Below are 55,784 nucleotides of genomic sequence, written 5' to 3'. Positions count from 1 at the left end.
AAATCCACGGTCGTGACCTTATGGTGACCTTACAGGAGCGTCAATACTTAATTTAAGGGTTGACAGCATCTTCGTACGACCCTTAAATCAGGGAGGAAAATAAGCCAGGACGTGGGTCCTCAGCCGCCCAGGAACTGATCCACCACCAGGATGGCGGCGCCGAGCTTGACGCCCTCAGACCCCAGGTGAGCGGCCTCGATCGCGACGCGGCCGTAGGAACAGCGCAGCGCGGAGCGCTCCGTGGCCGTCAAGATCGCGGGCAGGTGGTCGCGGGCGAGCAGCAGGCCCGCCCAGCCGCCCAGCACGATGCGCTCGGGATTGAGCAGGTTGATCAGGCTCGCCAGCCCCGCGCCCAGATGGCCGACGGCCTCGTCGAACAGGGGACGCGCGCCCGGGTCGGCCAGCAGCGCCGCGAAGGCGCTCTCCTCCTCGGTGCCCGCCAGGTCGATCCCCGCCCTGGCGAGGACCGACTCGGCGCCGACGTAGGCCTCCAGGCAACCGCGCGCACCGCAGCGGCAGGGGCGGCCGCCGGCGACCACCGTGGTATGGCCCCACTCCCCCGCCCCACCGGACACGCCGCGGACGGTGATGCCGTCGGTGATGATGCAGGCGCCGACCCCGCTGCCGATCAACACCATGATCATGTAGCCGCTGTCCCGTCCCGCGCCGAACCAGTGCTCGGCCAGGCCCAGCGTCATGGCGCCGTTGTCGACGAACACGGGCAGGCCGGGGAGCATGTCGGCCAGCCGTACCCCGCTCCAGCCGAACGTCGGCGAGTCGACGACCGTTCCCCGCACCATGCCGGGGACGCCGACGCCGACACCGAGGACGCGGTCGGGGTCCACCCCCGCCTGCGCGATCACCGCGGCGACGCCTTCGCGGATGTGGCCGGCCACCAGGTCGGGAGCGTGCTGTCCTGGGCGCAGCGGGGTCTCGGCCTTGGCCCGTGGCGTCATGGACAGGTCGAACAGCTCCACGCCGACGCGGGTCTCCCCCACCTCGACGCCGACCGCGTACGCGTGGTCGGCGTTGACGCGGAGCTGGACGCGTGGCCGGCCGCCGTCCGACTCGACCCTGCCCACCTCGACGGCGATCCCGTCGGACAGCAGGCCGGTGACGACGTTGCTCACCGTGGCGGGGCTCAGGCCGGTCGCCTGGGCGAGCTCGAACCTGCTGCGCTCGCCGTCGAAGAAGAGCGTGCGCAGCAGCACGGCCCTGTTGGTACGCCGCACGTCACGCGACGTCCCCCGCTGCGGCCGGATCATATGGTGCAGTCTAGGCCCCGCTCTTGGAGAGCTTGTTAACACCACCGAACGGGGGCTTGCCGGGGTTGTCCGGTTGTTCCGTGCCGCCGTACTCGGCCGCGGGCACCTCGGTGCAGTCGTTCTTGATCCAATCGGTGCGCTGGGACCGGCCCATCATGGGGCCACCCCCGAGGACGTACCTCAGTTCCACCGCCTTTGCGCCTGCCGAAAATCTCATCCATGCAGTTCAAGCGTCCCTATCCCTCATCGGCAACAACCGCAGCGCGGCAAAGGCATTCGTGACAGTCAGATAGGCACACAGGACATCTTCGTCTGGCTCGCAGCGTCACAGCACTGGCGAGACGTCGTCGTCGACTTCGGCGTGGGTGCGTACATGCAGGTGCCCGTCGAGCGGATACGTGGGCGGTGCCGCGGGCAGGACTACGTCGAGCTCGTAGCGGCTTTTCTGCGCCACGCGGCACGACGCCGGGTTGTCCACTTGGTGCAGTAGTTCAAGGCGTTCCAGCCCGTCAGCGCCGAAGGTGTCGAAGGCCCATCGGGTCACAACCTCCAATGCCCCGGCGGCGACACCCCGTCCTCGGGCGTGCGCCACCGTCCAGTAGCCGACCTCGGCGGACGGTTTCCCCGGTGCGACATCCCTGAGGACAATATTGCCCACCACCTGGCGGAAGGCCGGCCTGGGGTGCGCGTCAAGGATGGCGAAGCTGAACCGCTTCCCCGTCGCCCAGCCTCGCTGTTGGGCTCGTACCCACCGCAGCCCGTCGGCCTCGGTTTCCACCCGCGAACTCGTCCAGCGACGTAGAGCAGGATCTCGATACGCCGCAACGACCGCGGCCACGTCCTCCACGCCCCACGGGCGAAGCACAAGTGCGGGTCTGGCCGGCATCGCGGCGGCATTGAGCATCACGGAAGCTTTCACCGGCTGATGATATGCAGGATCACCGGGTGCTTTCCTCGTCGTCAACAGACACTGCCTGCCGGCGTGGCAGCGGCAGACAAGTCAAGGGAAGATCCAGATATCGGACCAACCGGGCCAACTGCTGCACCAGTATGGCCGTCTGCCGAGCTGTACGGCCAGCACACGCAGGCGGCCGGCCAGGAGTTCGCCAAGGACGCGGTGGACCGGGCCTTCGAGCTGACCCAGGGACAACCATGGCTGGTCAACGCCCTCGCCCACGTGATCATCGTCGAGCCCAGAAGGTCAGCTGCCCTGCACCAGTTCTGACACCGGACACGCTGTTATGAGCCGGGCAACGCATTCGCCTCACTGGCGAACATTCTACGTTCACTATCTGTTAAACATCCCACGTTGGACGTAGGATGTCCCGAAATCTTCTCCTGTCAGGAAGGGCGAGGACATGCGCGATGGTTATCCCCCGGAGGGCCGTACCGGGCGCCGCTCCCGGCGCCGCCGCCGGGCGGGCGCCGTGATGGTGCTCGCCGGCTTACTCGTCAGCGTGTTCGGCGCGCCGGCGACCGCGGCGCCGGTGGAGACCTTCGAGGCCGGAGTGACTGCTGACACCGCACCATTCGTGGACGAGCAGGTGCTCTACAAGCAGGGCGACTTCGGATACGGCTGCTTCCGGATCCCCGCCGTGGTGCGGGCCACGAACGGCATGCTCCTGGCCTTCGCCGAGGGGCGGGTGAAGGACTGCGGCGACGACGAGGACATCGACCTCGTGCTGCGCCGTTCCGCCGACGGCGGGCGGACCTGGGGACCACTGCAGGTGGTCTCGGAGGGCAACGGCACGACCCACGGCAACCCGGTGCCGATCGTTGACGAGCGTACCGGGCGGGTCGTGCTGGTGAGCACCCACAATGGTGCGGAGCCGTGCCCGAACGGCTGTGACCGCGACCCCTGGGTGCAGTTCAGTGACGACCATGGGGCGACCTGGTCGGCCGCCAGGGAGATGACCGAGGGCAAGCGTCCGGAGTGGAACTTCTGGTACGCCACCGGCCCGATGCACGGCATCCAGCTCAAGCGCGGCCCGCACGCCGGCCGGCTGGTCGTCGGGGCGAGTTTCGAAAGCTGGGACCGGGTCGGCAAGCACGTCTACGGCACGCACCTGCTCTACAGCGACGACAGCGGGGTGACCTGGAACATCGGCGCCGAGACGTTCCGCGACGACGGCACGGTCATCGCCCAGGAGGTCACCGTCGTCGAGCTCACCGACGGGCGGATCTACGCCTCGGCCCGCGAGCGCGGCACCGACGAGGGCAGCCGGGCGTACGCGACCAGCAGCGACAGCGGCGAGACGTGGGACGCGCCGTTCCGCACCATGCCGGCGCTGGCGACGACCGACGTCCAGGCGTCGCTGCTGCGGTTCAGCGAAGAGCGCATCCTCTTCTCCTCGCCGATGCACCCGGGCGCCCGGGAAGCGATGGGGATCCGGTCGTCCTACGACGAGGGGCGCAGCTTCGAGACCTGGGATGAGGGCAAGGTCTTCTACTGGGGGCCGTCGGCGTACTCGGACATGGTGCGTCTGGACGGCGACGAGGCGGCCCTGATGTACGAGGCCGGCAACATCACGCCGTACGAGCAGATCCGGTTCGCGCGGTTCAACGAGGCCTACCTGGAGACGCCGAACGGCACCCCGCCTGGCATCCCCGGTCCCCCGGCGCCCGGCCCGACGACGCCGGACGAGTCGCCGTACCGCAACGCGGCGTATGTCCGCGGTGGTGCGCAGGTCACCGACGGGCGGTTCGGCAACGGGCTGGCCCTGGACCGGGTGGACGACCGGGTGGAGGTGGCGTTCAACGACTCCATCGACCTCGGCGCGAAGGACTTCACGCTGACCTCCTGGATCCGGTACTCGGAGCAGACCGGCGCGCACACGATCCTCTGGTTCCACCGGGTGAACCGGGGCACCAACCCGCCGGCGCTGTGGCTGCGGGCCGAACCGGCCAGCAACCGCATCCGGGCGGTCCTCACCGTCGACCGGTTCAACGTGACCGTACAGTCGCCGAGCGCGTACAACGACGGGCAGTGGCACTTCGTGGCGCTCCAGCGGGTACGTGGCGAGCTCCGGCTCCTGGTGGACGGCGTGCAGGTCTCGTCGGCGGCGGCGCCGGCCGGTTCACTGACCCTCGGCAAGGAGTTCGGGCTCGAGGGCATCCACATCGGACAGCGGATTGACGGTGTGGACCGCTTCCGCGGGACGCTCGACGAGGTACGCGTCTACCGGCGCGCCCTCGCCGACGCCGAGCTGGACCTGATCCGAGAGAGGAACCTCCCGATCGGCGGTCGGCTTGGGCTGCGGCTGCCGTTCGATCACGTCGGCTAAGGGGACACCAATCGCTTGGCGATGGCGCTCGCGGGTCCCGGTGGGCGTCATCGTACGCGCTTTGACGGTATCTGAGATTACCGGGCAGCCGAAGGACGTCCTACGTCCTGTGGGTGCCCGCTACTCCCCTGGGAAGAGCTCGGGCAGTTGTGCCCGGGCCAGTGGCCTGAGCCGCACGGCGAGCGAGGCGTCGACCGAGTCGTACGGCCACCTGACCCGAGTGCCGATGTCGGCCCAATCGCCGAGGTGGGCCAGGAATTTGTCCAGCGCGGCGTTGGCGTACCCGCTGCGCTGCAGAGGCTGGACATGCGCGGCGAAGAACTCGCGGATCCGTTGCTCCACATCGAGCGCGGCATCGGGTTGAGCGACCATCATCCGCTGCCATGCCATGGCGCCGGCCGGGCTGAGGGCGGCGATGTTCGAGTAGGAGCCGGCGGCGCCGTGCCGCCGTCCGGTCGCCAGGTCGTGGCCGGCGACGAAGACGGCGAGGCCGGCCGCGTGGCGCTCCATCTCCGCGTACCACCGCGCGTCACCGCCGGCCACCTTGATCCCGATGACCCCGGGAACCTCGCGGCGGATCACCGGATACAGGTCGGCCGGCACCTGCGTCTTGGCGTGCGGCGGGTTGTACAGCACGAGCGGCACCGGGTCGGCGGCGGCCGCGACGCGGCCCAGGAAGCGAACCACCTCACGGCGCGACAGCGGCAGCCAGTCCGGCAGCGTCACCTGGATCGCACCGGGACGGAGCGCCCGCGCACGGACCACCCTGGCCAGGCAGGTCTGCGCGCTCATATGGCCGGCGCCGATCTGGAACGGCAGCCCGTGCCGTTCGCACTGCTCGGCCAGCAGAGCGTTGACGCGGTCGTACTCGTCCTCGCCGAGCGCGTGGAACTCGCCCGCGGTGCCGTGCGCGTACAGGCCGTCGAGCCCCACGGCGACGAGCACGTCCAACGCCGCCTCAAGGCGTGCCCAGTCGATCGACTCGTCGTCCCGGATGGGCAGCAGGACCGTACCCCAGGTGCCGCCAAGCGCCCCCGGCGTCAACGTCTCCACGGCACCCCGCTATCAGATCGGTAAAATATAGGACATCCTATGTCCGCAAACGAGCGTGCGAACAAGCCATGTCCGTCCGGCGGGCCATCTGTGTCGTCGACGTAAACTTTCCTGCCCCGGCTGGCCTTCCGGGACCGAGAGGTGGGATGTTTGACGCAAGGTCTTCGACGAGCCTGGAGGTGGCATGCCTACACGTGACGGCGCGTCGCTTCAGGAGCGCATCGTCGCCCTGATCCACGAGCGCGGACTGGCCCCCGGGGCACCGATGCCGACCGAAGTGCAATTGATGGAGCTGCTCGGGGCGAGCCGCAACAGCGTCCGCGAGGCCGTACGGGCCCTGCGGGCGTTGGGCATCGTCGAGATCCGGCACGGTCATGGGACGTTCGTCGGGCACGCGTCGCTCGACGTACTGACCCCGTCGTTTGCCTTCCGGGTGCGTTCGGGGCCGGGCGGGATCCGCGCGCTGAACGATCTGGTCGAGGTCCGCGAGCTGCTCGAGACCGGGCTGATCGGCCAGGTGGCCCAGAGCACCAGCGCCCCCCGGCTCGCCGCGTTGGACGCCCTGGCCAATGGCATGGATCGGGACCGGGAAGCCGATCGGGCGTTCCACGCGCTGCTGTACGAGTCGTGCGGCAACGAACTGGTGCTGCAGCTGATCGGCCTGTTCTGGGACGTCTACCACGAGGTCGAGCCGACGCTCGGCCCGCCGGAGGAGCGGACCGCGGAGATCGCCGTCAACCACCGCCGGATCGTGGCGGCGCTTCGCGCTCGGGACGCCGAGGCCGCCCGGGAGGCGATGCGGCTGCACTTCCGCGACGTCAAGGCGCGCATCGCGCGGGCGGAGGCCCAGCCGGCATCCGCGCCGACCTGACCCGGCCGTACCCGGCCGACGGCAGCGAGGTGCTCCTCCGGGGCGGACCCTGCTCGGGTCCGCGGTCCCGAAGGTTGGGGCAGGGCACGCGCGCCGCCGATGACCTGGTTACGGCGCTTGGCGCGGTACAGGGTCCCAGCCGATGCCCTTTCGCGATGATCGGAAAAAGGCACCGGCCGGGACCCGGCCGGGCAGGCCTCTCAGGCCGGCATGGCCGCCATGGCCTTGCACGCGTCGGCACAGGCCTTGCACTTCTCGGCACAGCGCTTCATCGTCGAGTCCTCGCTCATGGCCATGCACGCCTCGGCGCACTTGGTGGCCACCTGGGCACACATCCGGGCCATCTCCATCGCCATCGGGGACTGGCGCATCATCATGTCCGCGCACAGGCGGGTGATGTCGGAACAGTCCATGAGCGCGCCCATCATCGCCATGTCGACATGGCGGCCACCCTGCTTCAGGCAGTAGCTCATGGTCTGCTCGCAGGAGCTGTGACTCTCCATGCATGCGTCGATGCATCGCTGCATCTCAGGACTCAGCTGTCCCTCAGCTCGCATTGTTCCTCCCCTATCGACGACCGCTCCCATATCGGGCCGCGGTCTTAAGGTCGGATACCCCAATTCGGACAGAAAGGACGGAAAAGGTCGGAAGCTTTGGCGCACGATGACAGGTTCGTTGAGACCGGGGGCCTGGTACGCCACCCGTGCGTTACGGAACCCGAGCCGCTTCCACCAGTCGGGCGATCTCGGGGAGAACGGCCTCGGCTACGGTGATCTTCCGGTCGATCAGGCCGCTGGCGTGGAAGAGATCTGCGGCGCGCTGCTGCTCGGCGACGAAGTCCTCGCTGACGGGGTGCAGCCCGAACGGACGGTGGCGCAGGGCATGTTCCCAGGCGTCGACATCCCCGCCGTCGTCCGCGGCGAACAACTCCGCCGCGGCCCGGTAGTTCTGCTGGATCCAGGCGTCGGACTCCTGGAGGGCGGCGACGATGGCGGCGAGCTCTTCGGGGTGCCGCTCGGCGAAGTCACGGCGGGTGAACCAGAGCGAGCGGTGGCTGAACAGTCCGTCCGTGGCGACGAGGTCCCGGGTGGTGGCTACCTGCTCGACGCGGGTGAGGGCCGGGTACGAACCGACCCATGCGTCCACTGCGCGGTCCAGGAACAGCTGGGCGGCGTCCCCGTACGCGTCGACCGGCTCGATGTCCTTCCACGTCAGCCCTGCCCGGTCGAGGGCGAACAGCAGGAGCGTGGTCTGCCAGGAGCCATGCCCGAGCGCGACCCGCTTGCCCTTGAGATCCGCCGGCGAGTTGATCGGGGAGTCTTCGTGCACGACCAGCCGGCCGTTCTCATGACGCGAGCCGGAGACCGCGACGTACACGATGTCGTGCCCCTTGCCCTGCGCGGTGACCGGAGGCGTGGAGCCGGTGCCGATGAAGTCGTAGCCGCCGTCGAAAAGACGGTCGCCGTGCACGGAGGGCAGCCCCTCGGTCGGGGCGGGACGGTCACCCTGCGGGAGACTGCGCAGGTCCACCCACTCCACCTCGGGCAGGGAACGCTCCAGAATGCCCCGGTGCCGCAGCACCCAGAGCGAGTTGTTGTTGGGGAAGTAACCGACGCGAACGCTCATCAGATGGATCCTTTCGTTACCGTTACCGGGGACTGCGAGAAGTTCTGGCGGAGGTCGTGACCGCGGAGCAGCGGAAGCACCTCTTCGCCGACGCGGTACGCCTCTTCGAGGTGTGGCACCCCGGCGAGGATGAAGGCGTCGACGCCGATGCCGATCAGCTCGTCGAGCCGCTCGGCGACCTGCTGGTAACTGCCGACGAGTCCGAACGCGGGACCGCCGCGGAGCAGGTGGAAGCCGCCCCAGACGTTGGGCGACACCTCCAGTTCCCGGTAGTCGCGTACCGGCCAGGAGACGAACGACTGGCTGCGCAGCCACCCGACGGAGTCGCCGTCCGCGCTGCGCAGCGCCGCCGGGTCGACGTGTGCCCAGCCGCGCCGGATCTCCTCCCATGCCGCCTGCTCGGTCTCGCGGGCGAGCACGTCGATGCGTACGGCGAACTTCGGAGCCCGCCCGATCGCGGTGCTGTGCTCGCGAACCTGGGCGAACTTGGCCGCCAACGCGGGGAAGGGCTCGAGCCACGACAGGTAGTAGTCAGCGTGCCGGCCCGCCGCCTCGATCGCGGCCTTGGACGAGCCGGAGAAGTAGATCTCCGGGAAGGGCTGCCGCGCGAGCGGCTCGGGCAGCCCCGCCCCCTCGACCTGGTAGAAGCGGCCCTGGTAATCGAACGGGCCACCGCTCCATACGCCCTTGAGCACGTCGAGGAACTCCGAGGTACGGGCGTACCGGTCATCGTGGTCGACCCGATCGCCCCACCACAGCTGGGCGGGACCGCCGCCCCCCGAGATGATGTTGTAGACGACCCGCCCGCCGGTCGCCCGCTGCAGGCTCGCCGACATCCGAGCCGCCTGCACCGGATGGAGGAAGCCCGGCTGGTAGGCGATCATGAAACGGTAGGTGGTGGTCTCACGGGCCAGGGCCGCGGCCGCGGCCCACGGATCGTCGGTGAAGGGGAACGACGGCAGCAGGCCGCCGACGAACCCGGAGCTTTCCGAGGCCCTGGCAACATCGGCCATGTGCTCGACGTACGAGTACCCGTCGCGGCGGCCGTTTCGCACCCCGGGAGTGAGGCTGCCCGGCACTACCGGCGCCCACTCCCCTCGGCTGGACACCCGGCGCCGCAGCGACTGCTGGTCACCGTGGGTGCCGATCCGCCAGTAGATGTCAATGGGCATGCTCGATCTCCTTAGCGAACAGCGGCAGCAGCCGCTCGCCCAGCCGGTAGGTCTCCTCGATGTGCGGCCGCGATTCCAGGACGAAGGTGGTGACACCCTGGTCGAGGTAGCCGCGGAGTCCGGCTGCGACGGTTTCGTACGAGCCGACCAGGCCGAACGGGCCGGAATCGGCGATCCGGCCGAACCCTCCCCACAGGCGGGTACGCGGGTCCGGGTCAGGCAGGCCCTCCCCCACGCCGCCGGCGAGGTCCCACAACCGGCGGGCCTCCGCCCACGCCTCGTCGTCGTCATCCCGTGCCAGGACGGGAAGCCGCAGGCCGTACTCGACGGGACGCCCTTCCTGCGCCGACTGTGCGGCCAGTTCGCCGACGCCGGTCTCGACGTCCTGGTCCGCGGTGAACAGGTGCACGTCGGCGTGGCGTGCCGAAAGTGCCAGCGCCTCCGGCGAGGTGCCGGTCAGGTAGAGGCGAGGGAACGGCAGGCCCGAGTTCGGTGACTGGAAGCCACCCGCGAGCACCTGGTAGAAGCGACCCTCGTACGTGTAGCCCTCCTCGTGCCACACGCCCTTGGCCACGGTGAGGAACTCCTCGGCCCGCGCGTATCGGTCCGCGCCCCGGAGGAAGTCCCCCTGCGATCGTGCGACGGCCGGGTCGAGATCGACGTCGAGCTGCCAGCCGAGCCGGTTGTCGGTGAACCGCTGGAGGGAGGCGGAGAACTTGGCCGCGTAGACGGGTGTGGCGATCCCGGGGTGGAACCCGGCCACGACACGCAGGTGACGGCTCTGTCTGAGCAGGCCGGCGGCGACCACCAGGGACTCCTCACCGGCGGGATCGAACGGCACCAACGCTCCGCCGATCGCCGCTGTCTCCGCGGCCCGGCCGATCTGGGCGAGGTGGTCGAACGGGCCGAGGGCGCCGGGCCGCAGATCGGTGACGAACGGGGGCAGGGGGCGGCGGCGGGCACCGGGCTGCCACTCCCCTCGGTCCCGCCGCAGTGGGTCACGCCCGTCGCCCCGGGTCGGCACCGTGACCAGGAAGTCCGGGTACGCCGCCATCACGCCACCGCCCCGGCGGCCGCAGTTGAGGAGTCGCTCAGTGCTGGGCCCTGCTGACCGCTCTGCGCCGCCGAGGTGTCGAGACGCTCGCGGGCCAATGCGAGTGGTTCGCGGGCAACCCACGCGTCGAGGTCCACGTCAGCGTCGAGGAAGCCGTGTACCAGCAGGAAGTCTTTCTGGATGCGCAGCAGGTCAAGCCGCTCCCGCGACAGGTCAGGGTGGAGCGAGTGGTGGAAGTCGCCCCGGTAGGCGGTGGCCACGGCGTCCGCCCCGGACCGCGTCTCGCCGGCGAGGATCTCGCGTACCCGGTCGAGGTTGTCCCGCGCCCAGTCGGCCGCGCGCAGCGTCTGGGTCAGGAACCCGATGACCAGATCGGGGTACTCGTCCAGGAGCCGTTCGTGCACGGTGATCGGCCTGGGGGTGCCGTTGTTCACTCTGGTACGGCGGTCGGGGTGCGCGTCCAGGTCGACGGCGACGACGGCCCCGATCTCCTTGGCCTGCTCCGCGGCTCGGGCCCCCTTGGCGTACACGGCGTCCACCTCGCCGCGGGCCAACTCGGCGATGCCCGGCCAGGAGAACGCCCGGACGCCCGCGTCCCGGCCGACCGACGGGCTCAACTGCGCGGTCACCTCCACGAACGTGACGTCGTCGAGGGTCAGCCCGCCCTGCGACAGTGCGCCCTTGATCCCGTGCAGGGCCATCGCGCGGGGGAAACTCCTGGCCCGGGTCTCGGCCCACGCGGGTAGCGCGACCCGCGCACCGGCCAAGTCCGCGGCGCCGAGGATGCCGGAGCCGGCCCGGACCAGGATGGACTGCCACTCCTCGATCCAGGTCAGTCCGATCAGCCGAGTCGGGGCGCCCGCCGACCGGGCCGCCAGCGCGGGCACGTTGCCGCCCTCCCTGAACAGCCCCAGAAGCTGATGATCGAAATGGTGCTCGGCCAGCTCCGGTCCCGCGTCCTGAAGGATGCCGACGTCCAGTCCGGCCACCTGGAACTCCTCCGCCAGCCAGCCCTGGTTGTGTGCGAGGCCGCTGGCAGTGGGGACAGGGCAGCGGGTGTACCAGATCTTGTCTATGGATGACATGAGACTCCTACGTCTACGTCGAAGCGATGCGAGGTGAATCCGGGAACGACGTCCGGGGCTGGTGAGAGGCCGGGACGACGCCCAGGTGGCTCAGGAACAGCCGGCGGTAGTCGACGAAAGAAGGGCTGTCGCGGTCCCGGGGGTGGGGCAGGCCGATCGTCTGGTCGACGGCCAGCGTCCCGTCCCGCAACACTGCGACCCGGTCCGCCAGCCGTACGGCCTCATCCACGTCGTGCGTGACGAGGACGACCGCCGGACGGTGCCGCGCGCAGAGCTCCGCGACCAACTCCTGCATCTGGAGCCGGGTCAGCGCGTCCAACGCGGCGAACGGCTCGTCGAGCAGGAGCACCTCCGGATCGCGGACCAGGGCTCTGGCGAGGGCCACCCGCTGCGCCTCTCCGCCGGAGAGGGTCGCGGGCCAGGCCCCGCCGTACCCGTCCAGCCCGACCTCGGCCAGAGCCCGGCGCCCCGGGTCCCGGGCGGCGGCCGGGAGTCCGAGGGTGACGTTGGCGAGCACCTTTCTGGCCGGGATGAGCCGGGGTTCCTGGTAGACCGTCGTACGGCGGCGGGCCGCCAGCACGGTGCCGGCGTCCGGGACCTCCAGGCCCGCCAGGATGCGGAGGAGGGTGGTCTTCCCGGTGCCGCTCGGGCCGAGGAGGGCGAAGAACTCGCCCCTGCGGATCTCCAGGTCGACCCCGGACAGCACGCTCTTCGCGCCGAAGGCCTTGTGCAGCCCGCTGATCTGTACGGCCAGGTCGTCGTCGGCGTGCTGCTTGCCGAACGTCGGCTCAGTCATCGCGACCTCCTGCTCATCGGGCGACCACGTGCCGGCGCCAGGGCATGGCCAGACGCTCCGCCAGCCGGATCGCACCGTCGAAGATCAGTCCGAGGCCGGCGTAGATGAGGATGCAGAGCACCATGTAATCGGGCCTGAAGTACTGCTGGGCCAGCGTGACCAGGTAGCCGATGCCCTCGGTCGCTCCGATCTGCTCGGCCGCGATCAGTCCGGTGAGCGAGACCGACAGGCAGATGCGCAGCGCCATCAGGATGTTGGGCAGCGCGCTCGGAATGATGACACCGAGCGCCAGCCGATGACCGCGCAGGCCGAAGCCACGCGCCGCCTCGACGACCTTGCGATCTACGTTCCTGACACCGAGGTAGGTGTAGGTGTACATCGGGATGGCCGCCGACACCGCGATCAGGACGATCTTGAAAGTCTCGTTGACCCCGAACCAGGAGATGAACAGCGGGACGAGAGCGAGAAACGGAACAGCCCGCATCATCTGCATGGTCGGATCGACCAGTTCCTCGCCCAGTGCCGAGATTCCGGCGGCGGCACCGAGCAGCAGGCCGATCCCGCCGCCGACGAGCACGCCCAGCCCGGCCCGGTGCGCGGAGGCGAGCAGGTAGTCGGTGAGCTGGCCGGTCGCGATCAGCTCGCGCAAGGCGCCGACGACGGAGGACGGGGCGGCCAGCACGTCCGGTGGGATGCGTCCGCTGCTCGACCCGTACCACCAGGCGATGAGCAGCAGCAGCGGCACGCTGATACGCACGCCCGCCGACAGCACCGGAGCGCGACGCCTGCTACCGAGATACCTGGGGGTCTCCAGGTCGGGCGGAGTTCCGAGGCCCAGCCGTCCTTCTGTCTCAACTGACTTGTGCACCTTCTCCATGGTCATGGCCGTCACCCGGCCGAAGCCGGCGACGGTGATCCCGCTGCCGCCTTCAGGTCGAAGAGAACGTTCGCCGGGTCGACGGCCGCGGACACCACGCCGTACTTACGGAACAGGCCGGCCACCTGCTGGAGGTTGGCGCCGTCGTCCTTGGTGGCGTAGCGAGGGATGTTCGCGTACTTGGCCGTGGCGATGTTCTGCGCCAGTCGCGCGCCGCTCACAGCCGTCGGCCCCTGATCGAGGAACACGTTCTCGAACTTCTCCGGCGTCTTCTTGGCCTCCTCGGTCAACTCCTGCAGGACCTGGAGATAGACGCGGACCGCCTCGGGGTGCTGTTCGAGCAGTTCGCTGCGCGCGGCGAGAATGCTCAGGTCCTTGTCGTCCAGATCGCGGCCATGCACGATCACCCGGGCGCCCTTGGCCACTGCCTCGGGGTAGGCCTTGACGATCGCCCACCAGGCGTCCACCTTGCCCGTCGCGAAGGCCGCGGCCCCCTGGTCGGGGTTGAGGTAGACGCGCTTGACCTGGTCGACCGGAACCCCGGCCTTCTCCAGGGCGACCAGCAGCAGATACTCGCCCTTGCCGCCCTTGTTCACCGCGACCTGCTTGCCGGCCAGGTCCTTCACGGACTTGATCGGGCTGTCGGGCCGTACTACCAGGCCATCGGTCTGCGGCGCGGACGGATCGGTGATCGGGTCGGTGACCGAGAAGATCTTGATGTCCGGGCTGTTCGCCAGGTAGCCGACGGCCGGCGAGATGGCGCCCGCGAGGACGTTCACCGATCCCGAGCGCACCGCGTCGATGGTCGCGGTGAAGGAGGCGTAGGAGCCGCCCCACTCGACAGACGCGCCGACAGCCTCGAGCCGTTTCTCCAGGATGCCTTCACGTTTGGCGTAAGCGAGAGGCCCGGCGTTGCCCGGATCCTGCAACTTGAGCACCGCTCCCGCCCCGGCGGAGGACGAGGATCCGCCGTCGGCACCGATGTGCCGCAGGCGGCGGTCAGGCCGAAGAGCGAGACGGCCGAGGCCAGGACCGCGACATGCACGCGCCGACGAGATTTCCACATGACGATGACGAGCCCCTAACAGTGGGATGAAGCGACGAGCGAAACCGGCGGCGTGCGGCCACCGGACACGATGAGGTGCCCTTGATCTGGGGCGACCTGAGACATCTCCAGCACGGCGATGCGCGAGAGGGATCACCGCGCACTAACAGAGGCTGCTGTCCACGTACATGAAGTCGATCACGCGCCGGGCGGCCAGGATTACGTTTGGCACATTACCTATATTTCAAGTAGGTAATGTGGAAGTCAAGGAATGTCTCACGGTGTGAGATGTGGATGGCGCCTACCAGGAAGCACCCGGCCGTGTGAGCAGGTCCGCGACCGGCCTCGCTCCGTTCCAGGACGTGCGGATGCCGGTGGCGGCGCCGTGATCCGGCACGCGCGTGTTCTATCGTCTGTTGAGCGACTGCTGCCCGAAAGGACCCCCTTGCGCATGGAACACCGGTACGCCGTCGGCGACGGCCCGCGCTCGAACGCGGCGGGAGGCCCGCGGTGAGCGGCGGCGAGGAACTGGCCGAGCGGGTGCACACCCTGCTGGCGGCGCCCCGGCCCTGGTCCATCACCCAGGTCGGCGACCCCGTGCTGCGCCGCCCGGCCGAGCCGTACGACGGCCAGCTCCCCGACGGCCTGCTGCGCGAGCTGCTCGACGCGATGTTCCGGCACCTGCCGGGCGTCGGGGTGGGGCTGGCAGCGCCGCAGATCGGCATCCCGCTGGCGCTGGCCGTCATCGAGGACCCCGCCGACGTGCCGCCGGAGATCGCCGCGGAGCGGGAACGCGTGCCCCAGCCGCCGCTGGAACTCGTCAACCCCGTCGTCACTCCCCTGGGGTCCCGGTACCACGCGTTCTACGAGGGGTGCCTGAGCGTCGAGGGGCTGACCGCCGTCGTCCCGCGCCACGCCCGGGTCCGGCTGTCGGCCTCCGATGGGGGCGGGCGCGCGTACGACGTGGAGTTGTCCGGCTGGCCGGCGCGGATCGCCCAGCACGAGACCGACCATCTGAACGGCGTCCTGTACCTCGACCGCGCCGAGCCACGCTCGCTGTCGACCACCGGCAACTACGAGCGCTTCTGGGCTCCGGGCCAGCACGTTCGAGCTGACGGCGACATACCCCTGGACACGTGACCACGTCTTCACCGTGAGCTGGCGCTCGACCAGCACGACGCCGTGGTGCGGCGGGACCCGTGTCAGCCGGCGGCCGAGGGGCGCCCGGCGAACCGGCGCAGTGTGTCCAGCCCCGACAGACCGTAGACGTCCTCCACCGCGTCGGCCAGCAGGTGGCAGGTCCTGAACCGGTCGAGCGGGGTGAGCCCGAGCCGGGTCAGGTGCAGGTACGTGTAGTTGAGCAGCACCCGATAGCGCAGGAAGGCCGGGTCGGTGAAGATCGCCTCGTGGTAGGCGGGGTTCTCGAAGACCAGGCGTTGCAGCTCGTTCGGCTCGCGGTGCGGCGCGGGCGGGTCGCCGGGCCGCACCCGGAACGCCTCGCCCCGCTCGGTCATCGGCTGGACCAGCCGGCCGTCGTCCAACAGCGCTCCGGCCCGCCGCCGGTACTGCTCCAGCAGCGCCGCCCACTCCCGTACGAACGGTACGGGCGGGGCGGCGGGGTCGTCCAGGGCGGTGACGACGTCCCGCACGCGCTCCGTCAGCGCGGCGCGCCGTTCCCGGAAGCTCTGCTCGAAAGACGCGCGGACGCCCTCCGGGTCGGCCGCCCAGGTGATGAATCCCTCCGCGTGCATCCGGTACGAAAGGTAGCTGCGGTTGATGCGCTGCGAGGTGTGCGCGACGGTCAGCATGAGGCTCAGCGCCAGCCCGACCTTGCTGTCGCGGCCCGCGCGCACGTGCTCCAGCATGCCGAACAGCAGCGGGGTGGCATCGGCGTAGAACGCGGTGAGCAGGTCCACCGCCTCGTCGCTGCCGAGCACGTGCCGGCGCGAGTCGTACGGCGCGTCGCGGACGGAGTTGTCCGGCGGCCACGGCGTGAGCGGCCCGCGCTCCTGCTCCCGCACTGCGAGCAGGCGGTGCCTGACCATGCTCGCGGCCGGGTCGAGCGCGGCCGTCGAGGGGTGCTCGCGCAGGTAGGCGCCGACCACCTCGTCCACACGCGGGCGCACGACCTGCTCCCAGACAGCATGCGCCGCCTTGACGTTGATCCGCAGGTGCGGGCCCTGCCGCCAGTGGCGCAGTACGTACGCCGCCTCCACCTGGCCGCGCAGTCCGTCGAGCAGCGGCCGCACGGCGTCCAGCAGCAGGCCGTCCTTGTCCGGCGCGTGGTAGTAGACGTGCACGCAATGCCAGTCGGATACGGGCGAGCCGGTCAAGGGGACCACCTCCGGGAGTCGGCGAGGCCGGCGACGGCGCGGGCCGCAAGGAAGGACATGTGCTGCTCGATCCCGGCACGCAGACCCAGCCGGTTGTGGAACAGGTGGACGCAGCGCATCAGGATCAGGGCCACCGTGCGCCGCTCCGGCGGCGCGGCCAGGGCGAGGAACGCGTGCGGCGAGCCCGAGTCGAGCGGCGCGCACCGGCCGGCGGCGTGCAGGGTGTCGAGGTCGTCACGCAGCACGCGCAGCGACGACGCCCACGTGGCCAGCAGGCCGCCGCCGGACTCGGACGCGTCCCACAACTTGCGCGTCTGGGCGAGCAGGGCGTTCTTACGGCGCCGCCAATCCTCCTCACTCGCCGAACCGCTCCCGGCCCCCTGCGCCTCACGGGCGCCCGTGGCCAGGCGGTGGGCGGCGGAGGGCAGGTCCGGCTCGCACACGGCGGCCGCGACGGTCAGCGCGGCCAGCCCGATCGCCGCGCGCCGGCCCATCTCCGTCCCGGCGCCCAGCACGTCCAGCGCGAGCCGGCTCGACACCGCGAAGTGCCGTTCGGCGGCGGCCACGCAGGCGGCGTCGCCGTACGCCTCGTACTCGGGCCGGTAGCCGATGAACGCCACCGAGCCGGCGGGGTGCAGCCGCTCGTCGTAGCACGTACGCCGCTCGCCCTCGGCCATGGCGGCGGCGAAGGCGCGGTAGGCCGCCGCGTCGACCGAAGGAGACGGGTGCGCGGCGAAGTGGGCCGCCGCCCGCTCACGCACCAGGTCCCGGACGCGCGGCATCCGCGCCGGGTCCGGCACCTCCAGCCGCAGGCGTACGTGCTGGCCGCCCTCCCAGTAGCGCAGGAAGAAGGCGCGGCGCGCCGTGCCGTCCGCCGCCAGCTCCTCCGTCACCGGGCCCACCACGTCGGTGATCAGCGGGTCGAGGTCGCCGAAATGGAACAGGTGCGCGCCGACCCAGCGGCCCTCGTCCGTCCGCGCCGCCGTCATCGGTCCGGCCGCGCGGAGAGCTGCACGACGTACTCGGTGACCCGCCCGCCGGCGCCGTACCTGGGCGCTTGGGAGGGGTCGGGCAGGGCCTCCTCGAGCACCAGCAGCGCGCCGGGGTCGCGCAGTGTGCGCAAGAACCCGGTCAGCAGCAGCATGTCGGTTACGTCCACGTACATTGGCTTGCGGTCCTTGCTCAGCAGCCCCACCAGCAGGCCGTGCCGGAGGTCCACCACCCGCGCGAAGAACCGCCTAGGCACCCCGTGCAGCGCCAGCCACTCGGCCAGCCTGGGCAGGTAGGCGGCCTCGCCCTCGCCCTTGGCCGGTACCGGGAAGGCGCCGGCCCGTAGCCGCCAGGCCGCCCGGGCGAGCGTCACCCGCCCGACGTCCATCCGCGGCCAGCGCTCCACCACGCCCTCCGCCGGCGCCTCGCCCCGGGTACGGAACACCCAGCCGGGCACCATCGCCGTGGACGGCTCGCCGAACGTCCGCACCAGGAACTGCAGCCATGGAGGCAGCCAGTACTGGGCGGTCATACCGAGGTGGACGGGTCGGACCGGGCGGCCCGCACTGTCGAACAAGGTCAGCCGGTCACACCCGGGGTCGTAGCCGACCGTGAGTTCCGCCGGCGCGACGCGCGGAAGGTGCGCGTCGGGGGCGGTGAAGGGATGGTCGAGGGCGAGGTCGGCCGTGGCCGGGCGGACGTTGAGGCCGCCGCCTGCGAGCCCGCGGCACTCGGCCACCAGGACGTCGCCCTGCGCGGCCCGGAGTTCGGCGGCCGGCGGCGCCTCGCCACCTGCCAGGACGACCAGCCGGTGCAGCCGCGACAGGCCGCGCCCGTACCCGGCGGAGACCGAGTTGACGACCGCGCGCACACCGCCGGGTCCCGGCACGGCCTGCAGGTAACAGCAGATCGACCCCGGCGGCCGGACGAAGCTCGGCCAGTCCTCCGCCATGGCGGCCAGGCGGGCGGCTGTGAGGTCCACCACCGGCTCCCGGGCGCCGGGCCCCGCGCCGGCCCGCTCCCAGAAGCTCCGCCGCAGCTCGGTGAGCCGTACCAGACCGGGTGGGGGCTCGGCGTCCGGCACCGCCCGAGTGCCCGCGACCGGGTCGCGCAGCATGCCGCGCAGCAACGCCCCGCCCTCCCCCGGCTCCTCCTTGTGGATCTCGCGGTAGAGGTCCAGGGCGGGGATCCGGCCGCCGGGGCCGTGCCGGTCCAGGAAGTACGCGGTGGCAGCGATCTTGACGGGCAGGTCGGGGTCGAACAGGCCGAGCAGCCCGCGCACAGCGTCGAGGTCGTCGCACACTCCGCGCCAGGCCGCCGCGCTCAGCCGTCCCGCGACGCCGGGGATGACGGCACTGTGCCAGAGCAGGTTCTTGTCGGGCAGCGACGGCCCGGCCGGCAGCACCTCCCGCAGCGCCTCCCGCACGACCCCGGCCGCCTTCTCGCCACCATCAGGGTCGCGCAACACCTCGGCGACCCGGCCGACGGCCTGCGCGTACGGCGCGGGACCCTCCTCCGCCAGCCACGACGCCAGCCGGCCCACCGGGTCGGCGCCCTGCTCGTCGTACGGCGGGACGAGCTCCAGCAGTCCCGCGTCGACCAGCGGCTCGATCCCCGGGGCGTCGGCGAGGGTGGCGCAGGCATGCTCGCGCACCCAGTCGAGGGCCTGCCGCACCGCGGGGCTCGCGGACACCCCGGACAGTGGCTCGCCGTGACCGGCGCTGAGGAACCAGATCCGGTCGCCGTCGTCGGCGGCGGACGGGTTGATGCGCAGCCGGGCCCGCTCCCGTACGCGCCGATGCCGGGTGAGCACCGCCCACAGCGGGCGCAGGACCGCCCGGTCCAGCTCGACCACGACGCGCCAGGACGGTTCACCGCCGGTTCGCACCGCGGGACCGTCCGCCTCCCACCGGCCCAGGCCGCTGAGGGTGAACGTGGCGTACGGGCTGGTCTTGACGGTCGCCCGGGCGAGGTAGCGGGCCAGCCGCAGCAGTTCCTGCCGTTCCGGCGGGCGGTCGGCGGGGCCGGCGAGCCAGGCGTCGAGGCGGCCGGCCAGCACCGGGCTGCCCTGCGCCAGGCCGTGACGGAAACCGGCGTCGGACACCGCCTCGCGCAGCAGCGCCGTCTTCTCCCGCGACTCCTCCGCCAGTACGGAGGGCAGCGCCGCGCGCAACTCGTCCGCGCGGCGCCTCAGGGCGGTCCACGTGCCGATCCGGGCGGCCAGGTCCGCGGGGAGGGCTGCCAGAACGGACGCGGCCCCGCCTGACGGAAGGCGCCCGGAGAACACCGCGCGCCGCAGCGCCACCAGCCCGGACTTGAGAGGGCCGGCCGCCACGTCGCCGATCACATCGTGCAGCGGATCGGACAGATCCGCGCCCTCCCGCCGCAGCCAGGCCGAGACGTTCGCGAGCTCGTCCACCAGCCGCCAGGTCCGGGTGCAGCGCATCCGGTCGAGCCCGGCCACCGGCAGCCCCGCGACGCGGACTGCGAAGACAGGCGACAGTGCATAATCGGGATCAACGAGCCTTACCGGGTCGCCGTCCCCAGCGACGGGGACGGCGTGCGCTACATGGGTCAATGGAACGCGCTCCTCGTGGGGGTTCGCCAGGGGCCGAGGGCGCCCACGGCACGGGCGCCCTCGGCCCTGCTCGTCACATCAGTGGCCGTGCGGGCTCTACTCCTCCGGGGCCCAGCAGCTGGTGGCCGTCAGGTACGACGAGCAGTAGCCGGTGGCCGAGGAGGCGCCGGTCTCGATGGTGCCGTGGCCCTCCACCACGATGGAGTCGGCGGACACGACGTCAATGGAGTCGACGTCCAGGCCGCGCAGGTCGAGCTTGAGGTTCTCACCGGACATGTGTGTCTCCTTCTGAGATGAAGATGTCGAAATACTGTTGATCTGAACGGGTCACGCTGTCGTCGAAGTGGGCACCACCTCCTCGCGTACAAGAGCCGGCATGGGGCGGGCCACCAGGGGCCCGCCGGTCGGTGGGGTGCCCATCGCCAGGAAGGACAGGCTCCGCAAGGGGGTTCCGGCGAGGCCGAGCACCTCGTCGGTGGTCTCGTTGGCGCCGTCGGAGTGGATGCGTGTGGCCAGGCCCAGCGCGGTGGCGGCCAGCGCGGCCCGCTGGGCGACCAGGCCCGCCTCCATCTGCTGCATGCGGTACCAGCGGTCGCCGAACAGGTGCGCGCCCGCGACCGGGTCGCCCACGGGGACCAGCGCGGCGGCGGCCCCGCGCAGCGCCACCCGCGTGTTGGCCAGCAGCCGCCCGGTGGCCACGGCGTCCACCTGGCCGGCGCCGGCCAGCTCGTGAAGCGTGTGTCGTGCCGGGTCGTACCAGTAGGCGCCGCGTGGCAGCCCCTCCACCCGCAGGGACAGCAGGCACAGCGCGGTCGCGGCGGGCCCTGTCGCGGCACCGGGCAGGTCGGCCGGGTAGCCGCCGCCCGCCGCCGCGAGCACGGCGCCGAGCGCTTTCTCCATGAGCGGCACCGGCCGGTAGCCGGCCAGCGGTGACGTACGGCGCGCCACCGCCGCGGCCGGCCAGGCCCCGGGCGCGGGCTCGGGAGCCGGGACGGCCCGGCCCGCCGACGCAGGCAGCCGCGGCCGCAGCACTCCGGTCAGTTCTGATGGGCCCACCTCGTCCCGGGAGCCGACGTCCGGGGACGCGGACGTGCAGGCCCGGTGCAGGGCTGCGGCGGGGCCCTCGGGCATGGCCCTGGGCAGCGGGGTGCTCTCCCCCGCCACCGGCTGCGACATCAGCTCGCCGACGCGGGAGGAGGCCGGCGTCTCACGGGCGCGGGCGTGCGGCAGGGTGAGGGTGAGCACGGCCAGCGCGGCCTCCCGGGTGCCGTCCAGCCCGAGCAGCCGGTCCACCTCACCGTCCGGGAACCGCAGGCCGGCCCGGCCCGCCAGTCCCAGCCGCCCGCCCACGGCCAGCGCCTGGGCCACGAGCACGCCGGTCTCCTGGCAGATCAGGCGGTAGCCGAAGTCGCCGTACTTGAACATCGACCGCCAGAACACCGCGGACAGGACGACCGCCATGTCCGCCGCAGGACCGTCCACGAGCAGGCCGGTCAGCGCCGGGACGTGGTCGCCGTCGCGCACGCGCTCCAGCTCGTGGTGGACCGGGTTGTAGTGGTACAGGGCGGCGGGCAGGCCCGGCTCGCCCGCGGCCACGTACGCCTCGATCGGGTACAGCCCTCCGCCTGACGGTGCGGGCCGGCCGGTGAGCAGCATGGGCGGCCGCCCCAAGGGTTCGCCGCGGTCGTCGAGGTGGTGGGACCACACGAGCCTGGTCATGCCGAGCAGGTCCCGCAGCAGCTCGCCGATCAGGCCGAGGGGCGAGCCGTCGCCGGCGGCCCAGGGCAGCCGCGCGCGTTCGGCGCCCGGGTAACGCTTGTGCCTGGTCGGCGCGGCGGCCCAGTCGATGGACAGCGGGCCCCGGTTCCGCATGGCGGCCAGGTAGCGGCGGGTGGCCGCGCCGGGCGCGCTCGTCGCCGTGGTCGTGTGCATCAGGGTCTGCCTCGCTTCCTTCGTCGTGTCCCCAGGGGCCGCGGCGACCAGTCAGGGGAACGGGTGAGGGTACGGGTTCAGCTCCGCGGGCCGCAGGTCGCGATCCCGGTGACCGAGGACCCGTGGCAGGCTCAGCAACCGCGGCAGGCCGTGGACGCGCCGGTAACGGTGCCCGAAGGTCATGGACGTCGTCCCCGGCACGATGACCTTCGCGCCGGACAGGCCGCACGCCCGCGCCTCGGGCGAGGTGATGTCGACGGCGATCACGTCGAGCCCGCCTGCCAGATAGCGCCCGGCCAGCTCGGCCACGTCCGCGCAGAGGTCGTCGTGCTCGGGCCAGCCCACCCGGGCCGTCACCTCGGCCACGGTCAGCGCGGGCCCGTCCAGCGGCAGGAAGCCCAGCCGGTCGAACGCGTCCGGGTGGCCGTAGGTCAGGGGATGGTGCTCCAGCAGCCGCACCTCGTCGGAGTCGGCCGCCAGCCGGGCCGACGACGCCGGGTCGTAGCGTTCGACATGGCTCGCCAGCATCGGGCTCAGGTCCTCCAGCGCCCGGCGGAGAGCCCGTTCCGGGGCCAGGTGCGAGGCCGAGCCGCACAGTGCCCGCGGCCGGTCCGGCCGGCCCAGCGCGTCGACGGCCATCACCCAGAACACCGGCACCCGCTGCTCCAGCAGCGCGGCGAACGCGTGCACGTCGTAGCCCAGCCGGTCCCGCACCCGCTGGGCGAGCATCGGGATGCGGCGGTCGGCCGCCGAGCCGAGGTCGACGCGCGGGATGGGCATCCGGGCATACCAGGTGGCCAGGGCCGCGTCCCGCTCGGCCACCTCCAGCAGGCCGTACAGGATCGCCTCGGCCGGGTGGCCGCCCAGGGCACAGCCGTTGGAGCACTCGTAGGCGAATCCGAGGTCGTCCGCCGGGCGGGGGCCGAAGAAGGCGTAGCTCTCCGGCACCAGCACCGGCGCGTCCCGGCCGAAGGAGTACGCCCACACCCAGGAGGTGGGCCGCTCCGGATGGAAGCGGGTGAACAGGAAGCCGGGCTGGTCGTACCAGTCGTCGGGGTAGAGGCCCAGCGTGCGCGGGTCGAGGGCGTGGTCGGCGACGTCGTCGTACGCGGCGCGCACGACGGTCCGCCGGCCACGCGGGTGGATGCCGGCGATACGCTCCAGGGCCTCGGCGACGGCGGTGGCCCGCGCGGAGGCGAAGTCGTCGCTGCGGCCGTAACCGTGGTGGCTCTCGTGCTCGGTGCGGGCCGGGCTGAGCCGGGCGACCGCCATCGGGCCGCCGCCGCGCTCCTGCGCGATCAGAGCCTGCACGATGCCGGTCTCCGCGTCGACGAACCGCTGTTCCAGTTCCGCCCCCCGGCCGCTGATGCCGCTGACCCGGAACGTCGCGGGATCCGGCTTGGGCGCCGGGCGCGGGACGTACTGCCCGGAGTGTGGACCATCGTCCGGCCGTGCGCCGCAGTCGGGGCAGAGCGGGTCGGGCAGGAAGGGGTGGCGGCGCACCGCGGCGGTCGGCAGGTGGACCTTCAGCAGCGCGCCGACGGTCCGCGCGGAGCCGGGGTCGTGCCGCAGCCGGTGAATCTCATCGGCGACCAGCGCGGCGACCGTATGCGCGACGAGCGGCGTGAGCAGGGAGCTGGGCCGCGAGTCGAGGTCCGCGCCCCACTGCGCGCGCAGCAGGTCACGTGCCACAGCGTCCGGCCGGTTGCCCGCGCGCCTCCGTCCCACACAGGTCGGGCAGCCGGGCCGGGACGGACGGGCGGCCGGGCCCACCAGTGCCCAGCCGGCCTCGATCCGCACCGGCAGCCACGGCACGTCCCGCTCGGCCGCGCGTCGCGCCACCGCGGGGTACGGCCGCACGTCGTCGGCGTCGCTCGCGACGACGATCGCGCCGCTCTCCGGTCCGGCGGTGGAGGCGAGGGCTGCGCGGATGGCCGCGTGCAGGCGGCCCTCGCCCAGCACGGTCACCGGGTCAGGGTGCGCGGCGGGTGCGGCCGTGGTGATGGTGAGCTCAGTCATCGAGCAGCGCGACGCGGGTGACGAAGGGAAGCAGCCGGGCGGCCTCGGGGTCGCCGTGGAGCGGCACCGCCACCGGCACCTTGCCCGCGCGGCGCAGTGCCCCGGCCATCATCCGCACGGCCTCTGAGGGGTCGCCGTCCGGCGCCCAGAGGGGACGGGCCTCGGCGTACGCGTGCTGCCGGGCGGTCCGGGACTGCCAGCGCAGCAGCAGCCGTTCCAGGCCGTCGCGCAGCGCCGCCGGGACGGTGGCGGCCACTGACACGAGCGCCCCTCGACCGGGGACGGCGAGGGAGACGGCGGGTACGCCGAGGACGGCCGTGTGGTCGCGGACCCGCGGTGTCTCACCGGCCAGCACGAGCTGTCGCAGCAACGCCTCCGCGACCGGATCTTCCACGGGCCCCACCGGCGCGCCCGCCCCGGCGTGGTCCTCCGCGGGGGCTGCCATCGGCCCGTCCATCCCGGTCGGGCCGGTGTGGTCGTCCGGGGCGGCCGACAGGTGTGTGGCCAGCAGGTGCTCGCATTGGGCCCGCAGACCGGCGGCCAGGGCCTCCGGCCATCTCAGGCCGGCGCCGGTGCCGACCGGCGGGCGTAATGTGCCGGTGCCGGTGAGCCGGAGATCGTCCGCCGGTACGGGGCGAGGCCGCCCCTCCGGCAGTTCCACGCCCCATATCACCCCCTCCCCGTCGGGGTCGAGGGCCAGCAGGCCGTACGTGGCGAGGGCGGCGAACAGACAGCGCAGCCGGGCCGTCCGCTGGTCGGGTCCCCAGCCGAACGCCTGCGGCGGCGGCGCCCAGCCGGGCAGCGCGCCGAACGGGTCGGAGACGGCCGCCTGGCACACCGCCAGCGGGGACTGCGCCAGCGCCTGCTCGTCCAGCATGCCGAGCAGGCCCAGCCGGGAGTCGACCAGCCCGGCGGTGAGGCCGAGCAGCCCTTCCGCCTCGACCGGCGCGGCCGTCGCCAGCGCGTCGGTCAGCTCCCTGATCTCCTCCGAACCTCCGCCAGGACGGGCGCCCGCACGCGGATGAGCCAGGAACCGGTGCGGGAGCGTGTCGAGAGTGCGCAGGTCCACGTGGGTGAGCAGGCGCGCCGGGCCCGTGTCGAGCTCGGTCACGTGAGAGAAACAGGCGAGCGCCAACATGGAGGCGACCACCGTGGGCACCGGTCCTGCCAGCCAGTCCTCATCCGGTGTGACCTGAACCGCGGCGGGCAGCGCGGCCAGCCGGTGCCAGCCCGACTCCGCGGCCGTCACCGAGGGCTGTCCCACTCCGCTGAGCCAGACCTCCGCCGGGCCGACGAGCGCCTGCCCCAGCACCACGCCGACCGCCTCGCAGGCACGGGCCGTCGCCACCAGGGCGTCCAGGTCCGCGCTCACCTGGAGCACGACGTCGGCGTCCCCGGCGACCGCCCGGCCGAGCGCGTCGCCGTCGGAGGACAGCATCCGGATCTCCTGACCGGGGTCGCGGCGGGCGGCGTCCGCGGCCCGGCCGGCCGCCGCGGCGTCGGGACAGATCACAGTGACCCGCCGCCATCCCGAGCCGAAACACGCCCCCACCAGCGCCTCCAGCAGCGGGCCCGCGCCGGCCAGCACCAGGCGGGCGCGGCGTATCCGCTCGAACCGGGACTCCGGCGAATCCAGTGCGTAACCGATAAAGGCGATCTCCTCCGCGTACGCACGCAGCTCCGCGCCGGTCAGCCCGTGCGGCCGCGCCTGACGGGCGTCCACCACGAACCGCTGCTCGGCGAGCCGGCCCACCAGACTCTCGACCATGGCCCGCTTGTCGCCGGGAAGTCGCGCGGTGAGCTCGGCCAGGGTGTGGCGGCCGGTCAGCGCAGGTGCCAGCCTGGCGAGCCAGGCGTAGGCCTGCCGTCCGCGCAGCGTGCACGCCCCATAGTCGCTGTGCACGTAGGCGCCGTCAGGGCATTCGACGAACCGGACGTCGTCGCGCAGCTGCGGTCTCATCGCCGGATCGGCGTTTGGGAGCGCTCCCATGAACGTGATGTTATGGATGGAAACCGTTTATGTAAACCCATAAATCGGCTCTTTTATGTGCGTCTATTGCCAGATATAATCGCGAAATTCTCTTGTCAATTACGGAATGTCGCTTACCCGATGAGCCGCCGCAGGGCTCCCCGCGGTCGAAACGTGCGGGCCAGGATCAGGGGCCCACTTCCGGGGCGCGTCCCCTTGCCAAGCCCGCGTCGCCGCCCAGAACCGGCTCTGTGCCCGGTGTTTCAGGTGGTGGTGTCGCCGGTGCGGTCATCGTCGAGTGGGCCGACCGCAGCAACACGACCGGCCATGATGCCGTCATCCAGCGCAGCGTGCGGGCAGGCGCGAGAGTGACGTGCGCCGCGATGACGGCGCCCGCTCCTGTTCGACGTCGGCGGGCAACCTCCCCGATTTTCAGGCCGGAACGGCCTCCTTCGCCAGGGGAGATTGGAGACTAAAGCGCCGATTTGTGGACGTAGACTCCAACGTGCCGTGCAGGGGCGGCGGACCTACGAGCTTGCGACGAGCACCCAGAGGCTATGGCCGACGCACATCATGAGACTGGTGGCGGCGACGAGACCGGTGAGTGAGAGGGCCACCACGCCGAGGCCGGCCTTGTGCGGTGGCGGGGCGTCGCCGGTGAGTTGGGCCACCCTGGCGGCTGCCGCGCCGTCGAAGGCGGCCACACCCCGGGGCGCGGTGCTTCCATCCACGGCCAGCAGCGCGCCTGCGACGTGGCGGGCGCCCACCTGCGCGATCGCCGCGCGGTCGGCGGCGAGCTCGGCTCGTTCCCTCTGCACGTGGGCCGCCCATCGCACCACCGGGAGAAAGAACAGCACGTCCGTGGCGGCATTCATCAACACCCTGCGCAGGGGGTCGCGGCGCCGCGCGTGAGCGGCTTCGTGGCAGAGGACGGCGTCCAACTCGTCGCCGCTCAGCGTCTCCGTCAGTCCCGCGCTGACGTACACCCTCGGTCTCAGCATCCCCGCGCAGAAGGCCAGCGGTTCCCCGGTGGGCAGCAGGGCTGCCCTGGGCGAATCCGGCCAGGCGAGCGTAGTCTGCGGCAACCTCGCGACCGATCGAGCGGTCCGCCAGGCCAGCCACGTGGCCCGGACCGCGACGGAGACGATGCTCACGCCAGCTACGATCGCGAGAGCCAGCCCCCAGCACTCAGCCGTCGTCATGTTCATGCCGGGGGACGGAGTCCAGAGCAGCCGGAGGATAACCAGCATCACGACGCTCACCAGGAGGAGCGGCCGGCGACGCAGGCTGTAGAGGATCATTCGCGGAGTTCTTCCAGTCGCCTTCGTTGCTCGGGTGTGAGGGTGGCGAGCCGGGCCGCGAACGCGGCGAGAGCCGCGTCGCCGTACCGCTCCACGAACCTGCTCGTCTCCTGCGCGCTCACTGTGGCCAGGAACTCGCCGGGCGACTGCACCAGCCGGTAGCGGTGCGCCCGTTGTCCGGCTTCGGCGCTGGAGGCCAGCAAGCCCTTGTCGGCCAGGCGGCGCAGCGTGGTCATCACGGTCGTGTACGCGAGTTCCGGCAGGAGTACGTGGATGTCGCGGACCACGAACGGCTCCTTGACGGTCCCGGACCACAGGGCGCGCATGATGCGGCCTTCCAACGGCCCCAGCACCGCCGCCGCGCGATCGAGTTCGTCGCTCACCCAGCACCTCCTATTGCCTGATAGTAGCAGGCTGGCCTACTATTGGCACTTAGTACTACACACCGATAGTAAAGAGTGCTGCCATGTATGACGTGATCATCATCGGGGCGGGTCCGGCAGGGCTGAACGCCGCGCTCACGCTGGGGCGGGTACGCAGGCGGACGTTGCTCCTCGATGCCGGACCCGGGCGCAACGCCGTGAGCGGCGCCGTGCACAATCTCCTCTCGCGAGACGGCATACCGCCCGCCGAACTGCGGACGACCGCCCTGGAGCAACTGGCCCGATATCCCGACGTGGAAGTTCGGCAGGCGCGCGCCGTCCATGCAAGGGAGGGCTTCATGGTCTCCCTCGACGATGGAGCGCGGGCCGAAGCCGCCCGGCTGGTGCTGGCAACCGGGGTGCGAGATGAATTGCCCGCAATTCCCGGCTTGGCCGAACGCTGGGGGAACGGCGTGGTGCACTGCCCGTACTGCCAGGGATGGGAACGTCAGGGGCAACGCATCGCGGTCCTCGACGTCGGCGGTTGGGGTGTGCACCAGGCCGTGCATCTGGCGCGGCTCAGCTCCGACGTCGTGTTGTGCACCAACGGCGGCGAGATCTCCGACACCCAGCGCGCCATGCTCGCGGACAGAGGGGTGCAGATCCGCGAGGACACGGTGGACCGGCTGGAGGGAAAGGGCACGGCGCTGGCGCGGGTCGTCTTCAAGGACGCCGGTTACCTCGAGAGGGACGCGCTCTTCGTGCATCCCGCCACCCGCCAGGGCTCAGACCTGGCCGAACGTCTCGGCTGCCGGCTACTGGAGGACGGTTCGGTCGAGGTCGACGACTTCGGTCAGACGTCCACGCCCGGCGTCTACGCCGCCGGTGACATGGCCAGGCGTCCCGCGATGCCCTTCGCCGGGGCGCAGGTCGTGCTGGGCGCCGCCGCGGGGGTCGTCACCGCGGTCACCATCGACCAGGAACTCCTCTACGCGTGAAGGCCGAGGGCCGTAGTGAAGATCTCGCGCAGGCCCTCGATGACGAACCGGGCGAGTTGCTCGTCGCTCACCGGCGGCAGCAGGGCCGCGGGTGGCCCGCCGTACAGGGCGGAACCGAAGGTGTGCAGCTCGCGCCTGGCACGGCGGTCACGGGGCGGCGCGTGAGCTCCTCGTGGGCCCAGGTCAGGTGCGGGCGGGCCAGATCGTCCAGCTCTCCGGGCACGAGGTAGCTGCAGTGCAGCTTCGCGGCCAGTGGCAGCTTATCGTGCGTCTCGTCGAGCCAGCGTTTCTCCTCGGTCGTGTACGCCCCGGCCGAGGGTCGCGATCAGGTCGAGGTCGCTGCGTCCCTCCTGGTAGTCGCCTCCGGCGAGGGAGCCGTGCGCCTGATCCGAAAATCGGACAGTACGCGTGCAGGCGGTAGCGAACCCCAGCGTGACGACTGCCGTTGGGGTTGGCTGTGCGTGGAGGTCAGGCGGCGGTCTCCAGGATGACTTTGAACCCGAGGGCTTCGAGCTGGCGGACGTGGTCACGCTTCTTGCGGTCAGGGTTGATACGCAGGGCGAACCAGTCGGAGCCGAGATCGTTGTATCGGGCGTTGGGATCGGACAGAAGATGCCAGACGATGGTCAGGATGGAACGGCCGACCGCGACGATGGCCTTCTTCTTGCCGCGTCTTCGGGCTATCCGGCGGTAACGCTCGCCCAGGAAGGAGTTGGTCCGGCTGGCGCCGACAGCGGCTTCGCCGAGGGTCCGGGCCAAGTAGCGGTTGCCCTTTCCGGTGGAGCCGCGGCCTCTATTCTTGCCGGCTGGCTGCTTGAGCCCAGGTGCGAATCGCGCCCAGGAGGCCAGATGGCCCGGGGTGGGGAAGCGGCGCATGTCCAGGCCGACCTCAGAGATGATCACATGCGCTGCGGTCAGGCCGATCCCGGGCATCTCATCCAATCGGTCAACCGCTGAGGCGAAAGGGACGATCTCCTCCTCGATCTTGCGTTCGACCTCGGTGATGTCAGCCTCCAAGGCGTCGATACGGGCGAGAATTTTGCCCAGCAGGAACGCGTGATGGTCAGTGAATCGCCCGGTGAACGCCTCCTCCAGCAGCGGGATCTTCCGCCGCAGTGACGTGCGCGCCAACTGCGCCAGCACCTTGGGGTTGCGCTCCCCGGCGATCAGCGCGGCCATCATGTCCCTGCCGGAAGCGCCGAAGATGCCGCTGGCCACGACACTGAGCTTGATCTGCGCGTCCTCCAGCAGTTTCTCCGCGCGGTTCTTCTCCGCGGTGGCCGTGTTGACCAGGTCGTAGCGGTAGCGGGTCAGATCACGCAGTCGCCGGATCTCGGCAGGAGGCACGAAGCTCGGCCGGATCATCTGGCGTTCGGCGACCTTACACAGCCATACCGCGTCCAGGACGTCGGTCTTAGGCCTGCCGGGCAGGTGCTTGACGTCTTTGGCGTTGACCAGCCACACCTCAAACCCTTGAGTCTCCAGCAGGTAGAACACGGGCTTGCAGTAGTCGCTGGTGGCTTCCATCACCACGCGGGTGACGCCTAAACAACGCAGCCGATCCGACATGCCTAGCAGCGAGCGAGTCATCGTGGAGTAGGTCTGTACCTCCTGCAGCACCAGCATTCTCCTTGACCAGCCACGAAGGGAACGGGGATGGTTGCTCGCAAGAGCCGCAAGGACCGGCGGAATCTAATCCACGTGCTCAAGGCAACAACCATTAGGTTCATGCGCGCTTCCGCGAGCGGCGGCGGGTGAGATTTCCGCCGCCGACTCAGGAAATGCTGCGTCCTTCCACCGCGTCGAGCACCAGCGGGCTGGTGCCGGCGTCGCCGCGCGCGCCGAATCCGTAGCGGTAGCCGGTCCGTACCTCCGGGTCCGACAACGACGGCAGGTGTTCCAGCGTGGGATCGAGACCAGGCCCAGGCTGTCGCAAGAGCAGCTGCTGCTGGTGCTCTGCAGCACCAGCGACTCGCTCGAGAAAGAGGCCCACTACCTGCAGATCCTGGAGCAGCACCAGGTGCCCGGCATCCTCATCACGCCCGCCGGTCAGGACATCTCCCATCTGATGAAGCTGCGCCGGCGCGGCATCGGCATGGTGCTGCTCGACAGGCCGGGCGCAGACTCCCAGCTCTGCGCGGTCGCGGTCGACAACGGCAGGGGCGGCGAGATGGCGGGCGCCCACCTGCTGTCACTCGGCCACCGGCGCATCGCCTTCCTCAACGGGCCGTCGATCGTGCGGCAGTGCGCCGACCGGTGGGAAGGGCTGGTGAAGGCGGTGCGCGCCGCCGGGCTCGACCCGGACGAGGTGATCATCGAGATCACCCTGCCCGGCCTCACCCCGAGCGAGGGCGAGGCCGCGCTGGAGCGGCTGTCCCTGCGCAAGTGGCCGACGGCGCTGCTCTGCGTCAACGACACGGTGGCGCTGGGCGCTCTGCGCGGGCTGGAGCGGCGCGGCATCACCGTCCCGCACGACATGGCGGTCATGGGCTACGACGACGTGGAGTTCGCGGCGCTGCTGTCGCCGTCGCTCACCACGGTCCGCCAGCCGAAGCACCAGCTCGGCCAGGCGGCCGCCGAGCTGCTTCTCACCGACGCCCGCGGCGACGCGGCCACTGGCATCAGGAGATCGTCTTCCAGCCGGAGCTCATGGTCAGGGCGTCAACGAGCGCCTAGTTCGACCTCCCCGCCTGTCTAGGTGTACTCAGCTATTAGGTTGGTTGCGCACGTGCTATTGGCCGGAGTTCGCCCAGGGCACTGTGCCGACGGCGATTGTTGTAGTAGTCGAGCCACGGAGCGAGGGCGTCGGCGCGCTCGTCGCTGCCGGTAAACACCTGGCGGTAGGCCCACTCGGTCTGGAGCGTCCGGTTGAGTCTCTCCACCTTGCCGTTCTGCCAGGGACAGTGGGGCTTGATGAACTTCTGTTGGATCCCGTTCTCAGCGCAAAACTCGCGGGGTGAGTAGCGGTAGGCCCAGGCGTTGTCCGTCATCAGGCGTTCGATCTGGGTGATGCCGTGGGCAGCGAAGTAGTCGTCCACGAGTGAGTGAACGAAGTCGTAGCCGACTTTCGTGCGGCGATCTGGCCAAGCGAGGCGGCTCCACGCCCATGCGCTCGCCAGCCGCCGCCATCGGGAATGCGCCCGATCTTCCACGTCCATATGAACAAGCTCGCCAGGATGCGTGCGCTCGTAGCGGATTGCGGTGGCCTTGGACGTCCGGATGAGGTCGCCGGTGAGGGGATCCAGCGTTGAGAGCCGGGGCGCGCCGTTCCGGGCCAGAACCCGTGACACCGTTCGCGGGGGCATCCCGAGTTCGGCGCCGATCCAGTCGGGGCCGCGACGCGACTGACGGCGCATGTCCATGATGCGCTGCTCAACTTCGGTGCTGGTGCGACGGGGCGACGAGTGCGATCTGGACGACCGGTCACAGAGCCCTGCTTCTCCTTCCTGCTTGTATCGGTCGCGCCACTTCCTGACGCAGTTGCGAGAGATGCCCATTGCCTTGGTGATGTGTGCTTGGGGCCAGCCGGCTTGGTGGCGGGAGACGATGAGACGCCGAGCGTGGACCGTGGTGCGGGCATTCCCGTGTCACACGGTCTATGCGCCTTCGCCGGCGAGCAGGTCCTGCATGTCCCCAGGCAGATACATGTTCGGGAACAGCGGACCGCCAGGGTCGAGGACGGCCGAGTGGTCGAGATCGCCCACGGACACCGGCACGTACCGGGCCGAGCGCACCAGTTCGCTGGCGGTCGCGAGAGCGCCGGCGTCGTCGGCTGCCACAGCGATGGCCCAGGTGTCGGGCTGGCGCGTCGCACGACTCACAAGCAACTCGTCCTGGACGTGCGTGAAGGCGCGGGCCACCTTCGCCTGTGGCAGGAGGTCCGCCAGCCACCGTCCGTGAGGTTCGTCCAGGGCCGACCGAATCCGTCCGTCCTCGACAACAGAAGGCACTTTGATGACCGATAGGCGCACGGATGTGACCGCTCCAGCGCGTTTCGGCGCCGAGGGCTGTTCGCCAAAGGACATCCTTGAGCGAATCGGGACAAGTGGTCAATCCTGGTAGTGGCCGCGCTGGCGCGTGAGCCCTACCGGTTCCGAGCCCTACAACGAGCTGTCGAAGGCATCTCCCAGCGCATGTTGACGCTCACCCTTCAGCGGTCTGAGCGCGACGGGCTGATCACCCGCACGGTCGTTGACTTGCGCCCTCCCCGTGTCGAGTGCGCACTCACCGCCACCGGCCAGTCCCTGACCGTCCCGCTTCGGTCGCTCGCCGACTGGGCCGAGGAGCACCGAGGCGCCATCGCAGCCAGCCGGGCCCGCTAGGAGTACATCTAGGGCCGGGCTCGTAGCCGGCGTAGTCCGATCACCGCGAGGACCAGCCCGATGACGAGGACGATGGGGCCGATGACGGCCCAGGTGGTGTTGCCGCTCATCACGCTGCCGCCGACGACGCCCAGCCCTTGAAGCGTCCACAGAATGCCGACCGCGGCCAGGAGGACGCCGATGACGAGGGGAATCCATGATTTCACTGCTGATCTCGTTTCTTGCCCGGGCCAGGCGGGCGGTCTCGGCACGCTGCGATGCGACCTTCAGCATGACACGGCCGGTCCAAGCTGACACGTCCGACGTTTGCGCGGCTTCCGGCAGCACGATCACGACCGTGGATGAGGACTTACGATCGGCCTATGCTGCGCATCGGAATTCTGGGGGCCGCGCGGATCGCGCCGGCCGCCCTGGTCAATCCCGGCCGCCTCGTGCCGGGGGTCGAGGTCGCCGCCGTTGCCGCCCGCGACCGGTCGAGGGCTGAGGCGTTCGCCGCCAAGCACGGCATCCCCAGGGTCCACGCCTCGTACGACGAACTGATCGCCGACCCGGCGCTCGACGCGATCTACAACCCGCTGCCCAACGCCCTGCACGCCCCCTGGACGATCCGGGCGCTGGAGGCGGGCAAGCACGTCCTGTGCGAGAAGCCGTTCACCTCGAACGAGGCCGAGGCGCGCGAGGTGGCCGAGGCCGCGGAGAAGAGCGGCACGGTGGTGATGGAGGCGTTCCACTACCGCTACCACCCGCTGGCCGAGCGCATGCGCGAGATCGTGGCGGAGCTGGGCGAGCTGCGCCTGGTCGAGGCGTGGATGTGCTTCCCGCTGCCGCGCTTCTCCGACATCCGCTACTCGCTGGAGCTGGCGGGCGGGTCGATGATGGACGCCGGGTCGTACGCCGTGCATGTGGCCAGGCTGCTGGGCGGTGATGAGCCGGCGGTCGTCGAGGCGCGGGCGCTGGAGCGCTCGCCGGGCGTCGACCGCGCCATGAGCGCCGCCCTGCGCTTCCCCTCGGGGGCCTCCGGGCGGGTGCACTCGTCGATGTGGTCGGGTATGCTGCTCAAGATCGGCGTACGGGTGCGCGGCACGCGCGGCGAGATGCGGGTGAGCAACTTCGTCGCCCCGCAGTTCTTCCACCGGCTGGCGTACACGGTGGACGGCGTGAGCCGGCGCGAGAAGGTTCCCGGCGAGGCCACCTACACCTGCCAGCTGCGCGCCTTCGAGTCGGCCGTGCGCACCGGCACGGGCAACCTCACCCCGCCCGCCGATTCCGTCGCGAACATGTCGGTCATCGACGCCATCTACCGCGCGGCCGGATTGTCGCCCCGCTGAAGAAGGCGGCCCCCTGGGCTCTTCCTGGTTGTCGCACCGGGCGGCGGCAGGGGCTACCTCAACGCGGCTTGGCCGACCGGCACGCGCGCAGCACCCGGCTCCTGCGGCGCATGCTGGAGCGCCTGGCGTCAGCGCCGGCCGGCCGGGCCGTTTCCCGGCTGCTGAGCATGCTCGGCGTCTGGTGCGTCGAGGGCATGGTGAAGGAGGTCCTTGGGTGATCGAGCGTGTTCAGCGCGCCCGGCGGGGCGGAGAGTCGGTGTGCAGCCGGATGTGGCGGAAGAGCCGCCACAAGGCGAGGTCGTAGCCAATCTTCGCGACCCCGGCGAACAGGAACGGCGCGGCCAGGCTGACCGATTGCAGTACGCCTGCCAGCGCCGGCCCCAGGGGCCTGGTGAGGTAGCGGGCGGTGTTGGTGATCGCGGCGGCGGCGGTGCGTTCCTCGGGCGGGACCATCGCCATCACGTACGCCTGCCGGGCGGGCACGTCCATCGACGACAGGCAGGCGCGCCCGAGCAGGAGGGCGATCGCCAGCGGGAGGGAGGGAGCAAACGGCACTGCGACCAGCATGACGTTGGCGGGCAGGTGGGTGAAGACCATCGTGGGCAGCAGCCCGATCCGGTTGGCCACCCGCGGCGCGGCCAGCAGCGAGGCGGTCTGGAGGATCCCGGCCACGGCGAAGGTGATCCCGATCGTGTGGGTGGTGGCCCCGAAGCGGACCGCGAGCCAGTAGCCGACATAGGCCTGGATGACGAACCCGCCGGCGAGGCTGTCGGTGGCGAACAGGCCCCCCAGGCGGGCCACCGGGCCGCGGGAGCGGGCCAGTATGCGCGATTGCGGCAGTCCGGGTGCCGGAGCCGGTGCCGGAGCTTCGACGGTGGCGGGCAGCCGGAGGGTGAGGAGCATTCCGGCGGCGGCTGTGCCGGCCAGGATGCCGCCAAGCAGTCCCCGGTCGGCGGGCAGGCTCCCCAGGAGCGCGCCGAGCGTCCCGGCGACGGCGGCGATCGCGTTGTAGAGGCCGAATCCCCGCACGATCTGCTTCTGGGGGCGGCCGGTGCCGGCCATCATGACCTGTTCCAGCGTGGTGAACGGCCCGGACTCGATGACCTCGACCGACATCGCTCCGCTGAAGGCGGCCACGGCCAGCAGCCACCAGGGCAGGCCGGTGGCGATGACCAGGCCGCACAGGAGCAGGGCGGCGTACAGGCCCGCGTAGGCACGGCGGCGGCCGAGGCGGTCGCCCCACCGAGCCAGGACCAGACTGGTGAGAAAGCTGCCGACCAGAATTGCCGCCAGCACCAGACCGACCTCGGTGGCCGACAGCCCATCGCTGCCCATGAGAGCGCCGAGCTGGACGGCGGCCACGCCGTACCCGAGACCGCGGAACGCCTGCGACGTCAGCAGCACGCCCACGGTGCGGTCGTGGGCAGCGCTCATGCCGGTTCGCTAGCCGACACGCTGGCCGGCGAGAGGATGTACGGGAAGATCCATGGTCCCGATCATGTACCGAAACCCGTCTCTGTGACGACTGTTTTATGGCATTGATTCCGGGCCTGGACGTGCCCGGCGGCGCAGTGCCGCCCCCAGCGTGGCCAGCAGCAAGGTGTTGGCGGCGAGCGGCACGCGTTCGGTGATGCCGCTGTACTGCCTGGCACCGAGCAGCCACACGGGGTCGTCGACGGGAATGAAGGTGCACAGGAACGCGGCGACGCCGACGAGACTCGCCGCCGACAACACACGTACGGGGGCCGCCAGGCGCTGCCAGCCCGGATCGGCCCGGAACCCGCGGGCCAGCCGCAGCCCGGCCAGCGGCAGGCAGACGAGTCCAGCCAGGGCGACGTAGCGGTGCAGCGCGTCGTACCAGACCGGAGGCGCCCCCACCGGAGTCATCGGGAAGATCGCGGCCAGCACCAGCCCGATGGTCCATGCGGCGATGAATGTCAGGGACAGGCGGTCGGCCGGCGCGCGGCCGTCGATGAGCGCGAATACCACGCAAACTGACGCGAACGCGAGGGCGAGCATTGTGATCCCGACCAGGCGGGCGCCGAGGCCGGTGAAGATCAGTTCGCTGAATGTGGGGCCGATCATGTCGACGCGGCCGGGCCGCCCCAGCTCGCTCGCGACCGCGGTGGCGAGCGCGCAGGCGACCCACGCCAGCGAGGTGCCGGCGAGCATCCGGCCAAGCCGTCCGGGCGACCTGGCATCGCGGGCCGCGCTGGACGTGGCGACCGCGGACGTCATCTCTGGGGTGCTCATGTCGTCAGCCTGCGGGTCATAGCCCTCGTCGCACCTCGTTCATGTGGCCGGATCCGCACCTCCTGCCGGCCGGTCTCGTACTCCATCCTGGTTAGCACTCAGGTGGTAGGAGTACGACCGGACGGTGACGCCACAGATCCTCGTTCAGGAGGATGCGGGCGCGTTCTCGTCCGATACTGGCGAGGTCGCCGCTCCTGAGGCTATCGCCGCTTGACCTCGCCGAGATGCCACGCAGCCCCGCGTGCGAAGCGGAGCGCATGGCCGGGATCGTGTTCATGACCGTCGCGGCGCAGGTGGGCATGGACTGGGTGAACAGGTAGCGCGCGCGTGGTGGAGGATTCGCGGCAAGCGGCCGAGCACGGTCTGCGCGCCGCCGTCGAGCGTGACGGCCTCGCGAGGTCCTGGCGTGGTGCAACCGCTCGCGGTCGGGCCTCACGCGCGCGCGGCGGACGGGCGACGCGAGCGATCCTAGACCAGGCGGGTGATCTGCCCGGTGTCAAGGGAGTAGTACGCACCCACGATCTTGAGTTGCCCGCGGGCGATGCGTGGTGCGAGTAGCTTGCCGGCTTTCAGCCTTGCCACGGCCTGGGTGCTGTTGATCTTGATCATTTTGTCCACGTCGCCGCGGGCGCTCTTATAGGCGGGGCGGAGTGCTTCGACGATGCGCTGGAGGTCGCCAGGAAGCGTGGTGCCCTCGTGCAGCGCGTGCGCGGCGGCCGTGACCGCCCCGCAGCGCTGGTGGCCGAGCACCACGATCAAGGGGGTGCCCAGTTCGGCCGGACCGTACTCGACGGCCCCCGATACGAGCGGGTCGATCGTCTGGGCCGCGCTGCGTACGCTCAGCAGGTCGCCGAGCCCCGCGTCGAAGACCAGTTCCGGAGCCACCCGGGAGTCGATGCAGGAGACGACCACCGCGTACGGCTCCTGCCGCCGGCCGACCTCGGCCCGTCTGGCGAGGTCCTGGTGGGGGCGGATCGAGGCATCGGCGGCCCAGCGCCGATTGCCTTCCCTGAGCCTGGCCCAAGCCTCGTCGGGGGCGGCGGGCCGACGGGCGGTCCACGTGAGGCCGTGTGCCGCCCCGCCGTCTAAGAGCAGCCCTCCAGCCGCCAGCCCGGTGGCGCCCAACATGGTACGGCGATTCATGATCTTCTCCAGCATGGATACAGTATGCAGTATGCCGAGCGCTCGCACCATCGCCAGGCGGGCGGATATGGATCCAGCCCGGGGACGGTATTCCTAGAGGTGTGGCCGTCCCCATGGCCGGCTTCCCCTCAGTCCTCCGTCCGCCCCCGTCGCCGCACGCATACTGCGCCGAGACAGCGCTCATCTCGGGACGCCTCGCCTCGGCAAGGTGTCCTGCCGGCGCTATGGAGGGGAGTGCCGTGGTGCCTGGGTTTCCCTGCGAGTGCTTGCCGCTGACGAGGCTGCCGCTACTGTGGCCGACGGTGGAGCTCGTCACGTGGTGAGCTTGACCCGCGACCACGGCATTTCGCGTCTGCATCTGCGTCTACGCCATTGACACGCGGCACCGCCGACGTCAGTTTGGGTGATCTTCCTGCGCCGGACTTGCCCCTTGCTGGGAGCAGGTGAAATTGGAGATACGGTAACAATATGCGCAGATGCGCACCGACTCGCGGGGCGGCCCGGTCCGGCCGTGCGGCTGCAACCGTCGCGGTAGGCATACGGCCGTGGCGTCTCCGGGATGGCCGGTCCCACTCGGCCACCGGCATCCGGCAGAAAGAGCGTCTTGGCGTGCACGGCGTTGCCATGTCGGCGGCCGTGTTCGCCGTGGTGGGATCGCTGGTGGCCGCCTGCGGCTCGCCGAATGCCGCACTGACCGCGAGGGCGTCAGCGGCGGTCACAGCGCTGGCTCCCGTCTCGGGCAACACGGCCGGCCACAACCGCCAGGACGTGATGTTCGCCGAGAGGATGACCCTGCACGACCGCGAGACGGTGGCCCTGGCCATGCTGGTGCCTGGCCGCGCGTTCAGCGACCAGGTCAAAGGGATCGCCGCGCAGATCGAGGTCGCTCAGATGGCGCAGATCAAGACGATGAGCGGCTGGCTCACCACATGGGGCGCGAAGGTCCCTGGCACGAAGGTGCCTGGCGCGAAGAGCAACTCCCTGGAACGCGGACTGCCGGGATCGATCTCCGGCACGGATCTGCAGCACTTCGCCCGGCTGCACAGCACGGTCTTCGATCGAGCCTACCTGCAGACGATGATCAAACATCTTCATGGAGCGATCAGCATGGCCAAGGATGAGCGCGTCCACGGCGCCTACACACCGGCAAAGCACCTGGCCACCTCGATCATCTCCACCCAGTCGGCGCAGATGGAGACAATGAGGCGGCTCCAGGCAATGAGCGTCGAGCAGGGACACGCCTAGTTCCTTCTGCAGGTGGCCCTGCTGGCGTGCGCCGGCCGCGTGGTTGACGGGTATCCCGCCTGTCCGTGCTTTGACCGGCACATAGCCGCCGTGATCAACCAGTTCCTCGACGACCGGCTCGGTCAGGTGGGGGAAGAAGACCTGCAGGCACGCCTGCGCGGGCCCGTTACCTCCTCGCGATCAACCCGGGAGGCTCGCCACCATCCGATCCTGGGCCGCCCGCGACCGCCGGCTGACCGGTCTCCCCCCAGCGGGGGAAACTGTTCACCCGCCCGCGTGATTGTTTGGGGTCGCCGCTTGAAGATGGTAAAAGCATGGCGATCAAGTTCATGCACACGGCTCCTGCCGACAGCGACACCGAGCGGTACGTCCCTCGCTGGGCGCTGCGCGCTGCCCATTTGCTTCCGCTGCTGTTGCTACCCTCCTGCATCTGGCGGCTCCCGTTCGCCTTCGACTTCGAGATGGGCCAGATCAACGATACGGACATGCCATCGCTGTGGATCAGCGTTCCGTACGTATTCGGGCTCAGCGTGCTCTCGGAGCTGGCGGCGTTGCTGAGCATCGGCCTGGTGCGCCGCTGGGGGGAGGTCGTCCCGAACTGGATCCCGTTCGTCGGCGGCCGGCAAATCCGGCCGATGGCTGTGATCATTCCGGCAGCAGCCGGGGGGCGATCCTGTCTGTGGTGTCGGTGGAGATGGTGCTCACATGGATCGGCGCCCTTGACGGCATCGCCTATGAGAACATCTGGTGGGAGATCCTGGCCAAGGTATGCGTCAGCCCGCTGGGTCTTTGGGGCCCCATACTGCTCGCGCTGACCTACGCCTATTACGTGCGCCGCTGCCGCCCCGGCAGCGAGACCAGGCCCTGACGCCCAGTACGTCAAGGAGATGGATCGCGAGGCCGAGCACGAATATCAGACGAGGTTGTGTGGTGTGGCGCTGGTGTTTGGCTGCCATAGATGTAGTTACGGTCGGCCCGAAGACTGACCGGTCGTGACTTGCGCTATGAAGCGTCTCAGCGCGCGCGGATTCCGGATCACGTGCAACTTCGCATCACCTGCGTGAGCGGCGATCGCGGAGAGGAGGAGCGGCCGGCTCCGGCGCCGGTAGGCCCAGACCCAAAGCCAGAAGTCGGCGCGTTGCCGGGAGCGTCGGATCGCTCGCCAGGCGCAGCGCCAGAACGAGAAGTCCAGCAGGATCACGGTGTCCGCGGCTTGGAGCCGGACGTCGGGGACGTCGTAGGGGCCGAGGTCGCCATCCATGATCCAAGCCTCGGCCTGGACGAGTTCACCTTGGATGGCAACCCACCGGTCGGGAGGCGTCGCTTCAAGACCTGGGCGCCAGAAGTGCTTGTCCAGCTCGATGACGGGGAGTCCGGTGATTGCGCCCAGACGGGCCGCGAGGGTCGACTTCCCTGAACCGCCACGCCCCAGGATCACGACTCGTTTCATGGCTGTCATGGTTCCAGGCTTGATTCCGGAACGCCCGTGCGCACGAGGGCGACGAGGTGGGGTGCGGCGGCGGGGCTGCCCGCGCCGCCTGGACCGTCCGCTCTGACGTGTGGTTCCTACGTGTTCGACTGTCGGCTCTGCACCGCGGTGGCGCCGGCACGGCGTGCGGCCAGTACGAGCAGGAGCACCGCGCCGAGCCCGAAGACGATGTGGCTGATCAGGTTGACCGCAGCGTGACTCCGAGTACCAGCCAGGGTGAGGGCGCCTGCCGATCGACCCTGAGCATACGGCGGGGCAGCCGGAAGGCGAGCGCCGCGAGCGCGATCACGATCACCACGATGGACACCAGTTGCGGCACGGACGCGATGAAGGAGCTGTCCCGATAGGTGCCGTACGTCGTCACCGCGGCGCCCAGCACAGCCAGGACCGCGGCCACGGCCAGGCCGACCCGGCCCAGCCACGGCGTCGTGCGCGCCTCGCCCGCCAGTTCCTCCGCCAGCGCGATCGGCACGCTCACGCTCCACACCGTGTGCAGGCCCAGCACGAACAGTGTCCACGGCACTCCGATGCCCAGCGCGGGAATGTAACCGCTGTCGAGTAGCCGCATCCCCGCGTAGTCGGGGTTGAAGAGGACATCGTCATGATCCCCTCCTCTGACACGCCGTAGGCAAGCGCCATCAGCACGATGCTCGGCCAGCCGAGGCCCGCCCGCCGTGCCGTCTCACGTATCAGCACCGTGGCGCCGCCGTACGTGGGGGCGAGCAGGATCAGGTAGGTGAGGTGGGTGATCGGGAAGTCGCCGAGCAGGAACTCGGCGACCAGCGGAGAGAGCAGGGCCAGCCCGAGAGCGGGGATGATTCGACGCATGGCGCCAACCCCTGGTCGCGGCGCTGCCGGTCGGCGTGCGCACATCCCTGCACGTAGGGTCCCGGGACGCATGGGTCAGATACGAGTCGGGTGCGGGGGCGGGCCGCCTGAGCCGGCACGCCCCCGCCGCGGTGTTCGTGTCAAGCCGCCCGGAGCAGCCGGGCACCGTGCGGCAAAGGAGGTCTCGCTGTTCTTCCGTCGGGGGCCCGTGACCGAGTCCCGATCAGCTCGCGACCTTGACGGTGGCGGTGCGGCCGCCGAGCACCGGCACCAGGGCGACGGTGTACCTGACGCCGTCGATCACCTTGGGCAGACCGAGGACGCGGTGGCCGTTGACCTCGAGCCGCCGGTGCTCCCCCTGGAAGCGGGCCTCCCAGACGCGCGGCGTGCGCGACCCGTTGGTGAACGTCGTGGACGTGTGCCCGTCGTGCCGTACGGTCACCGTGCCGTCGCCCACGGGCACGCCGGCCACCTGGAGCCAGCCGATGTCGGCGGGCAGGCGCGACTGGGTGGCGACGGTGTGCCGGGGCGCGTCCGGCTGGATGCCCATGAGCCCCTCGACCGTCTGGCTGACCAGGGTGAACGGCACCTCCGGGTAGTCGCCGTTCAGTCCCTGGCGGCTGTTGACGTGCCCGGTCCCGCGCTGCTCGTAGATGTGTCTCATCCACTTCCAGGCGGTCTCGTTGCGGTTGTGCCTGAAGAACGTGTCGGGCAGGTACGTGATCGCCTCGATGTTGCGCGGCCGCCCCGCGCCGGTCGCCTCGGCATCGATGAAGTCGAGGTACGCGTCGTTGCGCGGCCCGGCGTCGATGATGCCCTTCATCGGCATGAACCAGCTGTTCTCCTTGCCGAAGCCGGTCAGCGGGGTCCCGTCGACCGTGTACGCGCGGACGAACTCGCCGGAGCCCGGCTTCACGCTCCAGGTCTGGTTGAAGTACGCCTTGAGATCGCGGGCCTGCTCGGCCGCCTTGCGCGACGTGCTGAGGTCGCGCTTGTCGAGGGCGAGCTCGGCCAGGGCCCGGTACGCCTGGTACTGGGCGCCGATCGCGTCGCCGGCCTCGGCCAGTGGCTCGCCGCTGACCTCGTTGTAGCTGGCCGCGCCCTGGAAGATTCCCTTCCCCGTGCCCTCGGCGACCTGGACGGGGCCGTTGGGGATCTGGCCGTCGTGCAGGGTGACGAAGTCGCCGGTCGCGTGCTGGTAGTAGGACCAGAACACCGGGTCGTCGAGATAGTCCCGGTCGCCGGTCCATCTGAACGCCTGGTTGGCCTTCTCCACCAGCTCGAACGTGGCGGGCACCTCGCGGACGAAGTTGGTGGGTGAGCGGTAGTCGATGGCCAGGTAGGTCTTGGCGTCGAAGTTCAGCGCCCAGACCGGGTAGTACTTGTGCTCCTCGGTCGCCGAGGCGGCGAAGGACCGGAGCATGTTCTTGTTCTCCTGGTCCAGGCCGAGGATGTGGGCCCCGGCCAGCTGGTGGGCGAAGTCGCGCGAGTAGTCGCCGGTGCGGTGGGCGTACCCGGCCCATTGACCTGCTCCCCGCCCTGAAGGGACGGGGATTCCCGTGCCACTATGCGGCAGCTCGTGCCGCGTGCGCGGCCCGTGCTGTGGAACGGGGTGCTTGACGTTTCGCGGACCCGGGTGGGTCTCCACGCCCTGAGACGACCAGCCCGGCCGCCTGTCCTTTGCTCTTGATGTTCCTCGCCCCGACGATGTCGGCGTGCTCGGTGTGCCCGCAAGAAGTGCAGGAGAAGATCGCTTGGCTCTTGCGACTCTTCTCCTCCACCTTCCCGCACACAGGTTCCGGGCACGTCTGGGACGTGTACGCGGGGTTGATCTTATGGATGGCGCTGCCGGTGTAGCGTGCCTTGGAGCGAAGGGCGACTTCCAGGCCATACCAGCCCTTGTCGAGAATCGCCTTGTTGAGCCCGGATTTCGCCGCCGCGCCGTTTCGCAGGAACCTGCCCGGCCGGTCAGGGTCGGGCTTGGGCTTGACGGCCGCGCTCATGCCCTTGGTGTTTCAGGTCTTCGATGACCACGTGCCCGTACCTGCGGGTGAGCCGGTGCGCGGCTTGGGCGTTGAAGTCAGCGCGCCGCCACCGGACTCGCCGCATGATCTCACTCATCGCGGCCATGACCGTCTTGCGCCGCTTCGATCCCTTCTTTGTGCGGGCGAGTCGGCGTTGCAGCCGTAGATACCGTTCCGCTTGGCCGGGCGTGAGATACCCCAGGTCGTCCTTCCGGTCCTGTTGCGTCTCCCGTGGCAGCTGTCTGGAGGAGACACCGCCGGTTCCGGCGTGGCGGCGGTCGAAGAACTCCCCGTCTGAGGTCACGGCGGCCGTGACCACCCCCCGGTCCACGCCCACCCATTGAGGGCACGCGTGTTCCTCACGCTCGATGATCCCATCCTCGAGCAGGAAGCTGATGAACCAGTGCTTGCCGTCCCAGGACACGGTCGCGGACTTGACGGTCCCTGCGAGCGGGCGCGACATCCGAAACCGCGCCCACCCGAACTTGGGCAGGAACACCCGCCCCCACTTACGGGCGATCCGCTCTACGGGCAGGTGCTTGGCGGTGGGGAACCGAAACGACGGCCGCCACTTCGCCTTCGACTTCCAGTGCACCTTCCACGTGCCATGCTTGCGGCACGCCTGGTCCAGGTCCTTGAGGGTCTGCTGGTGGGTCTGCTGGATCACCTGGGCGGGGGCGTCAGCGAGCCAGTCGCAGTACGGGTCCTTCTTCGCCTCGGCGAGTTGCCTGCACTGCTCGGCGTAGGTGATCCACTCCCCGCGCCGCCGGTATTCCCGCCGTTGTTCGAGACCGGTGTTCCACACGGCCCGGCAGATCCCGCCCAGCCTTTCGGCGAACGCCCGCTGCCCGAAGTCGAACTCCAGGCGGTACTTCCGGCCCGCCAACATGCGCAACACCCCCCGTCTCCCATGGGACGCTCACGGCTCACCGACTCGAACACATTATCATCCGGTCTATGAGCCAGGAAGTGGAATATCGACGAGGCAGGCACGTGGTTTCCGCGATGCACGTCCATCTGGTCTTTGTCACCAAATATCGCAGAAACGTGTTCGACGACGCGATGCTGCGCCGCTGCCAAGACATCATGATCGAGGTATGCGACAGCTTCGAGGCCGAACTCCGCGACTTCAACGGCGAACACGACCACGTCCACCTACTCATCCACTACCCGCCCAAAGTCTCGATCAGCAAACTCGTCAACGCGTTGAAGGGCGTCTCCTCCCACTACCTGCGCAAGGAATTCACCGGCCGGCTCAACCGCGCCATCATGCACGGCCCCTTCTGGTCACCCAGCTACCTCGCCGCCTCCTGCGACGGAGCGCCACTATCGATCATCAGGCAGTACATCGAACAGCAGCGCCACCCCACCTGAGGTTCCAGGTCCACGCTCCAGGATGCCCACCCACGGCGCGCCATCCCCCAAAAGGGGACCGCATACATCCCCGGCCTGAAGTCCGAGGCTTTCTGCGGACCTTCGGTAGCTGGCGGCGTAGACGCCCTCCCCGGTGCCGCCGGGCGTGCGCTCGTCCACGTTGAGCAGGCCGGGGACGCCGTTCTGATGCACCCAGCTGCCTGCCTTGGCCTTGGGGCTGATTCCCGGCGGATCGCCTGGACCGTGTGGCGGGGACTACAGGCTCTCGTCGCTCTCGGCTGTCGCCAGCTGTCCCGTGGGCGGCAGGCCCAGCGCGACCGAGAGCTCGCGTGCGGCCTTCAGCACGGCGCCGCCCATCTCGTGCAGGCGGTCCGACGGGGCCGCACGCGTGACGGACACACTGATCGCCGCCGTGATCAGTCCCCGGTGGTCCCGCACGGGCGCCGACACCCCGGCGGTACTGTCGTCCAGCTCGACGTCCGAGATCGCGTAACCGGCCGAACGCACATGGGCGAGATCGGCCAGCCACTTCTCCTCACTACCGACCGCGGTGTCCAGCCCGGAGGGCAGGGTGGCCCGCAGGAGCGCCAGGACCTGACGGTCATCCCACTCGGCGAGCAGCGATCGTCCCGCGGCCGCCATGATCACCGGCACCGAGACCCCCTCCCAGACCCGGTGGTGAGCCCGCGATGACGGCACTGACATCAGCGTCAGGACCCTGTTGCCGCGCAGCACGCAGAGATAGGCGTCATCGTCGAAGGCGGCGGCCAGGCGTCGCAGGAACGGCGCGGCCACCTGGACGAGCCGGGACTGCTGGGTCCTGGCGGCGAGCGCGAACAACCGCCATCCGAGGTGGTAGCGCCGGGTGAGCGGATCCCGTTCGACCATGCCCTCGAGCTCGAGTGCGCGCAGAGCTCGGGAGACCTGACTCTTCTCCCTGCCCAGCCGTTGCGCGATCCAGCTGACCCCGAACCCGTCAGCATCCCGGCCATCGCCGTGACCAGCGAGCACATCGAGGATTTCCATGTCCCGGCGCAACCCGGCCGACGACACTGGCGGCTTCTCGCTCATCCCCATCCGTTCGTGACAGAAGTATTGCACTACCGTTGCACTGATTGCACCTTATTTTGCACTGACCGCAACAGTTAGCGTACGTTTGCGTACTCATGCAAGCGTAGCGAAGGCGGTAGCACCATGAATTTCAGCGAGTACGTGGCCTCACGCTGGGACACCCTCTCGCTGGCAGCCGCCGAGCACGCCCTGGTCGTGATGATCGCCATCGCCGTCGCCACCGTCGTCGGGGTCGGCATCGGACTGCTCACCTACGACTCCCCGAGAGCGCGGAGTGGCTCGATCACGATCTCCGCGGCGATCCTGACGGTCCCCTCGCTCGCATTGCTCACCCTGCTCATCCCCATCACCGGGCTCGGCTGGGGATCCACGCTGGTCGCCCTCACCGCGTACGCCTTCCTGCCGATCATCCGCAACACGGTCACCGGGCTGCGCGGCCTGGACGCGGCCACCGTCGAGGCCGGCCGCGGGATGGGCCTGAGCCGTCCGCGGCTGCTGCTGCGGGTGCAGTTGCCGCTGGCCTGGCCGCTGATCCTGGCCGGGATACGCATATCGGCGCAGATGATGATCGGGATCGCCGCCGTCGCCGCCTTCGTCGACGGGCCCGGCCTGGGCACGCAGATCTTCGAGGGACTGTCCCGGCTCGGATCGGTGAACTCACTCAACGCCACCCTCGCGGGAACGCTCGGCATCGTGATCATCGCCGTCCTGTTCGACCTGTTCTTCTTCGCCGTCCACCAGCTGACCACCCCGAGGGGGCTTCGTGTTCGACCGTGAATCCGAGGGCGTACGCATCGAGCTGCGCTCGCTGACCAAGCGCTATCCGGGCCAGCCGGCCCCAGCGGTCGACCACGTCAGCATGGACATCCCCGCCGGGGAGCTCGTCGTCTTCGTCGGGCCGTCGGGCTGCGGCAAGACGACCACCATGAAAATGATCAATCGTCTGGTCGAGCCCACCTCGGGCGAGATCCGCATCGGCGGCGAGGACGCGCTGACCCTGGACCCGGACGAGCTGCGCAGGCACGTCGGGTACGCCATCCAGCAGGTGGGGCTGTTCCCGCACCTGACCATCGCCCAGAACATCGGCATGGTCCCCAAACTGCTCGGCTGGCCGCGGGCAAGGATCGCCGAGCGGGTCGAGGAGCTGCTGGCGCTGGTGAGCCTGGAGCCGTCGGCCTTCCACGACCGATACCCGCGCCAGCTCTCCGGCGGCCAGCAGCAGCGCGTGGGCGTCGCCCGGGCGCTGGCCGCCGACCCGCCCGTGATGCTCATGGACGAGCCGTTCGGGGCCACCGACCCGATCACCCGCGAGCACCTTCAGAACGAGTTCGTCAAGCTGCAGAAACAGCTGCGCAAGACCATCATCTTCGTCACCCACGACTTCGAAGAGGCCATCAAGCTGGGTGATCGCATCGCCGTGTTGCGAGAAGGGTCGCACATCGCCCAGTACGACACGCCCGCGGCGATCCTGAGCAATCCCGCCGACGACTACGTCGCGGGCTTCATCGGCCAGGACGCCACGCTCAAGCGGCTCGCGTTGCTGCGCGTGGCGGACGTGCCGGTCACGAGCTCGCTGCCGGACAGCCTTCTGCCGCAGATCACCGTGGACGCGAGCCTGCGAGAGGCACTGGACCTCATGCTGGCGCACGGCACCGATCGCTGCAGTTCGCCCGCCGGCGTGCTCACCTACGCCACGCTGTGCGCGGCCGTAGGCAGCCGGCCCGAGGAGGCGGTCTCCAGTGACCGCTGAAACGCTGGCCGCCGCCCCGGCCCGGGCCGTGGCGCGTACCGCCGGCGGCCTTCGCCACGTCATCACGCCCGCCGCCATCTGCGTCGCGCTGGCCGCGCTGTACGTCTGGATCGGAACGCTGGAGCTCGACTCCATCGAGCAGCGCAGCCTCAACCGGTCGGTGATCCTGGCCAAGGCCGTCGAGCACCTGGAGATGACGCTCGCCGCCACGGCCCTCGTCGTGGTCATCGCGATCCCGCTCGGCGTGGTGGCCTCCCGGGCCAGGAACCGGTTCATCGCGCCGGCCATCCTCACCGTGGGCAACCTGGGCCAGGCGGTCCCCTGCATCGGCCTGCTCGTGCTGTGCACGTTCCTGATGGGCGTGGGCTTCCAGACCGCGCTGGTCGGCCTCGTCGCGTACGCCGTGCTCCCGGTGCTGCGCAACACGATGGTCGGCGTGCAGCAGGTCGATCCGGCCCTCATCCAGGCCGCCCGCGGCATGGGCATGACCAAGGGCCAGGTCCTGCGCCGGGTGGAGCTCAAGCTCGCCGTGCCCGCGATCCTGGCCGGGCTGCGTACCGCGCTCGTGCTGACCGTCGGCGTCGCCACTCTGGGCGCGTTCGTCGCCGCCGGCGGCTTCGGCGAGCTCATCATCAACGGGCTCAAGCTGAACCGCATGCCCGTGACCATCGTCGGCGGTGTGCTGACCGCGTGCATCGCCTTCTTCATCGACTGGCTGGGCGGCCTCGCAGAGAAACTGCTCAAGCCGCGCGGCATGTGAACTTCCCCATCCGCCAGTTCCCGATCACATATCAAGAGGTGTCCCTGTAATGATCTCCCGCCCCCTTCGACAGACGTTCACCCTGCTCGCCGCAGCGGCGTTGACCGTGACGACCGTGAGCGCGTGCGGCTCCGCCGACGCCGTCGAAGCCTCCAGCGCGGGTAACGAACTGGCCGGCGCCAAGTTCGTCATCGGTTCCAAGGACTTCACCGAGAACATCGTGCTCGGCAACATCGCCGTACAGCTGCTCAAGGCGCATGGAGCCGAGGTCGTCGACAAGACCAACCTCGGCGGCACCGTACCGAACCGCAAGGCCCTGGAGTCGGGCGAGATCGACCTGTACTGGGAGTACTCCGGCACCGGCTGGATCGAGCACCTCAAGAACACCACACCCATCCAGGACTCGGCCAAGCAGTTCAAGGCCACCGCCGAGGCGGACCTGCAGAAGAACAAGATCCACTGGATCGGGCCCACTCCCCTGAACAACACCTACGCGCTGGCCATCCGCTCCGAGAAGGCCAAGGAGCTGGGTGTCAAGACGCTCTCGGACGTGGCCGAGCTGGCCAGGACCAAGCCCCAAGAGGTCACGGTCTGCATCGAGACCGAGTTCTCCACTCGTGACGACGGGCTGTCCGGCCTCTCCAAGACGTACGGCATGACCATCCCGAAGGACCGCGTCAGCCTGCTCGACACCGGCGTCGTCTACACCGAGACGGACAAGGGCCAGACGTGCAACTTCGGCGAGGTGTTCACCACCGACGGCCGCATCGCCGCGCTCGGCCTCACCGTCCTGGAGGACGACAAGAAGTTCTTCCCGATCTACAACGCGGCCGTGACATTGCGCCAGGAGACGTACGACAAGTACCCGGCGCTTGAGAAGGTGCTCCAGCCCGTGATCGCCAAGCTGGACGACGCCACCATGCAGCGGCTCAACGCCCGCATCGACGTCGACGGCGAGGAGCCGGCCAAGGTCTCCGCCGACTGGCTGGGTAAGGAAGGCTTCCTTGGCGCCGACAAGACCTGACGGCCGCGAACGTCGCGGATAGCCGGCTTCCGAACCGGCGCGGCCGTCCTCCCCCTGGGCGCAAGGAGGAGGACGGCGGCCTGGTCAGGGCTTGCAGGTCCCGAGGGATCGGCGTTCCAGTTCGGCATCCGTGCCTGCGGGTTCATCGAAGTCAGGGGCTGGAGCAGCCGATCCCGGCGGGCGCGGTGGCGCCGTTGCCGCCGGCGACGTATCCGAACGTCGTGGTGCCGCCTGCCGCGAGGACGCCGTTGTAGGAGGCGTTGCGAACGCTGATCGCGCCGCTGGTGCCGGTGGCGACGCCGCCCCAGAGGTTGGTGACGGACTGCCCCGCCGTCAGGGTCATGCCCACCGTCCACCCGTTCAGCGGCGCCGACCCGTTGTTGCGTACGGTCACCTCCGCCTGGAAGCCGCCGCTCCAGGTGTTGACCGTCCGGTAGGCCGCGGTACAGGCGCCGCCCTGCCCCGGAGGCGTCGGAGTCGGCGTGGGGGTCCCCTCCAGGCTGCCGGGAACCGAGCGGAGCGCGTTGTACCAGACGTTCGCCATCTTGCTGTAGCCGCCGGCGTTGGGGTGGACGCCGTCCGCCAAGTCCGCGGTGGTCAGTGCGCTGTACATGTCGACCAGGTGGACGTGGCGACCGGCCGCGGCCCTGGTCTGTACGATGCCGGGGATCGCCGAGTTGAAGCTCCTGACGGTCGCGTCGGCCCCGCTGAGGGGAATGATCGTGGCCACGAACACCTCGGCGTCGGGTGCGCTGCCGGTGATGTGGTCGATGAGCGTGCCCAGCCTGGAGGACGCGCCGTTCGGGTTCTGGTACATGTCGTTGGTGCCGATGTGCAGCAGGATCGTACGCGGCTGGTAGGTGCGCAGCCAGGTCACGATGTTGGCGTCGATCTGGTCGATGCGCCATCCCGAGTGGCCTTCGTGGTCGTGATCGCCCAGACTCGACGGCCCGTTGAACAGGGATCCGACGAAGTCGACCCGGTAGCCGGCGGTCACCAGCTTCTGCCACAGATCGATGCGATAGCCACCCGGCACGGTGAGCCCGTCGGTGATCGAGTCGCCGAGCGGCATCACCCGCACGCCGCCGTTCGACTCCGCGTCGGCCGCACGCGTGGCGTAAACCGTGGCCACGAGCAGCGCCAGCACGGCGACCAGACCGCTCAGCAGGCGCGTCGTCCTCACCATGGATGTCTCCGTTCCCTTCTCCGCGACGAGTGCGCCGGGCGAACCGATGTGCTCAACGAGATCAGGAGCAGGTTCAGGCCGAATCCTGCGAGCGTTAACAAGGGCTGCGGTCCCGGAACGCCGGCTCCCTTTCGCGTGCGGTTTCGAGCGCACGTGGAGCGAACACCGACATATGCGGATACGTCAATACGCTCGCCCGCCGACCGAACTCTTCCCCTCGTCGTCCCGACGCTCTCACCTGGCCGTGGAATGCGGCCCATGCCGGACGGGAGATGAAAATTTCATGCCGGCAGCCATGAGAAGAGCTCGAAACGTTTCGGGTGCCGGTCCCTGGCGACACCCCCAAGACCCGCCCCATATGGGGTTCAAGACATGGCAGGCCCAACCACCACGTGTGACCGAAATATTTCGGGTCATTATTGACACCTTTCGGGACGCTTTCCACACTGGACCCCGGGCGGGCCGTTGGATGGCACGGTCGCGATGTGCCGCGCCCAACGTGACATCCGCCCCCTCGACGACGCCACCGGCGGCTGGACCGGCTCGCCCGTATTCCGTGCCTTGATCGGAAGCGTGAGTTTTCTGGCCGAGGCCTCCGGCGCGGGGGTCGAGTCCCCTCGCACCGGAGGCGGCCTTCGCCGGGAAGGTGGCGGGGTCAGCAGGTGGAGTTGGTCTGGGTCAGCAGGCCGAGCCGCCAGGGCAAGGAGTTGTAGTCGCCGCCCGCGCTGGGGTCCAGGCCCTGGTAGAGGTAGCGCATGTTGCAGGGGCTGATGGTCAGGGTCTGGTCGTATCCGTCGCGGATCATCTCGCCGTGGCTGATGTCCCTGGTCCAGGCCGTGCCGTCGAAGGTGACGTTGTTCGCCCGGGCGAAGGGGTTGCTTTCACTGGCCGCCAGCGACGTCCACGAGCCGCCGATGCTGGTGGAGGTCCAGGAGCGGAAGTAGCGCTTGCCGTCGCTGCCGATGGCCTCGACGATCAGCAGGTACTGGTTGGTGTCCTTGACCTTGTAGACGTTGCTGGCCTCGAACAGGTTGTTCTTGGCGTCCTGCATGGCGATGACCGGCTGGGAGAAGCCGTTGGGGAAGTTGGCGACGGTGGTCTGCGAGCGGTAGAGGTGGCCGTTGTCGTCGGAGGAGAACAGGTAGCAGTTGACGTTGTCGCAGGCCACCCACATGTCGACCCAGTAGCCGTTGCCGATGTTCTGCCGGATGATGTCGGGCATGCCGGAGTAGAAGTGCTGCGGCGCGCTCCACGAGCGGGGGTTGCTGATGTCGGTGGTGGTGGAGTACGAGGCGTTGCCGGTCTGGTAGACCAGGTACCACTTGTTCTGGGGGGCGAAGTAGAACACCTCCGGAGCCGCCCGGTAACCGGTGCCGATGCCGCTCTGGTCGAGGTAGTACTGCGGGGCGGATCCGGCCTGGGACCAGTCGGTGAAGTTCGTGTAGACCAGGTTGTAGCCGGACGAGTTCGCGGTGCTCGCGAACACGTGCCACTTGCCGTTGTAGTAGACGACCGACGGGTCCTTGATGCCCGCGATGTTGTGGGTGGCGTCCGGCTTCGGGGCGATCAGCGCGCCGCTGGAGTGCCATCGGAAGCTCGTGGGAAGCGTCCCGGTGCCGCCCGGCGGGGTCGGGGTCGGGGTGGGCGTCGGCGTCGGGGTGGGTTCACCGGGGCTGCCGGTGCAGGCCACGCCGTTCAGCGAGAACGCGGTGGGCGCCGGGTTGGAGCCGCTCCACGATCCGTTGAACCCGAAGGAGGCGCTGCCGCCGGATGGCAGGGCGGCGTTGTAGCTGAGGTTGCTCGCCGTCACCGACGACCCGGACTGGGACTGGGAGGCGTTCCAGATCTGGGTGATCTGCTGGCCGGCGCCGAAGGACCAGGTCAACCGCCAGCCGTTGATCGCGTCGCCCAGGTTGTTGATGGTGACGTTGGCGGTGAAGCCGGTGTTCCACTGTGAGGCGATGGTGTAGCCGACCCGGCACGCGACGGCGGCCTGTGCGGTCCGCGCGTTCAGCAGCCCTATCGCCGCCATCATCAGGAGCACGACCGCAGTGATCGCGTGCCTGCGGCGTACGGCCGGTCGAGGCGGCGGCGTGGGTGTGGCGGCGGAGCGCCACGACGTCCGTGCTCGCCAATGTAGGGGCATTTAGGTCTCCTCATCATGTTTTGCGTCCGTCCCCCTAGGCCCGCGGCCCAGGAGGGAACGCCGGTGTGATCCTCTGTGGTCGTCGCCGGAGGGCGACCCTGCTGCTGCGAACCGGGTGCGGAGGGGTCAGGGGCTGGTGCAGGTTGCGGTCGGGGTGGCCGCGGCGCCGTTGGCGGTGAAGCCGAATGTGGTGGTGGAGCCCGCCGGGATGGAGCCGTTGTACGAGGCGTTGCCGACGGTCACGGTGGAGCCGGACACGGTCAGCGCGCCGTTCCAGAGGCTGCTGATGTTCTGCCCGCCGGGCCAGGTCCACCGCACGGTCCAGCCGTTGACCGGGGAGTTACCCGCGCGCACGGTCACCGTCGACTGGAATCCGCCCTGCCAGCTGTTGGTGGTCTCGATCGTGGCCGAGCACGCCCCCGTAGCGGGAGGTGGCGTGGGGGTCGAGGTGGGGTTCGGGCCGGCGCTGTTGAGTGCGTGTTGAACTCCCTGTCCAGGGTCGTCGCGTACGCCGACTCGCCAAGCCTGCCGGCCGCCACCGCCGCACCGAAGTAGCGGCCGCTCTGGGCGGCGGCCGCGCCAAGGGTGCCGGCGGCGTCGGCGGGGGCGGACATCACCAGGAGCGCGACCGCCCCGATGGCGCCGGCGGCCAGCACCTTGTGGGAACGGCGGCGAGCTCGGCGTGCGGGTATGGCTGCTTCACCCATGTCTTGGCCTCCAATGCTGAACCGATGACGGGTATGCGGGGACGCCGCCGCATCGAACGCGGTCCATCGCCGGACCGCGTCACAGACGGCGGCACCTGCCGCTCACCACCACCCCGGCAGGAGGCCAGTTGGAGACCAAGTGTGGAAATCACTACGACAACTGTCAAGTATTCGCCGATAGTTTCGGCGTTCCCCGCCTGACTTGTCGTCGATTCTCCCTGATCAACGACTCGAAAGTTTCCCGAAATTTTCGGACAAATGCGGCCTTTCCGGCTACACAAAGCTCGGTAAGACTCACCACCCCCGGAGGCATTGTTTCTGAAAGTTTCAAGACGGGACGACTTGTGCACCATCGGATTCCTCCCTCATAGGGACAGCTCAGGCGCGTCCCTACGGACAGAGGACCTGATCGGAGAGAGGCCGGAGCCTTGACCGGACTTCGCCGCGTCGTATTTGCTCCGCCGTACCACCACCCTGCGCAGAAAGGGGTCTCGATTCCACAAGTCAAGTGTTAACGCTAACAAGGGATGTCAATCGGCCTGCTGGATGAGGCCAGACCGGTCGCCACTGGCACACCCCGGACACCCAGCAGGTGGTCACGGACAATCCCGGCATCCGACGTCGGCAATGTAAGCGACCTTTCTTCACACGTTCTCGGGAGAACTCATGCACCTTCTGTGCCGGCTACCTGGCCGTCAGGCCGGCGGCGGCCCAGCCCGCCCCCAGGCGGCACGTCACGCTCGGCCACGTACGCGATCGCCGGCCAATGGACGGGCGGCTTCCAAGCCGAAGTGACGGTCGCGGCCGGCGGCTCCAACGGCGCCCTGAGCGCCGGCCGTGCTTCATGGGCAACCCATCCGCGAAGAAGAAAGGACATGCCGTGAAACAGAGGCTCAAAGCCATCCTCGCGGCCGCTGCCATACCGCTGGTCGCCGCGAGCGTCCTCCTTGGAGTCCGGCCCGCCGGGGCCGCGTCGCTGACCCAGGTGACCAACTTCGGCACCAACCCCACAAACCTGAACATGTACACCTACGTCCCGGACAACGTCGCGGCCCAGCCGGCGATGCTGGTCCTGGTCCACTACTGCGGGGGTTCGGCCAGCGGAATCTTCAACTGGAACGGCCACGACTACGTCACCGCGGCCGACCGGTACGGGTACATCATCGTGCTGCCCGAAGCCACCCGGGACGGCCACTGCTTCGACGTGTCCACGCCGGCCGCGCTCAAGCGCGACGGCGGCAGCGACTCGACCGGCATCATGTCGATGGTGGCCTACGCCCGGCAACGCTACAACGTCGACCCCGCACGGATCGTGGTCAGCGGCTTCTCCTCCGGCGCGATGATGACCAATGTGCTCGCCGCCGAATACCCGGACGTGTTCGCGGCCGGCGCGGCGTTCTCCGGCGTACCCGCCGGGTGTTTCGCCACCACGAACGGATCCCTGTGGAACAGCCAGTGCTCCGGCGGGAACCTCATCAAGACCGCGCAACAGTGGGGCGACCAGGCCCGGACGATGTATCCGGGATACACGGGCCGCTATCCGCGGATGCAGTTGTGGCACGGCACCACGGACACCACGCTGGCCTACCCGAACTTCGGGGAAGAGATCAAGCAGTGGACCAACCTGCACGGGTTGAGTCAGACCCCCGCGTTCACCGACCACCCGCAGTCGGCCTGGACCCGGACCCGGTACGGCAGCACCGGAACCCAGGCGACCATCGAGGGAGTCAGCGTCAGTGGCGTCGGCCACGACCTGCCGATGAGCGGCATGCTGGCCTATGCCATCTCGTTCCTCGGCCTCGACGGGAACACCCCGCCGCCGACCAGCCCACCACCCGGCGGTGGCACGGGCGCCTGCCGCGTCAGCGACACGATCAGCGCCTGGAACACCGGGCTGACCGAGAACATCACGATCACCAACACCGGTTCCGCCGCCGTCAACGGCTGGTCCCTGGTCTTCACCCTCCCCAGCGGACAGACCATCACCTCCGGGTGGAGCGCCACGTACACGCCCACCAGCGGCCAGATCACCGCGAAGAACCTCAGCTACAACGGCTCGCTGGCGCCAGGCGGCTCCACCTCCATCGGGTTCCAGGCCAATCACACCGGCAACACCGCCAAACCCGCCGCGTTCACCCTGAACGGAGCCGCTTGCACCCTTTCCTGACGAGCTGATCGGCAACAATCTCAACCAACGGATCGACGGTCGGGGTTCGGGTTCCTCGACAGCGGGAACCCGAACCAACAGCGCAACCACCGCCCCGGACCCGAGGCCGGGGGACGGTGCTACCGTGCGCGGACCGCCTTGTACTCCCCCAGCAGCGCGTCGAGGCGCCGCACCATGAAGGTGTAGTACTCATGCATCTCCCGCAGGCGCGCGCGCTGCCGCTCGGGGAGGTCTGCCGCGTGCGTCTGCGCGTTCTCGGCCAGCGTCAGCAGCTCGGTCGTCTGCTCCAGCTGGTGCTGCAGGCAGCCGATCCAGGCGTCGTCGCGCCACTCGTACACGTACTGCCGGGAGCCCGGC

The 55,784-nt window shown here is 69.9% G+C and carries 55 protein-coding genes and 1 pseudogene (1 of these 56 cut by a window edge); 17 read left to right on the top strand and 39 right to left on the bottom strand.

What is annotated here, in order from left to right; genetic code table 11:
• Nucleotides 1-119: 119 nt before the first annotated feature.
• The 3 genes from ACQPWU_RS23710 to ACQPWU_RS23700 all read right to left on the bottom strand — a co-directional run bounded on the left by ACQPWU_RS23710 (nt 120) and on the right by ACQPWU_RS23700 (nt 2,184).
• Complete coding sequence (locus ACQPWU_RS23710) at nt 120-1,265, bottom strand: ROK family protein (RefSeq protein WP_433443634.1); 1,146 nt, start codon at nt 1,263-1,265, stop codon at nt 120-122.
• A 10-nt stretch (nt 1,266-1,275) separates the two neighbouring features.
• Nucleotides 1,276-1,422 carry a hypothetical protein gene (locus ACQPWU_RS23705; RefSeq protein ID WP_433443632.1) on the bottom strand — a complete coding sequence of 49 codons (147 nt, stop codon included), beginning with the start codon at nt 1,420-1,422 and terminating at the stop codon, nt 1,276-1,278.
• A gap of 168 nt (nt 1,423-1,590) precedes the next feature.
• Nucleotides 1,591-2,184 carry a GNAT family N-acetyltransferase gene (locus ACQPWU_RS23700; protein WP_433443630.1) on the bottom strand — a complete coding sequence of 198 codons (594 nt, stop codon included), beginning with the start codon at nt 2,182-2,184 and terminating at the stop codon, nt 1,591-1,593.
• A gap of 63 nt (nt 2,185-2,247) precedes the next feature.
• On the opposite strand from ACQPWU_RS23700, the gene ACQPWU_RS23695 reads away from it, so the two are divergent.
• Together ACQPWU_RS23695 and ACQPWU_RS23690 are read left to right on the top strand one after the other, a co-directional pair.
• A complete protein-coding gene (locus ACQPWU_RS23695; RefSeq protein WP_433443628.1) occupies nt 2,248-2,490 on the top strand; it encodes a hypothetical protein in 243 nt (80 codons plus the stop codon).
• A gap of 133 nt (nt 2,491-2,623) precedes the next feature.
• Nucleotides 2,624-4,549 carry an exo-alpha-sialidase gene (locus tag ACQPWU_RS23690; RefSeq protein ID WP_433443626.1) on the top strand — a complete coding sequence of 642 codons (1,926 nt, stop codon included), beginning with the start codon at nt 2,624-2,626 and terminating at the stop codon, nt 4,547-4,549.
• A 120-nt stretch (nt 4,550-4,669) separates the two neighbouring features.
• Here the strand turns inward: ACQPWU_RS23690 and ACQPWU_RS23685 are convergent, their stop codons facing one another.
• Nucleotides 4,670-5,602 carry a dihydrodipicolinate synthase family protein gene (locus ACQPWU_RS23685; protein WP_433443624.1) on the bottom strand — a complete coding sequence of 311 codons (933 nt, stop codon included), beginning with the start codon at nt 5,600-5,602 and terminating at the stop codon, nt 4,670-4,672.
• Nucleotides 5,603-5,786: 184 nt separating this feature from the next.
• On the opposite strand from ACQPWU_RS23685, the gene ACQPWU_RS23680 reads away from it, so the two are divergent.
• Entirely contained in the window at nt 5,787-6,473 is a 687-nt protein-coding gene (locus ACQPWU_RS23680) for a FadR/GntR family transcriptional regulator (protein WP_433443622.1), read from the top strand.
• Between the two features lie 200 nt (nt 6,474-6,673).
• On the opposite strand, the gene ACQPWU_RS23675 is transcribed toward ACQPWU_RS23680, so the two are convergent.
• The 8 genes from ACQPWU_RS23675 to ACQPWU_RS23640 form a co-directional block, all read right to left on the bottom strand.
• Nucleotides 6,674-6,976 carry a four-helix bundle copper-binding protein gene (locus ACQPWU_RS23675; protein WP_360700803.1) on the bottom strand — a complete coding sequence of 101 codons (303 nt, stop codon included), beginning with the start codon at nt 6,974-6,976 and terminating at the stop codon, nt 6,674-6,676.
• Between the two features lie 205 nt (nt 6,977-7,181).
• Entirely contained in the window at nt 7,182-8,099 is a 918-nt protein-coding gene (locus ACQPWU_RS23670) for an ABC transporter substrate-binding protein (protein ID WP_433443620.1), read from the bottom strand.
• Entirely contained in the window at nt 8,099-9,271 is a 1,173-nt protein-coding gene (locus ACQPWU_RS23665) for an LLM class flavin-dependent oxidoreductase (protein WP_433443617.1), read from the bottom strand. Before ACQPWU_RS23665 ends, ACQPWU_RS23670 begins: the two co-directional genes overlap by 1 nt.
• A complete protein-coding gene (locus tag ACQPWU_RS23660; RefSeq protein WP_433443615.1) occupies nt 9,261-10,325 on the bottom strand; it encodes an LLM class flavin-dependent oxidoreductase in 1,065 nt (354 codons plus the stop codon). The genes ACQPWU_RS23665 and ACQPWU_RS23660 overlap by 11 nt, the downstream gene beginning before the upstream one ends.
• Entirely contained in the window at nt 10,325-11,410 is a 1,086-nt protein-coding gene (locus ACQPWU_RS23655) for an ABC transporter substrate-binding protein (RefSeq protein WP_433443613.1), read from the bottom strand. The genes ACQPWU_RS23660 and ACQPWU_RS23655 overlap by 1 nt, the downstream gene beginning before the upstream one ends.
• A gap of 13 nt (nt 11,411-11,423) precedes the next feature.
• Complete coding sequence (locus ACQPWU_RS23650) at nt 11,424-12,206, bottom strand: ABC transporter ATP-binding protein (RefSeq protein ID WP_433443610.1); 783 nt, start codon at nt 12,204-12,206, stop codon at nt 11,424-11,426.
• 13 nt (nt 12,207-12,219) lie between these two features.
• Nucleotides 12,220-13,074, bottom strand: coding sequence for an ABC transporter permease (locus ACQPWU_RS23645; RefSeq protein ID WP_433443608.1), 855 nt, complete (start codon nt 13,072-13,074; stop codon nt 12,220-12,222).
• A 20-nt stretch (nt 13,075-13,094) separates the two neighbouring features.
• Nucleotides 13,095-14,021 (bottom strand): NrtA/SsuA/CpmA family ABC transporter substrate-binding protein, encoded by a 927-nt coding sequence (locus ACQPWU_RS23640; RefSeq protein WP_433443605.1) that lies wholly within the window; start codon nt 14,019-14,021, stop codon nt 13,095-13,097.
• Between the two features lie 617 nt (nt 14,022-14,638).
• Here ACQPWU_RS23640 and ACQPWU_RS23635 point away from each other — a divergent pair.
• Nucleotides 14,639-15,268, top strand: a complete 630-nt coding sequence (locus ACQPWU_RS23635) for a peptide deformylase (protein ID WP_433443603.1) — start codon at nt 14,639-14,641, stop codon at nt 15,266-15,268.
• 62 nt (nt 15,269-15,330) lie between these two features.
• Here ACQPWU_RS23635 and ACQPWU_RS23630 read toward each other — a convergent pair whose 3' ends face one another.
• The 9 genes from ACQPWU_RS23630 to ACQPWU_RS23590 all read right to left on the bottom strand — a co-directional run bounded on the left by ACQPWU_RS23630 (nt 15,331) and on the right by ACQPWU_RS23590 (nt 27,633).
• A complete protein-coding gene (locus tag ACQPWU_RS23630; protein ID WP_433443601.1) occupies nt 15,331-16,461 on the bottom strand; it encodes a thiopeptide maturation pyridine synthase in 1,131 nt (376 codons plus the stop codon).
• Nucleotides 16,458-17,450, bottom strand: coding sequence for a lantibiotic dehydratase C-terminal domain-containing protein (locus ACQPWU_RS23625; RefSeq protein WP_433443599.1), 993 nt, complete (start codon nt 17,448-17,450; stop codon nt 16,458-16,460). Before ACQPWU_RS23625 ends, ACQPWU_RS23630 begins: the two co-directional genes overlap by 4 nt.
• Nucleotides 17,447-20,029 carry a lantibiotic dehydratase gene (locus tag ACQPWU_RS23620; RefSeq protein ID WP_433443596.1) on the bottom strand — a complete coding sequence of 861 codons (2,583 nt, stop codon included), beginning with the start codon at nt 20,027-20,029 and terminating at the stop codon, nt 17,447-17,449. The genes ACQPWU_RS23625 and ACQPWU_RS23620 overlap by 4 nt, the downstream gene beginning before the upstream one ends.
• A 96-nt stretch (nt 20,030-20,125) precedes the next feature.
• Nucleotides 20,126-20,305, bottom strand: a complete 180-nt coding sequence (locus ACQPWU_RS23615; RefSeq protein ID WP_360711752.1) for a hypothetical protein — start codon at nt 20,303-20,305, stop codon at nt 20,126-20,128.
• Between the two features lie 51 nt (nt 20,306-20,356).
• On the bottom strand, nt 20,357-21,961 hold the full coding sequence (locus ACQPWU_RS23610) for a SagB family peptide dehydrogenase (protein ID WP_433443594.1): 1,605 nt from the start codon (nt 21,959-21,961) through the stop codon (nt 20,357-20,359).
• Nucleotides 21,962-22,012: 51 nt separating this feature from the next.
• Entirely contained in the window at nt 22,013-23,980 is a 1,968-nt protein-coding gene (locus ACQPWU_RS23605) for a TOMM precursor leader peptide-binding protein (RefSeq protein WP_433443592.1), read from the bottom strand.
• On the bottom strand, nt 23,973-25,970 hold the full coding sequence (locus ACQPWU_RS23600; protein ID WP_433443590.1) for a hypothetical protein: 1,998 nt from the start codon (nt 25,968-25,970) through the stop codon (nt 23,973-23,975). Before ACQPWU_RS23600 ends, ACQPWU_RS23605 begins: the two co-directional genes overlap by 8 nt.
• 506 nt (nt 25,971-26,476) lie before the next feature.
• Nucleotides 26,477-27,103 carry a M56 family metallopeptidase gene (locus ACQPWU_RS23595; RefSeq protein ID WP_433443588.1) on the bottom strand — a complete coding sequence of 209 codons (627 nt, stop codon included), beginning with the start codon at nt 27,101-27,103 and terminating at the stop codon, nt 26,477-26,479.
• A gap of 143 nt (nt 27,104-27,246) precedes the next feature.
• A complete protein-coding gene (locus tag ACQPWU_RS23590; RefSeq protein ID WP_433443586.1) occupies nt 27,247-27,633 on the bottom strand; it encodes a BlaI/MecI/CopY family transcriptional regulator in 387 nt (128 codons plus the stop codon).
• Between the two features lie 83 nt (nt 27,634-27,716).
• Here ACQPWU_RS23590 and ACQPWU_RS23585 point away from each other — a divergent pair, with 83 nt between their 5' ends.
• Nucleotides 27,717-28,610 (top strand): NAD(P)/FAD-dependent oxidoreductase, encoded by an 894-nt coding sequence (locus tag ACQPWU_RS23585; RefSeq protein WP_433443583.1) that lies wholly within the window; start codon nt 27,717-27,719, stop codon nt 28,608-28,610.
• Nucleotides 28,611-29,078: 468 nt separating this feature from the next.
• On the opposite strand, the gene ACQPWU_RS23580 is transcribed toward ACQPWU_RS23585, so the two are convergent.
• Complete coding sequence (locus ACQPWU_RS23580) at nt 29,079-30,236, bottom strand: IS110 family transposase (protein ID WP_433443581.1); 1,158 nt, start codon at nt 30,234-30,236, stop codon at nt 29,079-29,081.
• 268 nt (nt 30,237-30,504) lie between these two features.
• Between ACQPWU_RS23580 and ACQPWU_RS23575 the strand changes: the two genes are divergently transcribed.
• Nucleotides 30,505-31,308, top strand: a complete 804-nt coding sequence (locus tag ACQPWU_RS23575) for a substrate-binding domain-containing protein (RefSeq protein ID WP_433443579.1) — start codon at nt 30,505-30,507, stop codon at nt 31,306-31,308.
• A gap of 13 nt (nt 31,309-31,321) precedes the next feature.
• Here ACQPWU_RS23575 and ACQPWU_RS23570 read toward each other — a convergent pair.
• Together ACQPWU_RS23570 and ACQPWU_RS23565 are read right to left on the bottom strand one after the other, a co-directional pair.
• Nucleotides 31,322-32,185 (bottom strand): annotated as a pseudogene (locus ACQPWU_RS23570) (IS481 family transposase); the annotation flags it as partial.
• A gap of 21 nt (nt 32,186-32,206) precedes the next feature.
• Nucleotides 32,207-32,581, bottom strand: coding sequence for a hypothetical protein (locus tag ACQPWU_RS23565; protein ID WP_433443578.1), 375 nt, complete (start codon nt 32,579-32,581; stop codon nt 32,207-32,209).
• Between the two features lie 90 nt (nt 32,582-32,671).
• On the opposite strand from ACQPWU_RS23565, the gene ACQPWU_RS23560 reads away from it, so the two are divergent.
• Complete coding sequence (locus ACQPWU_RS23560; protein WP_433443576.1) at nt 32,672-32,932, top strand: winged helix-turn-helix transcriptional regulator; 261 nt, start codon at nt 32,672-32,674, stop codon at nt 32,930-32,932.
• Between the two features lie 8 nt (nt 32,933-32,940).
• Here ACQPWU_RS23560 and ACQPWU_RS23555 read toward each other — a convergent pair whose 3' ends face one another.
• Nucleotides 32,941-33,138 (bottom strand): hypothetical protein, encoded by a 198-nt coding sequence (locus tag ACQPWU_RS23555; protein ID WP_433443573.1) that lies wholly within the window; start codon nt 33,136-33,138, stop codon nt 32,941-32,943.
• Nucleotides 33,139-33,294: 156 nt separating this feature from the next.
• Here ACQPWU_RS23555 and ACQPWU_RS23550 point away from each other — a divergent pair, with 156 nt between their 5' ends.
• Nucleotides 33,295-34,260 (top strand): Gfo/Idh/MocA family protein, encoded by a 966-nt coding sequence (locus ACQPWU_RS23550; protein WP_433443570.1) that lies wholly within the window; start codon nt 33,295-33,297, stop codon nt 34,258-34,260.
• A gap of 68 nt (nt 34,261-34,328) precedes the next feature.
• Nucleotides 34,329-34,478: a hypothetical protein gene (locus ACQPWU_RS23545; protein ID WP_433443567.1), complete on the top strand. Its 150-nt coding sequence runs from the start codon at nt 34,329-34,331 to the stop codon at nt 34,476-34,478.
• A 10-nt stretch (nt 34,479-34,488) separates the two neighbouring features.
• Here ACQPWU_RS23545 and ACQPWU_RS23540 read toward each other — a convergent pair whose 3' ends face one another.
• The 3 genes from ACQPWU_RS23540 to ACQPWU_RS23530 all read right to left on the bottom strand — a co-directional run bounded on the left by ACQPWU_RS23540 (nt 34,489) and on the right by ACQPWU_RS23530 (nt 37,671).
• Nucleotides 34,489-35,694, bottom strand: coding sequence for an MFS transporter (locus ACQPWU_RS23540; protein ID WP_433443564.1), 1,206 nt, complete (start codon nt 35,692-35,694; stop codon nt 34,489-34,491).
• Nucleotides 35,695-35,790: 96 nt separating this feature from the next.
• Complete coding sequence (locus tag ACQPWU_RS23535) at nt 35,791-36,513, bottom strand: DUF998 domain-containing protein (RefSeq protein WP_433443562.1); 723 nt, start codon at nt 36,511-36,513, stop codon at nt 35,791-35,793.
• 468 nt (nt 36,514-36,981) lie between these two features.
• Nucleotides 36,982-37,671, bottom strand: a complete 690-nt coding sequence (locus tag ACQPWU_RS23530; protein ID WP_433443560.1) for a carbonic anhydrase — start codon at nt 37,669-37,671, stop codon at nt 36,982-36,984.
• Nucleotides 37,672-38,265: 594 nt separating this feature from the next.
• Here ACQPWU_RS23530 and ACQPWU_RS23525 point away from each other — a divergent pair.
• Together ACQPWU_RS23525 and ACQPWU_RS23520 are read left to right on the top strand one after the other, a co-directional pair.
• Nucleotides 38,266-38,901 carry a DUF305 domain-containing protein gene (locus ACQPWU_RS23525; protein WP_433443558.1) on the top strand — a complete coding sequence of 212 codons (636 nt, stop codon included), beginning with the start codon at nt 38,266-38,268 and terminating at the stop codon, nt 38,899-38,901.
• Between the two features lie 682 nt (nt 38,902-39,583).
• Complete coding sequence (locus ACQPWU_RS23520; RefSeq protein ID WP_433443555.1) at nt 39,584-39,769, top strand: hypothetical protein; 186 nt, start codon at nt 39,584-39,586, stop codon at nt 39,767-39,769.
• A 96-nt stretch (nt 39,770-39,865) separates the two neighbouring features.
• Here ACQPWU_RS23520 and ACQPWU_RS23515 read toward each other — a convergent pair whose 3' ends face one another.
• From ACQPWU_RS23515 to ACQPWU_RS23490, 6 genes are all read right to left on the bottom strand, one after another.
• On the bottom strand, nt 39,866-40,351 hold the full coding sequence (locus ACQPWU_RS23515) for a hypothetical protein (protein WP_433443552.1): 486 nt from the start codon (nt 40,349-40,351) through the stop codon (nt 39,866-39,868).
• A 217-nt stretch (nt 40,352-40,568) separates the two neighbouring features.
• The gene (locus tag ACQPWU_RS23510; protein ID WP_433443550.1) at nt 40,569-40,958 is read right to left on the bottom strand and encodes a hypothetical protein; all 390 of its coding nucleotides are present in this window, start codon (nt 40,956-40,958) and stop codon (nt 40,569-40,571) included.
• Nucleotides 40,865-41,218 carry a hypothetical protein gene (locus ACQPWU_RS23505; protein WP_433443548.1) on the bottom strand — a complete coding sequence of 118 codons (354 nt, stop codon included), beginning with the start codon at nt 41,216-41,218 and terminating at the stop codon, nt 40,865-40,867. The genes ACQPWU_RS23510 and ACQPWU_RS23505 overlap by 94 nt, the downstream gene beginning before the upstream one ends.
• A 223-nt stretch (nt 41,219-41,441) precedes the next feature.
• Nucleotides 41,442-42,866, bottom strand: a complete 1,425-nt coding sequence (locus ACQPWU_RS23500; protein ID WP_433443546.1) for a hypothetical protein — start codon at nt 42,864-42,866, stop codon at nt 41,442-41,444.
• Nucleotides 42,784-43,221 (bottom strand): zinc ribbon domain-containing protein, encoded by a 438-nt coding sequence (locus ACQPWU_RS23495; RefSeq protein WP_433443544.1) that lies wholly within the window; start codon nt 43,219-43,221, stop codon nt 42,784-42,786. The genes ACQPWU_RS23500 and ACQPWU_RS23495 overlap by 83 nt, the downstream gene beginning before the upstream one ends.
• Nucleotides 43,187-44,131, bottom strand: a complete 945-nt coding sequence (locus ACQPWU_RS23490; protein ID WP_433445276.1) for an RNA-guided endonuclease InsQ/TnpB family protein — start codon at nt 44,129-44,131, stop codon at nt 43,187-43,189. Before ACQPWU_RS23490 ends, ACQPWU_RS23495 begins: the two co-directional genes overlap by 35 nt.
• Before the next feature lie 68 nt (nt 44,132-44,199).
• Here ACQPWU_RS23490 and tnpA point away from each other — a divergent pair, with 68 nt between their 5' ends.
• Nucleotides 44,200-44,616 carry an IS200/IS605 family transposase gene (tnpA, locus tag ACQPWU_RS23485; RefSeq protein WP_433443541.1) on the top strand — a complete coding sequence of 139 codons (417 nt, stop codon included), beginning with the start codon at nt 44,200-44,202 and terminating at the stop codon, nt 44,614-44,616.
• A 255-nt stretch (nt 44,617-44,871) separates the two neighbouring features.
• Here tnpA and ACQPWU_RS23480 read toward each other — a convergent pair whose 3' ends face one another.
• A complete protein-coding gene (locus tag ACQPWU_RS23480) occupies nt 44,872-45,687 on the bottom strand; it encodes an IclR family transcriptional regulator (RefSeq protein ID WP_433443538.1) in 816 nt (271 codons plus the stop codon).
• 123 nt (nt 45,688-45,810) lie between these two features.
• Here ACQPWU_RS23480 and ACQPWU_RS23475 point away from each other — a divergent pair, with 123 nt between their 5' ends.
• Genes ACQPWU_RS23475 through ACQPWU_RS23460 form a run of 4 tightly spaced genes read left to right on the top strand, consistent with a single transcriptional unit; the run spans nt 45,811 to nt 49,221 of the window.
• Entirely contained in the window at nt 45,811-46,464 is a 654-nt protein-coding gene (locus ACQPWU_RS23475; protein WP_360705927.1) for an ABC transporter permease, read from the top strand.
• Nucleotides 46,451-47,437 (top strand): ABC transporter ATP-binding protein, encoded by a 987-nt coding sequence (locus ACQPWU_RS23470; protein WP_433443535.1) that lies wholly within the window; start codon nt 46,451-46,453, stop codon nt 47,435-47,437. The genes ACQPWU_RS23475 and ACQPWU_RS23470 overlap by 14 nt, the downstream gene beginning before the upstream one ends.
• Entirely contained in the window at nt 47,427-48,197 is a 771-nt protein-coding gene (locus ACQPWU_RS23465; protein WP_433443533.1) for an ABC transporter permease, read from the top strand. Before ACQPWU_RS23470 ends, ACQPWU_RS23465 begins: the two co-directional genes overlap by 11 nt.
• 49 nt (nt 48,198-48,246) lie before the next feature.
• Complete coding sequence (locus ACQPWU_RS23460) at nt 48,247-49,221, top strand: glycine betaine ABC transporter substrate-binding protein (protein WP_433443531.1); 975 nt, start codon at nt 48,247-48,249, stop codon at nt 49,219-49,221.
• 151 nt (nt 49,222-49,372) lie between these two features.
• Here ACQPWU_RS23460 and ACQPWU_RS23455 read toward each other — a convergent pair whose 3' ends face one another.
• The 3 genes from ACQPWU_RS23455 to ACQPWU_RS23445 all read right to left on the bottom strand — a co-directional run bounded on the left by ACQPWU_RS23455 (nt 49,373) and on the right by ACQPWU_RS23445 (nt 52,955).
• Nucleotides 49,373-50,407, bottom strand: coding sequence for a cellulose binding domain-containing protein (locus ACQPWU_RS23455; RefSeq protein ID WP_433443529.1), 1,035 nt, complete (start codon nt 50,405-50,407; stop codon nt 49,373-49,375).
• A gap of 655 nt (nt 50,408-51,062) precedes the next feature.
• Nucleotides 51,063-52,553 (bottom strand): non-reducing end alpha-L-arabinofuranosidase family hydrolase, encoded by a 1,491-nt coding sequence (locus tag ACQPWU_RS23450; protein ID WP_433443526.1) that lies wholly within the window; start codon nt 52,551-52,553, stop codon nt 51,063-51,065.
• Nucleotides 52,554-52,679: 126 nt separating this feature from the next.
• Nucleotides 52,680-52,955 (bottom strand): cellulose binding domain-containing protein, encoded by a 276-nt coding sequence (locus ACQPWU_RS23445; RefSeq protein ID WP_433445275.1) that lies wholly within the window; start codon nt 52,953-52,955, stop codon nt 52,680-52,682.
• Between the two features lie 1,185 nt (nt 52,956-54,140).
• Here ACQPWU_RS23445 and ACQPWU_RS23440 point away from each other — a divergent pair.
• Nucleotides 54,141-55,427 (top strand): extracellular catalytic domain type 1 short-chain-length polyhydroxyalkanoate depolymerase, encoded by a 1,287-nt coding sequence (locus ACQPWU_RS23440; RefSeq protein ID WP_433443524.1) that lies wholly within the window; start codon nt 54,141-54,143, stop codon nt 55,425-55,427.
• A 119-nt stretch (nt 55,428-55,546) separates the two neighbouring features.
• On the opposite strand, the gene ACQPWU_RS23435 is transcribed toward ACQPWU_RS23440, so the two are convergent.
• Nucleotides 55,547-55,784, bottom strand: the 3' portion of a protein-coding gene (locus ACQPWU_RS23435) for a GbsR/MarR family transcriptional regulator (RefSeq protein WP_433443521.1). Its footprint extends 233 nt past the window's final position; 238 of the gene's 471 nt are visible here — the last part of the coding sequence; its start codon lies off the right edge, out of view — the gene reads right to left on this strand; its stop codon occupies nt 55,547-55,549.

This window comes from Nonomuraea sp. CA-141351 (genome assembly GCF_050944675.1).
Taxonomy (GTDB): Bacteria; Actinomycetota; Actinomycetes; order Streptosporangiales; family Streptosporangiaceae; genus Nonomuraea.
This window is presented reverse-complemented; position numbering and strand designations above follow the sequence as displayed.

Coding starts and splice junctions, on each gene's coding strand:
- ACQPWU_RS23670 (WP_433443620.1), bottom strand. CDS start 8,099: ATGAGCGTTCGCGTCGGTTACTTCCCCAACAACAACTCGCTCTGGGTG.
- ACQPWU_RS23540 (WP_433443564.1), bottom strand. CDS start 35,694: ATGAGCGCTGCCCACGACCGCACCGTGGGCGTGCTGCTGACGTCGCAG.
- ACQPWU_RS23475 (WP_360705927.1), top strand. CDS start 45,811: ATGAATTTCAGCGAGTACGTGGCCTCACGCTGGGACACCCTCTCGCTG.
- ACQPWU_RS23490 (WP_433445276.1), bottom strand. CDS start 44,131: ATGTTGGCGGGCCGGAAGTACCGCCTGGAGTTCGACTTCGGGCAGCGG.
- ACQPWU_RS23650 (WP_433443610.1), bottom strand. CDS start 12,206: ATGACTGAGCCGACGTTCGGCAAGCAGCACGCCGACGACGACCTGGCC.
- ACQPWU_RS23515 (WP_433443552.1), bottom strand. CDS start 40,351: ATGAAACGAGTCGTGATCCTGGGGCGTGGCGGTTCAGGGAAGTCGACC.
- ACQPWU_RS23460 (WP_433443531.1), top strand. CDS start 48,247: ATGATCTCCCGCCCCCTTCGACAGACGTTCACCCTGCTCGCCGCAGCG.
- ACQPWU_RS23675 (WP_360700803.1), bottom strand. CDS start 6,976: ATGGAGAGTCACAGCTCCTGCGAGCAGACCATGAGCTACTGCCTGAAG.
- ACQPWU_RS23530 (WP_433443560.1), bottom strand. CDS start 37,671: ATGCTGGAGAAGATCATGAATCGCCGTACCATGTTGGGCGCCACCGGG.
- ACQPWU_RS23585 (WP_433443583.1), top strand. CDS start 27,717: ATGTATGACGTGATCATCATCGGGGCGGGTCCGGCAGGGCTGAACGCC.
- ACQPWU_RS23660 (WP_433443615.1), bottom strand. CDS start 10,325: ATGGCGGCGTACCCGGACTTCCTGGTCACGGTGCCGACCCGGGGCGAC.
- ACQPWU_RS23510 (WP_433443550.1), bottom strand. CDS start 40,958: ATGCGGCTACTCGACAGCGGTTACATTCCCGCGCTGGGCATCGGAGTG.
- ACQPWU_RS23535 (WP_433443562.1), bottom strand. CDS start 36,513: ATGAGCACCCCAGAGATGACGTCCGCGGTCGCCACGTCCAGCGCGGCC.
- ACQPWU_RS23455 (WP_433443529.1), bottom strand. CDS start 50,407: ATGGTGAGGACGACGCGCCTGCTGAGCGGTCTGGTCGCCGTGCTGGCG.
- ACQPWU_RS23600 (WP_433443590.1), bottom strand. CDS start 25,970: ATGGGAGCGCTCCCAAACGCCGATCCGGCGATGAGACCGCAGCTGCGC.
- ACQPWU_RS23610 (WP_433443594.1), bottom strand. CDS start 21,961: ATGCACACGACCACGGCGACGAGCGCGCCCGGCGCGGCCACCCGCCGC.
- ACQPWU_RS23710 (WP_433443634.1), bottom strand. CDS start 1,265: ATGATCCGGCCGCAGCGGGGGACGTCGCGTGACGTGCGGCGTACCAAC.
- ACQPWU_RS23495 (WP_433443544.1), bottom strand. CDS start 43,221: ATGAGCGCGGCCGTCAAGCCCAAGCCCGACCCTGACCGGCCGGGCAGG.
- ACQPWU_RS23705 (WP_433443632.1), bottom strand. CDS start 1,422: ATGATGGGCCGGTCCCAGCGCACCGATTGGATCAAGAACGACTGCACC.
- tnpA (WP_433443541.1), top strand. CDS start 44,200: ATGAGCCAGGAAGTGGAATATCGACGAGGCAGGCACGTGGTTTCCGCG.
- ACQPWU_RS23655 (WP_433443613.1), bottom strand. CDS start 11,410: ATGTCATCCATAGACAAGATCTGGTACACCCGCTGCCCTGTCCCCACT.
- ACQPWU_RS23450 (WP_433443526.1), bottom strand. CDS start 52,553: ATGCCCCTACATTGGCGAGCACGGACGTCGTGGCGCTCCGCCGCCACA.
- ACQPWU_RS23605 (WP_433443592.1), bottom strand. CDS start 23,980: ATGACTGAGCTCACCATCACCACGGCCGCACCCGCCGCGCACCCTGAC.
- ACQPWU_RS23680 (WP_433443622.1), top strand. CDS start 5,787: ATGCCTACACGTGACGGCGCGTCGCTTCAGGAGCGCATCGTCGCCCTG.
- ACQPWU_RS23505 (WP_433443548.1), bottom strand. CDS start 41,218: ATGCGTCGAATCATCCCCGCTCTCGGGCTGGCCCTGCTCTCTCCGCTG.
- ACQPWU_RS23580 (WP_433443581.1), bottom strand. CDS start 30,236: ATGCTGGTGCTGCAGGAGGTACAGACCTACTCCACGATGACTCGCTCG.
- ACQPWU_RS23615 (WP_360711752.1), bottom strand. CDS start 20,305: ATGTCCGGTGAGAACCTCAAGCTCGACCTGCGCGGCCTGGACGTCGAC.
- ACQPWU_RS23665 (WP_433443617.1), bottom strand. CDS start 9,271: ATGCCCATTGACATCTACTGGCGGATCGGCACCCACGGTGACCAGCAG.
- ACQPWU_RS23690 (WP_433443626.1), top strand. CDS start 2,624: ATGCGCGATGGTTATCCCCCGGAGGGCCGTACCGGGCGCCGCTCCCGG.
- ACQPWU_RS23480 (WP_433443538.1), bottom strand. CDS start 45,687: ATGAGCGAGAAGCCGCCAGTGTCGTCGGCCGGGTTGCGCCGGGACATG.
- ACQPWU_RS23550 (WP_433443570.1), top strand. CDS start 33,295: ATGCTGCGCATCGGAATTCTGGGGGCCGCGCGGATCGCGCCGGCCGCC.
- ACQPWU_RS23625 (WP_433443599.1), bottom strand. CDS start 17,450: ATGACGGCGGCGCGGACGGACGAGGGCCGCTGGGTCGGCGCGCACCTG.